At 71.4% G+C, this 56,853-nt stretch carries 50 protein-coding genes and 5 tRNA genes (2 of these 55 only partly in view); 21 read left to right on the plus strand and 34 right to left on the minus strand.

From position 1 onward, the window contains the following. The 4 genes from ACFY5B_RS27300 to recG form a co-directional block, all read right to left on the minus strand. Positions 1-723, minus strand: the 5' portion of a protein-coding gene (locus ACFY5B_RS27300; RefSeq protein WP_389973826.1) for a cell division initiation protein. It extends 405 nt beyond the left edge of the window; the window shows 723 of its 1,128 coding nt (coding positions 1-723); it begins with the start codon at positions 721-723; its stop codon lies off the left edge, out of view. A 121-nt stretch (positions 724-844) separates the two neighbouring features. After that, complete coding sequence (gene coaD, locus ACFY5B_RS27305) at positions 845-1,324, minus strand: pantetheine-phosphate adenylyltransferase (RefSeq protein WP_184908493.1); 480 nt, start codon at positions 1,322-1,324, stop codon at positions 845-847. 26 nt (positions 1,325-1,350) lie between these two features. Beyond that, positions 1,351-2,124 carry a 16S rRNA (guanine(966)-N(2))-methyltransferase RsmD gene (gene rsmD, locus ACFY5B_RS27310; protein ID WP_389974061.1) on the minus strand — a complete coding sequence of 258 codons (774 nt, stop codon included), beginning with the start codon at positions 2,122-2,124 and terminating at the stop codon, positions 1,351-1,353. Further along, positions 2,021-4,249 (minus strand): ATP-dependent DNA helicase RecG, encoded by a 2,229-nt coding sequence (recG, locus tag ACFY5B_RS27315; RefSeq protein ID WP_389973829.1) that lies wholly within the window; start codon positions 4,247-4,249, stop codon positions 2,021-2,023. Before recG ends, rsmD begins: the two co-directional genes overlap by 104 nt. A gap of 187 nt (positions 4,250-4,436) precedes the next feature. Here recG and ACFY5B_RS27320 point away from each other — a divergent pair, with 187 nt between their 5' ends. Both ACFY5B_RS27320 and ACFY5B_RS27325 read left to right on the plus strand, forming a co-directional pair. Continuing rightward, complete coding sequence (locus ACFY5B_RS27320; RefSeq protein ID WP_389974063.1) at positions 4,437-6,275, plus strand: HSP90 family protein; 1,839 nt, start codon at positions 4,437-4,439, stop codon at positions 6,273-6,275. Next, entirely contained in the window at positions 6,272-9,211 is a 2,940-nt protein-coding gene (locus tag ACFY5B_RS27325; protein ID WP_389973832.1) for a tetratricopeptide repeat protein, read from the plus strand. Before ACFY5B_RS27320 ends, ACFY5B_RS27325 begins: the two co-directional genes overlap by 4 nt. A 119-nt stretch (positions 9,212-9,330) precedes the next feature. Here the strand turns inward: ACFY5B_RS27325 and ACFY5B_RS27330 are convergent, their stop codons facing one another. Continuing rightward, a complete protein-coding gene (locus tag ACFY5B_RS27330) occupies positions 9,331-11,070 on the minus strand; it encodes a DAK2 domain-containing protein (protein ID WP_389973835.1) in 1,740 nt (579 codons plus the stop codon). A 268-nt stretch (positions 11,071-11,338) separates the two neighbouring features. Between ACFY5B_RS27330 and rpmB the strand changes: the two genes are divergently transcribed. Then, entirely contained in the window at positions 11,339-11,524 is a 186-nt protein-coding gene (gene rpmB, locus ACFY5B_RS27335; protein WP_004924906.1) for a 50S ribosomal protein L28, read from the plus strand. A gap of 138 nt (positions 11,525-11,662) precedes the next feature. Here the strand turns inward: rpmB and thiD are convergent, their stop codons facing one another. Beyond that, complete coding sequence (thiD, locus tag ACFY5B_RS27340) at positions 11,663-12,460, minus strand: bifunctional hydroxymethylpyrimidine kinase/phosphomethylpyrimidine kinase (RefSeq protein WP_389973838.1); 798 nt, start codon at positions 12,458-12,460, stop codon at positions 11,663-11,665. Further along, positions 12,457-13,422 (minus strand): thiamine-phosphate kinase, encoded by a 966-nt coding sequence (locus ACFY5B_RS27345; RefSeq protein WP_361923820.1) that lies wholly within the window; start codon positions 13,420-13,422, stop codon positions 12,457-12,459. Before ACFY5B_RS27345 ends, thiD begins: the two co-directional genes overlap by 4 nt. A 206-nt stretch (positions 13,423-13,628) precedes the next feature. On the opposite strand from ACFY5B_RS27345, the gene ACFY5B_RS27350 reads away from it, so the two are divergent. Together ACFY5B_RS27350 and ACFY5B_RS27355 are read left to right on the plus strand one after the other, a co-directional pair. Continuing rightward, positions 13,629-13,862 carry an Lrp/AsnC family transcriptional regulator gene (locus ACFY5B_RS27350; RefSeq protein ID WP_029384521.1) on the plus strand — a complete coding sequence of 78 codons (234 nt, stop codon included), beginning with the start codon at positions 13,629-13,631 and terminating at the stop codon, positions 13,860-13,862. Positions 13,863-13,882: 20 nt separating this feature from the next. Further along, positions 13,883-14,401, plus strand: coding sequence for a DUF3515 domain-containing protein (locus ACFY5B_RS27355; protein ID WP_389973841.1), 519 nt, complete (start codon positions 13,883-13,885; stop codon positions 14,399-14,401). Between the two features lie 17 nt (positions 14,402-14,418). On the opposite strand, the gene ACFY5B_RS27360 is transcribed toward ACFY5B_RS27355, so the two are convergent. From ACFY5B_RS27360 to ACFY5B_RS27370, 3 genes are read right to left on the minus strand one after another with little or no spacing between them, the layout of a single operon-like run. After that, positions 14,419-15,576: a D-alanine--D-alanine ligase family protein gene (locus ACFY5B_RS27360; protein ID WP_389973844.1), complete on the minus strand. Its 1,158-nt coding sequence runs from the start codon at positions 15,574-15,576 to the stop codon at positions 14,419-14,421. 59 nt (positions 15,577-15,635) lie between these two features. Continuing rightward, a complete protein-coding gene (locus tag ACFY5B_RS27365; protein WP_389973847.1) occupies positions 15,636-16,646 on the minus strand; it encodes an NAD(P)H-dependent glycerol-3-phosphate dehydrogenase in 1,011 nt (336 codons plus the stop codon). Then, positions 16,643-17,434: a lysophospholipid acyltransferase family protein gene (locus ACFY5B_RS27370; protein WP_389973850.1), complete on the minus strand. Its 792-nt coding sequence runs from the start codon at positions 17,432-17,434 to the stop codon at positions 16,643-16,645. The genes ACFY5B_RS27365 and ACFY5B_RS27370 overlap by 4 nt, the downstream gene beginning before the upstream one ends. A gap of 157 nt (positions 17,435-17,591) precedes the next feature. Here ACFY5B_RS27370 and cofC point away from each other — a divergent pair, with 157 nt between their 5' ends. Together cofC and ACFY5B_RS27380 are read left to right on the plus strand one after the other, a co-directional pair. Beyond that, a complete protein-coding gene (gene cofC, locus ACFY5B_RS27375) occupies positions 17,592-18,230 on the plus strand; it encodes a 2-phospho-L-lactate guanylyltransferase (protein ID WP_389973853.1) in 639 nt (212 codons plus the stop codon). 9 nt (positions 18,231-18,239) lie between these two features. Further along, the gene (locus ACFY5B_RS27380; RefSeq protein ID WP_104781455.1) at positions 18,240-18,443 is read left to right on the plus strand and encodes a hypothetical protein; all 204 of its coding nucleotides are present in this window, start codon (positions 18,240-18,242) and stop codon (positions 18,441-18,443) included. 71 nt (positions 18,444-18,514) lie between these two features. Here the strand turns inward: ACFY5B_RS27380 and ACFY5B_RS27385 are convergent, their stop codons facing one another. The 4 genes from ACFY5B_RS27385 to leuC form a co-directional block, all read right to left on the minus strand. Beyond that, positions 18,515-19,156 carry an HU family DNA-binding protein gene (locus ACFY5B_RS27385; protein WP_030851950.1) on the minus strand — a complete coding sequence of 214 codons (642 nt, stop codon included), beginning with the start codon at positions 19,154-19,156 and terminating at the stop codon, positions 18,515-18,517. Between the two features lie 136 nt (positions 19,157-19,292). Beyond that, entirely contained in the window at positions 19,293-19,523 is a 231-nt protein-coding gene (locus tag ACFY5B_RS27390; RefSeq protein ID WP_053668772.1) for a hypothetical protein, read from the minus strand. A gap of 277 nt (positions 19,524-19,800) precedes the next feature. Further along, positions 19,801-20,394: a 3-isopropylmalate dehydratase small subunit gene (leuD, locus tag ACFY5B_RS27395; RefSeq protein WP_389973857.1), complete on the minus strand. Its 594-nt coding sequence runs from the start codon at positions 20,392-20,394 to the stop codon at positions 19,801-19,803. 6 nt (positions 20,395-20,400) lie between these two features. Further along, positions 20,401-21,831 (minus strand): 3-isopropylmalate dehydratase large subunit, encoded by a 1,431-nt coding sequence (gene leuC, locus ACFY5B_RS27400; protein WP_389973861.1) that lies wholly within the window; start codon positions 21,829-21,831, stop codon positions 20,401-20,403. Between the two features lie 195 nt (positions 21,832-22,026). Between leuC and ndgR the strand changes: the two genes are divergently transcribed. Next, entirely contained in the window at positions 22,027-22,743 is a 717-nt protein-coding gene (gene ndgR, locus ACFY5B_RS27405; RefSeq protein WP_003993203.1) for an IclR family transcriptional regulator NdgR, read from the plus strand. A 190-nt stretch (positions 22,744-22,933) separates the two neighbouring features. Here the strand turns inward: ndgR and ACFY5B_RS27410 are convergent. The 10 genes from ACFY5B_RS27410 to ACFY5B_RS27455 form a co-directional block, all read right to left on the minus strand. Then, positions 22,934-23,006 (minus strand) — tRNA-Glu (locus ACFY5B_RS27410). Between the two features lie 28 nt (positions 23,007-23,034). After that, positions 23,035-23,106: transfer RNA gene (locus tag ACFY5B_RS27415), tRNA-Gln, on the minus strand. A 20-nt stretch (positions 23,107-23,126) separates the two neighbouring features. Beyond that, positions 23,127-23,199, minus strand: a tRNA-Glu gene (locus tag ACFY5B_RS27420). 47 nt (positions 23,200-23,246) lie between these two features. Continuing rightward, positions 23,247-23,319 (minus strand) — tRNA-Glu (locus ACFY5B_RS27425). Positions 23,320-23,340: 21 nt separating this feature from the next. Beyond that, positions 23,341-23,412: transfer RNA gene (locus tag ACFY5B_RS27430), tRNA-Gln, on the minus strand. A gap of 88 nt (positions 23,413-23,500) precedes the next feature. Continuing rightward, positions 23,501-24,232 (minus strand): HAD family hydrolase, encoded by a 732-nt coding sequence (locus ACFY5B_RS27435; protein WP_389973865.1) that lies wholly within the window; start codon positions 24,230-24,232, stop codon positions 23,501-23,503. A gap of 29 nt (positions 24,233-24,261) precedes the next feature. Next, complete coding sequence (locus ACFY5B_RS27440) at positions 24,262-26,478, minus strand: FlgD immunoglobulin-like domain containing protein (RefSeq protein ID WP_389973868.1); 2,217 nt, start codon at positions 26,476-26,478, stop codon at positions 24,262-24,264. A 173-nt stretch (positions 26,479-26,651) separates the two neighbouring features. Further along, positions 26,652-28,136, minus strand: coding sequence for a glutamate--tRNA ligase (gltX, locus tag ACFY5B_RS27445; protein WP_389973871.1), 1,485 nt, complete (start codon positions 28,134-28,136; stop codon positions 26,652-26,654). After that, on the minus strand, positions 28,129-28,905 hold the full coding sequence (locus ACFY5B_RS27450; RefSeq protein WP_389973873.1) for a fumarylacetoacetate hydrolase family protein: 777 nt from the start codon (positions 28,903-28,905) through the stop codon (positions 28,129-28,131). The genes gltX and ACFY5B_RS27450 overlap by 8 nt, the downstream gene beginning before the upstream one ends. A 216-nt stretch (positions 28,906-29,121) precedes the next feature. After that, on the minus strand, positions 29,122-29,313 hold the full coding sequence (locus ACFY5B_RS27455; protein WP_389973876.1) for a hypothetical protein: 192 nt from the start codon (positions 29,311-29,313) through the stop codon (positions 29,122-29,124). 605 nt (positions 29,314-29,918) lie between these two features. Between ACFY5B_RS27455 and ACFY5B_RS27460 the strand changes: the two genes are divergently transcribed. From ACFY5B_RS27460 to ACFY5B_RS27495, 8 genes are all read left to right on the plus strand, one after another. Then, positions 29,919-33,821 (plus strand): nitrate- and nitrite sensing domain-containing protein, encoded by a 3,903-nt coding sequence (locus tag ACFY5B_RS27460; RefSeq protein ID WP_389973879.1) that lies wholly within the window; start codon positions 29,919-29,921, stop codon positions 33,819-33,821. A 9-nt stretch (positions 33,822-33,830) separates the two neighbouring features. Further along, positions 33,831-34,244, plus strand: a complete 414-nt coding sequence (locus ACFY5B_RS27465) for a roadblock/LC7 domain-containing protein (RefSeq protein WP_031138073.1) — start codon at positions 33,831-33,833, stop codon at positions 34,242-34,244. Between the two features lie 110 nt (positions 34,245-34,354). Further along, positions 34,355-34,750: a DUF742 domain-containing protein gene (locus tag ACFY5B_RS27470; RefSeq protein ID WP_030851927.1), complete on the plus strand. Its 396-nt coding sequence runs from the start codon at positions 34,355-34,357 to the stop codon at positions 34,748-34,750. After that, entirely contained in the window at positions 34,731-35,306 is a 576-nt protein-coding gene (locus ACFY5B_RS27475) for an ATP/GTP-binding protein (protein ID WP_104781463.1), read from the plus strand. The genes ACFY5B_RS27470 and ACFY5B_RS27475 overlap by 20 nt, the downstream gene beginning before the upstream one ends. 374 nt (positions 35,307-35,680) lie before the next feature. Further along, positions 35,681-38,980, plus strand: a complete 3,300-nt coding sequence (locus ACFY5B_RS27480) for a nitrate- and nitrite sensing domain-containing protein (RefSeq protein ID WP_389973882.1) — start codon at positions 35,681-35,683, stop codon at positions 38,978-38,980. Positions 38,981-38,990: 10 nt separating this feature from the next. Beyond that, complete coding sequence (locus ACFY5B_RS27485; RefSeq protein ID WP_003993185.1) at positions 38,991-39,404, plus strand: roadblock/LC7 domain-containing protein; 414 nt, start codon at positions 38,991-38,993, stop codon at positions 39,402-39,404. Between the two features lie 94 nt (positions 39,405-39,498). Further along, positions 39,499-40,083 carry a DUF742 domain-containing protein gene (locus tag ACFY5B_RS27490; RefSeq protein ID WP_351639478.1) on the plus strand — a complete coding sequence of 195 codons (585 nt, stop codon included), beginning with the start codon at positions 39,499-39,501 and terminating at the stop codon, positions 40,081-40,083. Then, complete coding sequence (locus ACFY5B_RS27495; protein ID WP_014675207.1) at positions 40,064-40,645, plus strand: ATP/GTP-binding protein; 582 nt, start codon at positions 40,064-40,066, stop codon at positions 40,643-40,645. Before ACFY5B_RS27490 ends, ACFY5B_RS27495 begins: the two co-directional genes overlap by 20 nt. Positions 40,646-40,797: 152 nt before the next feature. On the opposite strand, the gene ACFY5B_RS27500 is transcribed toward ACFY5B_RS27495, so the two are convergent. The 4 genes from ACFY5B_RS27500 to ACFY5B_RS27515 form a co-directional block, all read right to left on the minus strand. Next, complete coding sequence (locus tag ACFY5B_RS27500; RefSeq protein WP_142159151.1) at positions 40,798-40,992, minus strand: acyl-CoA carboxylase subunit epsilon; 195 nt, start codon at positions 40,990-40,992, stop codon at positions 40,798-40,800. Positions 40,993-41,027: 35 nt separating this feature from the next. Further along, positions 41,028-42,611, minus strand: coding sequence for an acyl-CoA carboxylase subunit beta (locus ACFY5B_RS27505; RefSeq protein ID WP_344458987.1), 1,584 nt, complete (start codon positions 42,609-42,611; stop codon positions 41,028-41,030). Positions 42,612-42,765: 154 nt separating this feature from the next. After that, positions 42,766-45,138 (minus strand): polysaccharide lyase 8 family protein, encoded by a 2,373-nt coding sequence (locus ACFY5B_RS27510; protein WP_389973888.1) that lies wholly within the window; start codon positions 45,136-45,138, stop codon positions 42,766-42,768. Positions 45,139-45,398: 260 nt separating this feature from the next. Further along, on the minus strand, positions 45,399-46,259 hold the full coding sequence (locus ACFY5B_RS27515) for an SDR family NAD(P)-dependent oxidoreductase (protein ID WP_389974068.1): 861 nt from the start codon (positions 46,257-46,259) through the stop codon (positions 45,399-45,401). Positions 46,260-46,622: 363 nt separating this feature from the next. Here ACFY5B_RS27515 and ACFY5B_RS27520 point away from each other — a divergent pair, with 363 nt between their 5' ends. Further along, the gene (locus ACFY5B_RS27520; protein ID WP_389973891.1) at positions 46,623-47,225 is read left to right on the plus strand and encodes a YceI family protein; all 603 of its coding nucleotides are present in this window, start codon (positions 46,623-46,625) and stop codon (positions 47,223-47,225) included. A 224-nt stretch (positions 47,226-47,449) separates the two neighbouring features. Next, entirely contained in the window at positions 47,450-48,235 is a 786-nt protein-coding gene (locus tag ACFY5B_RS27525; RefSeq protein WP_389973894.1) for a S1 family peptidase, read from the plus strand. A gap of 67 nt (positions 48,236-48,302) precedes the next feature. Here the strand turns inward: ACFY5B_RS27525 and ACFY5B_RS27530 are convergent, their stop codons facing one another. Both ACFY5B_RS27530 and ACFY5B_RS27535 read right to left on the minus strand, forming a co-directional pair. Then, positions 48,303-48,884 carry a YdeI family protein gene (locus ACFY5B_RS27530; RefSeq protein WP_389973897.1) on the minus strand — a complete coding sequence of 194 codons (582 nt, stop codon included), beginning with the start codon at positions 48,882-48,884 and terminating at the stop codon, positions 48,303-48,305. 40 nt (positions 48,885-48,924) lie between these two features. After that, positions 48,925-49,509, minus strand: a complete 585-nt coding sequence (locus ACFY5B_RS27535; protein WP_389973900.1) for a TetR/AcrR family transcriptional regulator — start codon at positions 49,507-49,509, stop codon at positions 48,925-48,927. Between the two features lie 72 nt (positions 49,510-49,581). On the opposite strand from ACFY5B_RS27535, the gene ACFY5B_RS27540 reads away from it, so the two are divergent. Together ACFY5B_RS27540 and ACFY5B_RS27545 are read left to right on the plus strand one after the other, a co-directional pair. Next, positions 49,582-50,520 carry a DMT family transporter gene (locus ACFY5B_RS27540; protein WP_389973904.1) on the plus strand — a complete coding sequence of 313 codons (939 nt, stop codon included), beginning with the start codon at positions 49,582-49,584 and terminating at the stop codon, positions 50,518-50,520. 167 nt (positions 50,521-50,687) lie between these two features. Then, positions 50,688-51,860: a Cmx/CmrA family chloramphenicol efflux MFS transporter gene (locus ACFY5B_RS27545; RefSeq protein WP_389973907.1), complete on the plus strand. Its 1,173-nt coding sequence runs from the start codon at positions 50,688-50,690 to the stop codon at positions 51,858-51,860. 92 nt (positions 51,861-51,952) lie between these two features. Here ACFY5B_RS27545 and ACFY5B_RS27550 read toward each other — a convergent pair whose 3' ends face one another. Further along, positions 51,953-53,311, minus strand: a complete 1,359-nt coding sequence (locus tag ACFY5B_RS27550; protein ID WP_389973910.1) for a hypothetical protein — start codon at positions 53,309-53,311, stop codon at positions 51,953-51,955. A gap of 112 nt (positions 53,312-53,423) precedes the next feature. Between ACFY5B_RS27550 and ACFY5B_RS27555 the strand changes: the two genes are divergently transcribed. Beyond that, on the plus strand, positions 53,424-54,110 hold the full coding sequence (locus ACFY5B_RS27555; protein WP_389973913.1) for an SLATT domain-containing protein: 687 nt from the start codon (positions 53,424-53,426) through the stop codon (positions 54,108-54,110). A 37-nt stretch (positions 54,111-54,147) separates the two neighbouring features. On the opposite strand, the gene cimA is transcribed toward ACFY5B_RS27555, so the two are convergent. The 3 genes from cimA to ACFY5B_RS27570 all read right to left on the minus strand — a co-directional run. Further along, on the minus strand, positions 54,148-55,752 hold the full coding sequence (gene cimA, locus ACFY5B_RS27560; protein ID WP_389973916.1) for a citramalate synthase: 1,605 nt from the start codon (positions 55,750-55,752) through the stop codon (positions 54,148-54,150). Between the two features lie 300 nt (positions 55,753-56,052). Continuing rightward, positions 56,053-56,184, minus strand: coding sequence for a hypothetical protein (locus tag ACFY5B_RS27565; protein WP_389973919.1), 132 nt, complete (start codon positions 56,182-56,184; stop codon positions 56,053-56,055). A 74-nt stretch (positions 56,185-56,258) separates the two neighbouring features. After that, positions 56,259-56,853: the 3' portion of a branched-chain amino acid aminotransferase gene (locus ACFY5B_RS27570; RefSeq protein WP_389973921.1), read on the minus strand. It continues 494 nt past the right edge of the window; 595 of the gene's 1,089 nt are visible here — the last part of the coding sequence; its start codon lies off the right edge, out of view; the stop codon is at positions 56,259-56,261.

Genomic DNA, 56,853 nt, shown 5'->3' on the forward strand with positions numbered 1-56,853 from the left:
CTGGTCGGCGAGGGCGGCCAGGTCGGCGAGGTAGTCGGCGTCGCTGGAGTGCTGGACGGTGCTCGCGTCGTCGGCGAGGGAGCCGAGGTCGTCGGTGGCGATCCGGCCGTGCAGCTTCTGCCGGCCGCGGCCGACGGCCTCCAGGGTCTTGGCGAGGACCGCCTCGAAGGCGCCGAGCTTGACGTCGACGTACTCGTCGGCGCTGCGGCGCTGGGTCTCCGGGTCGTGGCTGCGCTCGGGGGCGTCCTCGTCCTCGTACCCCTGCTCGTCGGTGCCGGGGCCGGTGCCCAGCAGCTTCTCGCGGCCGCGGCCGACGGAGCCCAGGGTCTTGGTGAGGACGACCTCGAAGTTGGCGAGCTTGGAGTCGACGTACTCGTCGGCCTCGGCGCGGATCTCCTCGGCCTCCTGGCGGGCCTCGGCGAGGATCCGGTCGGCCTCGGCCTGGGAGCGGCGGGCGACCTCGGTGCCGGAGATCAGCGAGCCGCGCTCGGCGTGCGCGCTCTCGATGATCTGCTGGGCCTCGTGGCGGGCCTGCTCGACCATCTGCTCGCGGCCGCCGATCAGCTCCTGGGCCTGGGCGAGGGAGTCGGGCAGGGCCGCGCGCACCTCCTCCAGCATCGCGAGCAGGTCGGCGCGGTTGACCACGCACGAGGCCGACATGGGCATGGACCGGGCGCCGGAGACCGCGGAGACGATCTCGTCGAGCTTCTTCTGCACGTCCACCGTGTGCTCGCCACTCTCTACAGATGCGTTGGAGACGGACGGGACGACTGTACGGCCATGGGGTCCACGCCGAACACCGGGTGACGGGCAGTCAGGCACCGAAGGGACGCCAGGGGCCGGTTCAGTCCTTCCTCAGGCGCTCGGTGAGCTCGTCGAGGACCTCGGCCGGGACCAGGTGGGAGACATCGCCGCCCCAGGTCGCGACCTCCTTGACCAGGGAGGACGACAGGAAGCTGTAGGTGGGGTTGGTGGGGATGAAGAGGGTCTCCACGCCCGAGAGGCCGTTGTTCATCTGGGCCATCTGCAGCTCGTAGTCGAAGTCGCTGACCGCGCGCAGGCCCTTGACGATGGCGGGGATGTCGCGCTGCTTGCAGAAGTCGACGAGCAGGCCGTGGAAGGCCTCCACGCGGACGTTGCCGTACTCGGCGGTGACCCGGCGGATCAGGTCGATCCGCTCCTCGATCTCGAACAGGCCCTTCTTGGCCTGGTTGATCATCACCGCGACGTAGACCTCGTCGTACAGCCTGGAGGCGCGGGAGATGATGTCGAGGTGTCCGTTGGTGATCGGGTCGAACGACCCGGGACATACGGCGCGGCGCACTTGTGATCCCTCGCTCTCCGGTCCGGTCATCGTGCGTCTTCGCACGTAGAGGCGGCGCGACCGTACCAAAACGTTCCCTCGCCGTAGCGACGGGCCCGGAGGGGTTCGAAACCCTCGGGCCACCGGAATTCACCGCCTCTGGTGCTGCGCTCCACGGTGACGAGGGCTTCCTCGGCGAGCCAGCCTTCGGTGCGGAGTGTGAGGAGGATCTCCCGAAGATCGTCGTCCGTGACGGCGTAGGGCGGGTCGAGGAAGACGAGGTCGTACGGGTCGCCGGGGGGTGTGGTGCGGATGATCTGTTCGGCTTTGCCCGCTCTGACCTCTGCGCCGGGAAGGCCGAGGTTCTTGACGTTCCCGCGGACCGTGCGGACGGCCTTGGCGTCGGCTTCCACGAGGAGGGTGTGACCGGCGCCGCGGGACAGGGCCTCCAGGCCGACGGCTCCCGATCCGGCGTAGAGGTCGAGGACGCGTTCGCCGTCCAGGGGGCCGCCGAGGAGGGATTGCCAGGTGGAGAAGAGGCCTTCGCGTGCGCGGTCGGAGGTGGGGCGAGTTCCGGTGCCGGGGGGTACGGCGAGTCGACGTCCGCCGGCCGTGCCGGCGATCACGCGGGTCATCTTCGATCCTTGGTTGTGGGCGGGTTCAGGTTCATTGTGGCTGGTCGCGCAGTTCCCCGCGCCCCCTTGAGGACGACAACCATCAGCCCTTTTCCAGGTACTGCTCCCTTTCCTCGTCCAAGAGGGCGTCGAGAGCCGTACGCAGTGCGGGCAGGTGGGCCAGGTCCGGGTCGGTCGCCACCACAGCCGTCGCCTCCTCCCGTGCCTCCGCGATGATCTCCTCGTCCTCGATGACGGCCAGGACCTTCAGGGAGGTCCTGGCGCCCGACTGGGCCTGTCCCAGGACGTCGCCCTCGCGGCGTTGTTCCAGGTCGATGCGGGAGAGTTCGAAGCCGTCGAGGGTGGAGGCGACCGCGCCCAGGCGCTGGCGGGCCGGGCTCGCCTCGGGCATCTCGGTGACCAGGAGACAGAGGCCGGGGGCCGAACCACGGCCCACACGGCCGCGCAGCTGGTGGAGCTGGGAGACGCCGAAGCGGTCGGCGTCCATGATCACCATGGCGGTGGCGTTGGGGACGTTGACGCCGACCTCGATGACCGTCGTGGCGACCAGGACATGGGTGTCGCCGGCGGCGAAGCGGCGCATGACGGCGTCCTTGTCGTCGGGATGCATCCTGCCGTGGAGCACTTCGACCCGCAGGCCCTTGAGGGGGCCCTTGACCAGCTGATCGGCCACGTCCAGGACGGCGAGGGGCGGGCGCTTCTCCGCCTCGTCCTCCGGGGACTTCTTCTTCGCGGACTTCTTCGGGTCGTCCTCCTCGTCACCGATGCGGGGGCAGACCACGTAGGCCTGGTGGCCGTTCTCCACCTCCTCGCGGACCCTTTCCCACGCCCGGGACAGGAAGTGGGGCTTGTCGGCGGCCGGGACCACATGGCTGGCGATCGGGGAGCGGCCGGCCGGCAACTGGTCGAGGACGGAGGTCTCCAGGTCCCCGAAGACGGTCATGGCGACGGTGCGCGGGATGGGTGTGGCGGTCATGACCAGCAGATGCGGGGGTTGTTTGCCCTTGCCGCGCAGGGCGTCGCGCTGCTCGACGCCGAAGCGGTGCTGCTCGTCGACCACGACCAGGCCCAGGTCGTGGAACTGCACCTTGTCCTCGATCAGCGCGTGGGTGCCGATGACGATGCCGGCCTCGCCGGTGGTGAGGTCGAGCAGGGCGTGCCGCCGGGCGGCCGCCCCCATGGAGCCGGTGAGCAGCACGACCTTGGTGGCCTGCTCGGCCCCGCCCAGCATGCCGCCCTCGGCCAGCTCGCCCATCATCTCGACGACGGAACGGTGGTGCTGCTGCGCGAGCACTTCGGTGGGCGCGAGCATGGCGGCCTGCCCGCCCGCGTCGACCACGGCGAGCATGGCGCGCAGGGCGACCAGGGTTTTTCCGGATCCGACCTCCCCCTGCAACAGCCGGTGCATCGGGTGGTCCGTGGCCAGGTCGTCGAAGATCTCCCGGGAGACGCGCTGCTGGCCGTCCGTGAGAGTGAAGGGGAGGCGGGCGTCGAAGGCGGTGAGGAGGCCGTCCGGGGCGGGTTTGCGGGGGACCGCGGGGAGTTGGGCGTCGGCGTGCCGGCGGCGGGCCAGGGCGACCTGGAGGACGAAGGCCTCGTCCCACTTGAGGCGGGAACGGGCGTCCTCGATGTCCGCCTTGGTGTGCGGGCGGTGGATCTTGAGGAGGGCTTCGGGGAGCGGGACCAGGCCGCGTCCCTGGCGCAGGGAGTCCGGGAGCGGGTCGACGGCCTCCTGGGCGGTGGGCAGGACCGTCTGGATCGCCTTGCCGATCTTCCAGGACTCAAGCTTGGCGGTGGCGGGGTAGATCGGGATCAGGGCGCCCGCCCATGCCTCGACGGACTCCGCCGGATCGTCGTCGGTACCGCGCAGCAACTCGTAAGCCGGGTGGGCGAGTTGGAGACGGCGGTTGAAGACGGAGACCTTGCCCGCGAACATCGCGCGGGTGCCCGGCAGGAGTTCCTTGTGGGGCTTGTGGACGCCTGCGCCGAAGAAGACCAGTTGCAGCCGGCCGCTGCCGTCCGTGATCGTGACCTCAAGGCGCTGGCCCTTGCCGCGCGGGGCCTTGGCGGAGGCGAACGTGTGCAGGCGGGCGTCGGCGACCTGCGCGACCACCGTGACGTGCTCGTCCATGGGGAGGTCGGCGAGGTGGGTGAGCTGGCCGCGCTCCTCGTATCTGCGCGGGTAGTGGTGCAGGAGGTCGCCGACGGTGAGCAGGCCGAGGTGCTCGGCCATCACCTTCGCGGTGGCGGGGCCGAGCACCGACTTCAGCGGTTGTCGCAGGGGTTCTTCCAGTGCGGGCACGAGATCCATTGCACACCACGCCACTGACATCGGCTTCCAGGCCCGCGGCCGGATCGCCGTAAAGATCCCGGAAACCCCTGGTCAGGCGGCTCACCAGGGCCTTAGGATGACGCGCTCCCGGCCCTCCTCGCGGTCACCGCCCCACCGGGACCGCCCGACCCCGCGCCGTCGCGAGTCCCCCACCGGCGCCGTGATGATGGACTCCCAGAGCTCACAGCCCTCCCAGGCACCCCATTCGCCCCCGTCACCTCATACGTTCCAGGTCGACCTGCGTGGTCTGGTGGACCTGCTCTCCCACCACCTCTACTCCAGCCCCAAGGTGTATCTGCGCGAGCTGCTGCAGAACGCCGTGGACGCCGTCACGGCCAGACTGGTGGACGAGCCGGACGCCCCTGCCCGGGTCCGGCTGCATGCCGAGGGCGGTGCCCTGCGCGTCGAGGACACCGGCGTGGGGCTCACCGAGGCGGACGTGCACAGCCTGCTGGCCACCATCGGGCGCAGCTCCAAGCGGGCCGAGGGGCTCGAAGAGGCGCGGTCCGACTTCCTCGGGCAGTTCGGCATCGGGCTGCTGGCCTGTTTCGTCGTCGCCGAGCGGATCCGGGTCGTCAGCCGCAGCGCCCGTACGCCCGGGGCGCCGCCGGTGGAGTGGACGGCGTGCGACGACGGTTCGTACACCGTGCGGACGCTGCCGGACGCCGAGCGGCCCGATCCTGGCACGACCGTGCATCTGGTGGCCCGGGCGGGTGCCGCGGAGTGGCTCGCGCCCGAGCGGATCGAGGCGCTGGCCCGGGACTTCGGGTCGCTGCTGCCGTACGACGTCCGGGTCGGCGACGAGGCGGTCACCGACCTTCCGGCGCCCTGGGACCGGCCTTACCCGGGCCCGGCCGCACGCCGCGTCGCCCTCGCCCGGCACTGCCACGACCTGTTCGGCTTCACCCCACTGGACACGATCGACCTGTCCGTCCCGCTGGCCGGCATCCGCGGGGTGGCGTACGTGCTGCCGTCGGCCGTGAGCCCGGCCCAGCGCGCCGGTCACCGCGTGCACCTCAAGGGCATGCTGCTGACCGAGCGGGCCGAACAGCTGCTGCCCGACTGGGCGTTCTTCGTGCGCTGCGTCCTCGACACGGACAGTCTGCGGCCCACGGCGTCGCGCGAGTCGCTGTACGAGGACGAGACGCTGGCCGGTGTGCGGGAGGCGCTGGGCGAGCGGATCCGGGCCTGGCTGACGGGGCTGGCGGCCGGTGATCCGGACCGGCTGGCCGCGTTCCTGTCGGTGCACCACCTGGGTGTGAAGTCGCTGGCCCGGCACGACCGGGAGATGCTGCGCACGATGCTGCCGTGGCTGCCGTTCGAGACGACCGACGGGCGGCTGTCCCTGGAGGAGTTCACGCAGCGGCACCCGGTGGTGCACTTCACGCGGACCGTCGAGGAGTACCGGCAGGTCGCGCCGATCGCGTCCGCGCAGGGCATCGGCGTCGTCAACGGCGGCTACACGTACGACAGCGAGCTGGTGGAGGCGCTGCCGTCGGTACGGCCGGGGACCGTGGTCGCCGAGCTGGACGCGGAGACGGTGACCGCGCATCTGGACGCCGTCGACCCGGCCGAGGAGCTGGCCCTCTCCGGCTTCCTGGCGGCGGCCCGGGCCCGGCTCGACCCGCTGGGCTGTGACGTGGTCCTGCGGGCCTTCCACCCGCTCTCCGTGCCCGCGTTGCACCTCGACGACCGGGACGCCCGGCACGAGCAGGCCCGGGCGGACGCCGAGGAGCGGGCCGACGACCTGTGGGCGGGCATCCTCGGCTCCCTGCGCGGCAGCGCACCCCGAGCGCGACTGGTGCTCAACCACCTCAACCCGCTGGTCCGGAGAATCAGCGCGCTGCCCGACCCGGAGCTGATCGGCACCGCCACGGAGTCGCTCTACGGGCAGGCGCTGCTGATGGCGCAGCGACCGCTCAGGCCGGCCGACTCGGCGCTGCTCAACCGCGCGTTCATCGGCCTCCTGGAGTGGGCCACGCACAGTGAGGACGGTCAGGCATGACGGAGATCACGGACTTCGACGCCCTGCGCGAGGCGATGGCGGAGAACTCCGGGCAGCCGGAGGGGCCGGCCCGCAACGCCCGCGCCGAGGAGCTGCTGACGGCGGCCGAGAAGCTGGGCGTCCCGCTCGCCGTGATCGAGGCACTCGGCCACCAGCTGAAGGTCTACAACTACAGCTCCGAGAAGGGGAAGATGTTCGTCCCCTTCGCGCGGCTGCTGCGGATGTGGGACGAGCGGCCCGAGGACTTCGACGAATACGAGACGCACTCGCTGCACTGGGTCTTCAAGTGGGTCTCGGCCGGCATGCTGGACCAACCGCACATCCCGCTCGCGTCGATCGAGAAGTGGCTCGGCGAGATGGAGCACCGCTACCGGCTCGCCGGGCACTCCGAACGGGCCGTGCGCAGCGCCGAACACAGTGTGGCCGCGCATGTCGGGGACGTGGCGCGGGCCGAGCGGGCCTACGCCGCGTGGCTGGCCGCCGACCGGGACACCATGGCGGACTGCCACGCCTGCGAGTTGCACGGGCAGGGCTGGTGGCAGGCGGAACTGGGGCGGGACGCCGAGGCGCTCCGGTTGTGGCGGCCGGTGCTGGAGGGCGAGTACACCTGCGCCCACGAGCCCCACACGGCCTTCGCGTCCTCGCTGGTGCCGCTGCTGCGACTGGGGCGCCTGGACGAGGCCCGGGCCAACCACCTGCGGGGCCTCCGGCTCGTCCGCGCGATGGAGAGCATGCGCGGTGCGTACGCGGAGCACGTGGAGTTCTGCGCGCTGACCGGCAACGAGGCCCGGGGCCTGGAGCTGCTCGCGGAGCGGCCTGCGTACTTCACCGACGACGGGCATCCGCAGAGCAGGCTGGACTTCCTGAGCGTGGTGGCCCTGCTCATGGACCGGCTGACCGGGCTCGGGCTGGGCGAGCGGCAGGTGCCGGGTCCGGCCGGACGGGAGTGGACCGCCCGGGAACTCGCCGCGCACGCGCGCGGGGAGGCCCTCGCGCTGGCGGCGCGCTTCGACGAGCGCAACGGCACGGCGTACGTGAGCGAGCGGGCACGCGCGCGCATGGCGCGGCAACCGCTCGCGGAACGGCTGCCGCTGGGCGTGCGGTCGGTACGCCCGTCTCCCCCGCCCGTTGCCCACGCCGCTCCGGTCCGCGCCACCGGGCAGTCCGATCTGCCCGCCCTGCTGGCCGAGGCACGGCGGCTGTCGGACAGCCTGCGGCCGAACGCCGTGGAGGCGTGGGCGGCGGCCGCCGAGGCCGCCGAAGGCGCCGAGCTGGACCCGCGCGACCGTGCCGAGATGGCCGACCACGAGGCGATGTCCCTCGGCCCCGAGGGCACTGGGCTCTTCGAGCGGGCCGCAGACCTCTACGCCGAGGCGGGCGACCCGGGCGAGGCTCTCGCCGCACGCGCGCGCGGGGCGTACGTCCGCGCGCTCGGGGGTGACGTGGACGGCGCCGTCGCGGCAGTGGCGGGCCTGTACGACGAGGTCCTCGCGCTGTACGCCGCGGAGGGCACGGGGATGCGGCAGACGGCGTCCGTCGTGATGAGCCGGGCCCGGATCCTGACCCGCCGGGCGCATGAGGGCGAGGGCGAGGGGTCCGCTCTCGCCGAGGCCGAGGCCGCCGTCCGTGAGGTCCTCGCGCTCGTCGACGGCCGGACCGGCGAGGACGTACGGCTGGCCGCGCGGGTCGCCGAGGCGCAGGCGATGCTCGGGGAGCTGGCGGGGCTCGCCGGGGACCTGGAGAGGGCCGCGGAGCTGTTCGCACGGGGCGCGGCGGCGTTCGTCGCGGCGGGACTGCCGTGGTACGCGGTGGAGTACGAGGCCCGCCTGGCCTCCCTGGCCCACCACCTCGGTGACGCGGCGGAGACCGAGCGGGCGCTGCGGGCGGCCCTGGAGCACGGCGGAGCGCACCTGGAAGCGCCGGGCCGGGCCCAGCTGCACCTCCAGCTCGCCGAGGTCCTCGGTGGCCGGGGTGACGCCGTGGAGGCCGCCCGGCACGCCCTGGAGGCCGCCCACTGGGCCGACGAGGCGGGTGAGTCGGCGACGCTGGGCTCCTGGGCGCGACAGCAGCTCGGCGGGTTCCTGCTGCGGCAGGGGCGGTGGGCGGAGGCCGCGGAGGTGCTGGAGGCGGCGCTGCCCGACCTGACCGCCGAGACGCACGGCGACGGGGCGGTCGTGCAGACGCTGTGGTGGCTCGGCGACTGCCTGAGCGAGCTCGGCGAGCACCGCGCGGCCGCCGAACGCCGTCTGCGGGCCGCCGAGATCGCCCGGCACTGGCCCGAGCAGTACGACCACGCGACCCTCGCCCACCTGGCCGGGGAGTCCCTCGGGCAGGCCGGACTGCCCGTCGAGGCGGACCGGGCCTACGCCCGCGCGGGCGACCTGTGGCGCGCGCTGGGCGACACCCCCGGCCTGGTCCGCTCCCTGCGCGCCCGCGCCTGGCTGGCGTTGGAGACCGAGGGCGGGCCCGCCGGGGCACGCGCCCTGATGGCGGAGGCGATCCGCGCGTGCGAAGCGGCACGGGAGGCGGCGTCCCACGAGGAGACCCGGCAGCGGCTCGTCGCCGAACTCGGCCACACACACGGACAGTTCGGCGACCTGCTGGCCCGTTCCGCCGTCGAGGGCGCTGAAGACGCCCCGCCCCGGGGTCTGTTCGAGGAGGCGCTGGCCCAAGTCGTGCGGTCGGCCGAGGTGTTCGCCTCCCTCGGGGACGGCGCCCTGCACAGCCGCACCGGCGCGGAACTCGCCGCGGGCCGGCTGGAGGCCGACCTCGACCGCCGCGCCGACGCGATGGCACGCGCGCGTGCGGTGCTGGCGGCGTACGAGGGGTACGACGGCGCGGTGACGGGCGACGGGGACGGCGAGGCCGAGGCGGTGCGGACCCGCCGGGCGGAGGCGGAGCAGCTGCTCCGGCTGTTGACGGAGCGGCCGGACTGAGGAGGCCCCGTGCTGATCCCCTCCGGGTTCGCGGAGACCGGCGAGCACGAACTCCAGGCGGTGATTGTGGAGATCGCCGAACGGCAGGTCCGCCGCACGCCCGACGCGGAAGGCTCGTCCTACTCCACGCCGATGAGGAGCAGGGCCCCCTGCCGTCCGCCCCGGTACAGCACCGTGTCGACGGCGAGGTACCCCTCGCGGACGCGGCTCTCCAGATGTGCGGCGACGGTGTCGGGGACGTCGTCGCCGAGGACCAGGGTGACCATCTCGCCCCCGGCCGAGAGCATGCGGTCCAGGACGGTCTCGGCGGTCACCGCGACGTCCGAGCCGATCACGGCCACGTCCCCGTCGATCAGGCCCAGGACGTCGCCTGCCTGGCAGATGCCGGCCATCGTCCAGGACTGCCGTTCGGCGACGGTGACCTCGGCGTAACGGGTGGCCCCGGCGGCCGAGGTCATGGACACGACGTCCTCGTCGAAGCGGCGGTCCGGTTCGTGGACGGCCAGCGCCGCGATGCCCTGGACCGCCGAGCGGGTCGGGATCAGGGCCACCCGGATGCCCTCCGCGCGGACCTGTTCGGCGGCCGCGGCGGCGGTGTGGCGCAGGTCGGCGTCGTTGGGCAGCAGCACGACCTCGCGCGCGTGGGCCCGCCGTACGGCCTGGACGAGCTCGCCGCTCGCGGGCGGCTCCCCGGGGCGGGCGAGCACGGTCGTCGCCCCGGCCTCCGTGTACAGCCCGGCCAAGCCCTCGCCGGGTACGACGGCCACGACGGCACGCTCGGCACGCTCCCGAGGCGGCCGGTCGGCGCCGGTGGTGTGCACGTCACCGGCACCGAAGTGCGTGATGCGGATGCGGTGGGGCCGCCCGGCCTCGATGCCGGCCTCGACGGCCGCGCCCGCGTCGTCGACATGGACGTGGACGTTCCACAGCCCGTCGCCGCCGACCACGACGAGGGAGTCCCCGAGGGTGTCGAGCCGCCCCCGCAGCCGCTCCACGGCCGCGTCCTCGGCCTCCAGGAGGTAGATCACCTCGAAGGCGGGCCCCTCCTCGCCGGGTACGACGGCGACGCCGTCCGTGCACACGTCCGGGACGCCGTCGCCGGGCGCGGGGCCCCCGACGGGATCCACGCGCGCCTGGGAGTGCCGTAGCGGGCCCCGCGCCTTCTCCCCCGTGAACGTCTCCACCAGCGCCCCGAGCACCGCGACCAGCCCTCGTCCACCGGCGTCGACCACCCCGGCGCGTTCCAGGACGGGAAGCCGGCCAGGGGTCTCGGCGAGGGCGGTGCAGGCTCCGTCGTAGGCCGCCCGGGCCACGGTCCCGCAGTCGCCCTCCGCACCGTCGGCGGCGTCGGCGGCGGCCGAGGCGACGGTGAGGACGGTGCCCTCGACGGGATGGGCGACGGCTTGGCGGGCGGAGTCGGCCGCGCGGCGCAGGGCGAGCCGCAGGTCCCGCCCGTCGGCGTGGTCGAGGTCGCCGTCGGCCAGCACCTGGGCCATGCCGCGCAACAGCTGGGCGAGGATCGTCCCGGAGTTCCCGCGGGCGCCGATGAGCGCCCCGTGTGCCATCGCCCGGGCCGCGTCGGCCAGCGTCGGCCCTTCGGGACCATCGGCATCGGAGCCCGCGGCATCCGGGCCGCCGACGGCTTCGGATCCCGCCGCGTGCCCCGCGAACACCGCCTCGACGGCCGCGACCGTGGACTCCACGGTCAGATAGAGGTTGGTGCCGGTGTCGCCGTCCGCCACCGGATAGACGTTGATCGCGTCGATCTCCTCACGCGCCCGCCCCAGTGTCTCCAGCGCGAGACCGCACCAGGTGCGCACCGCGAGAGCATCGAAGAATGTCTGCGGCACCTGCGCCACTACGCCTCCCTGAGCTGCCGGACGTGGCAGGCAGCGTAGACCCCGGTGCGGTGTTCACCGGAAGTGGGAGGGGGCCGGGCCCCTGAGCTGCCATGGTAGTTTCGCTCTACGGGTGCAGCCGTTGTATGCTGCTCCGGTTGCCCGATCTGATCGGGCCTTCCCCCTGGCAACGCCACTCAGATTTCGACCGGCTGGTCACAGCCCGAGAGTCCTGATCCCGGCCTGCCGGGATCAACCGTAAGTGCATCTGAAGTCTTTGGAGTGACCCGTGGCTGCCAACTGCGACGTCTGCGGCAAGGGGCCGGGCTTCGGCAACAACATCTCGCACTCGCACCGCCGTACGCCCCGTCGCTGGAACCCGAACATCCAGCGTGTGCGTACCGTGGTGGGCGGGACGCCGAAGCGCGTGAACGCTTGCACCTCGTGCATCAAGGCCGGCAAGGTCTCGCGCTGACGCTCAGCTAGCGCGCGGCCACTGCTGGTTCGCTGCAGAGCCGGTCCACCTCTGGTGGGCCGGCTCTTTGCCGTGCCCGCTCTTCGCCGTGCCCGCTCTGACGATCAGGATCTTCACCGCGCCTGAGCGTCAGCGTCGTCAGCGTTCGGTGCCCGTCCGGAAGGGCCAGCCGTGATCCACCGGCCCGATGCCGCCGCCGAGCGAAAACCCGGCCGCGACGGCCCGCGTGACGTACTCCTTCGCCGCCGCCACCGCCTCCGGCACGGACTGCCCCTTGGCGAGCTGGGAGGCGACCGCGGAGGCGAGGGTGCAGCCGGTGCCGTGCGTGTGGCGGTTGTCATGCCTAGGCGCCCGCAGCCAGTGCTCCTCGGAGCCGTCGGTGAGCAGGTCGACGGCGTCCCCGGGCAGGTGTCCGCCCTTGATCAGCACCCAGCGCGGCCCGTACGCCAGCACGGCCGCGGCGGCCGTGCGCATATCGCGCTCGGCCTCGACCCGGACGCCCGCGAGCTGGGCCACCTCGTCGAGGTTGGGGGTGGCGACCGTCGCCACCGGCAGCAGCTTCGTACGGACGGAATCCAGCGCGGAGGCGGCGAGCAGGGCGTCGCCGTGCTTGGAGACGCCCACCGGGTCGACGACCGCCGGGGCGTCCGTTCCGGCGATCAATTCGGCGACCGCCTCCACGAGTTCCGCCGAGGCCAGCATTCCCGTCTTGACCGCCTGCACGCCGATGTCGTCGACGACGCTGCGGTACTGGGCCCGCACGGCCTCCACGGGCAGCTCCCAAGCCCCCTGCACACCGAGGGAGTTCTGCGCGGTCACCGCCGTGACGACGCTCATGCCGTGCACGCCGAGCGCGAGCATCGTCTTGAGGTCGGCCTGGATGCCCGCGCCTCCGCCGGAGTCGGAGCCAGCCACCGTCAGGACGTTGGGGATCATGACTCTATGTCCCCGAAGTGGTCCCAGCCGCCCTTGCTGGTCCACGGCGCCCCGTCGACCGTCACCTGGGGCAGCGCCGAGGGGTTGAGGACCTCGCCGATGACCTTCCAGCGGGCGGGCAGCTTCACGTCCGGCGGGAAGGTCGCCACGATCGCGTGATCCTCTCCCCCGGTCAGCACCCACTGCATGGGGTCGACCCCGACGGCCTGCCCGATGTCGTTCATCTGGGAGGGGATGTCGATCGCCCCGGAGCGGACGTCGATCCGCACCTTGCTCGCCTCGGCGATGTGCCCGAGGTCCGCGATCAGCCCGTCGCTCACGTCGCACATCGCGGTCGCCCCGAGCCCGGCGGCGGCCGGACCCGCGTGATACGGCGGTTCCGGGCGCCGGTGCGCCTCCACGAAGGCCCGCGGTGAACGGAATCCCCGCGACAGCACCGCGTATCCGGCGGCCGACCAGCCCAGCCAGCCGGTCACCGCGACGCGATCGCCGGGGCGGGCGCCCGCCCGCGTCACCGGCTCCTGATTGCGCAGATCGCCGAGCGCGGTGATCGACACCATGATCGAGTCGCCGCGTACGACGTCGCCGCCGACCACGGCGGCGCCCGCCACCTGGCATTCGTCGCGCAGGCCGTCCATCAGCTCGCTCGGCCACGTCACCGGCAGCTCGGCCGGGACGACCAGGCCGAGCAGCAGCGCGGTCGGTACGGCGCCCATGGCGGCGATGTCGGCGAGGTTCTGCGCCGCGGCCTTGCGGCCCACGTCGTAGGCCGTCGACCAGTCGCGCCGGAAGTGCCGGCCCTCCACCAGGATGTCCGTGCTCGCCACGACCCTGCGGTCGGGCGCGGCCACCACGGCGGCGTCGTCGCCGGGGCCGACCCGGACCGCCGGGGTGGTGGTCAGACGGGAGGTGAGCTCCCTGATGAGCCCGAACTCACCGAGCTCACCAACAGTGCCCTTCATTGCCCTTTCTCCCCTTCTGTCCCTGTCCGTGCCCGGTCGCGAGGCATCTCGGTCCTCGCTACGGTCGAAGTGACCGTCAAGTTCTGCCGGACCTGCACCCCGGCGCGCACAACCCGGTCCCCGCGGGTCTCCCCGCGGCGAGCGGCGACGCGATACCGTGGCGTTCCTTTTCCCCACATGATCCTCGTGGCCGCCCTGGAGGTTCCGTGGTACAGGCGTACATCCTGATCCAGACGGAGGTCGGCAAGGCGTCGACCGTCGCCGAGACGATCGGCAAGATCCCTGGGGTGATCCAGGCCGAGGACGTGACGGGACCGTACGACGTGATCGTGCGGGCCCAGGCCGACACCGTCGACGATCTCGGCCGCATGGTGGTCGCCAAAGTTCAGCAGGTGGACGGCATCACCCGCACCCTGACCTGCCCGGTCGTCCATCTGTAGCCCCCGTCTACCCTGTGCCGGTGAACTCTTTCCGTCACCGGCACCGTTGTGTCTTCCGCGTGTTCCGCCTGCCCGCTGTCGCGCTGTTGATCACTGCTGCGGGCTGCTCATCAGCAGACGACAGCGCGTCGGCGGCGGTTCCCAGTCCGGACGCGAAGGTCGTGGGACTGTGCCGGAACCTGGACAAGGTACTGCCCGCGAAGGTGGACGGTGAGCGCCGCGCGGATCCCGAACCCGCGTCGGCGCTGACGGCGGGCTGGGGCAGCCCGGCGATCATACTGCGCTGCGGTGTGCCGCAGCCGCCGAAGATGATCGACCCGAAGGTCGCGGACGGTCGTGATCCGGATGCCGTCGCCGGGGGCGTGAACGGGGTGGACTGGCTGATGGAGAAGCAGGACGGCGGGGGGTATCTGTTCACCACCGCCAACAGGGAGGCGTACGTCGAGGTCCGGGCGCCCAAGGGCGTGGACAGCTCGGGTGTGCTGATCGATCTGGCCGCGGCCGTGAAGAAGGCGATCCCCTCGGGGATCGCCTCCTGAGCGCCGGGCGTCGATGATCAGCGCAGACCGGTCGACCTGCGCAGGGCCGCCCGCACCAGCAGGTCGATCAGCTCCGGGTAGCTCACCCCGCTCGCCTGCCACATCTGCGGATACATCGAGATCGGCGTGAAGCCGGGCATCGTGTTGATCTCGTTGATCACGAACTCGCCGTCCTCGGTGAGGAAGAAGTCCGCGCGGACCAGGCCCTCGCAGGACGCCGCCTCGAACGCCTCGACCGCGAGGCGCTGGACCTCGGCCGTCTCCTCGGGAGTGAGGGGTGCGGGGACGAGGCCCGGAGTGGAGTCGATGTACTTGGCCTCGAAGTCGTAGTACGCCTGGGCCTCGGGCGGGGGGATCTCCGCGGGGAGGGAGGCCCGGGGGCCGTCCTCGAACTCCAGGACACCGCACTCGATCTCACGGCCGCGCAGCGCGGCCTCCACGAGGATCTTGGGGTCGTGCCGCTGGGCCTCGGCGATCGCCTCGTCGAGGCCGGAGAGGTCGTCGACCTTGGTGATGCCGATCGAGGAACCGGCCCGCGAGGGCTTCACGAACAGCGGCCAGCCGTGCTCGCCGGCGAAGTCGACGATCTTCTTGCGGGCGGCCGCCCGGTCCTGCTCCCACTCGCGCGGGCGCACCACCACGTACGGGCCGACCTTCAGCCCGAAGGAGGTGAACACCCGCTTCATGTACTCCTTGTCCTGGCCGACGGCCGAGGCGAGCACGCCCGAACCCACGTACGGGACTCCGGAGAGCTCCAGGAGGCCCTGGAGGGTGCCGTCCTCGCCGTACGGGCCGTGGAGCACCGGGAAGACCACGTCGACCTCGCCGAGCGCCTTGGGGACCGATCCCGGCTCGCTGTAGACGACTTCGCGGTTGGCCGGGTCGACGGGGAGGATCACTCCGCCCTCGGCCGACTCCGCCAGCGCGTCGACGCTCGGCGGGCGCCGGTCGACGATCGCCATCCGCTCCGGTTCGTCCGCCGTGAGCGCCCAACGCCCTTCCGGGGTGATGCCGATCGGCAGGACGTCGTACTTCGTCCGGTCGATGGCCTTGAGGACGGCGCCGGCGGTGACCACGGAGATCCCGTGTTCGGAGCTGCGCCCGCCGAACACGACGGCCACACGCGGCTTGCGAGGCGGCTGCTCGGGGCTCTGGGGGAGGTTCTCGGTGCTCATATCGCGTTGAGAGTACCCGTTGGTAGTGCCGCTAGTAAGCGCCGCCGGCCTCGCGTCGCTCAGCGTCGTTCGGGCTTCGCGCTGCGCGACATCAGCTCCTTGAGGGCCACCACGGGGGGCTTGCCCTCGTGCACGATGCCGACGACCGTCTCCGTGATGGGCATGTCGACGCCGTGCCGACGGGCCAGATCGAGCACCGACTCGCAGGACTTGACGCCCTCCGCGGTCTGCTTGGTGACGGCGATGGTCTCCTGCAGGGTCATGCCCTTGCCGAGGTTGGTGCCGAAGGTGTGGTTGCGCGACAGCGGCGAGGAGCAGGTCGCCACCAGGTCGCCCAGGCCCGCGAGTCCGGAGAAGGTCAGGGGGTCGGCCCCGAGGGCCATGCCGAGCCGGGTGGTCTCGGCGAGGCCGCGGGTGATGAGCGAGCCCTTGGCGTTGTCGCCGAGGCCCATGCCGTCCGCGATGCCGACGGCGAGACCGATGACGTTCTTCACGGCTCCGCCCAGTTCGCAACCCACCACGTCCGTGTTGGTGTACGGGCGGAAGTACGGCGTGTGGCAGGCGGCCTGGAGCCGCTGGGCGACGGCCTCGTCGGTGCAGGCCACCACGGCGGCGGCCGGCATCCGTGCGGCGATCTCCCGCGCCAGGTTGGGCCCGGTGACGACGGCGATCCGGTCGGGGCCGACCTTGGCGACGTCGTCGACGACCTCGCTCATCCGCATCGCGGAGCCGAGTTCGACGCCCTTCATCAGCGACACCAGCACCGTGTCGGGGGCCAGCAGCGGGCTCCACTCGGCGAGGTTGGCGCGCAGGGTCTGCGACGGCACCGACAACACCGTGAAGTCGGCGTCCGCCGCGGCCTCGGCGGGATCGGTGGTGGCCCGGACGTTCTCCGGGAGCTCGACGCCCGGGAAGTAGTCGGGATTGGTCCGGGTGGAGTTGATCGCCTCCACGACCTCCGGGCGGCGCGCCCACAGGGTGACCTCGCACCCCGCGTCGGCGAGCACCATGCCGAAGGCCGTACCCCACGAACCGGCGCTCAGGACCGCCGCCTTGACCGGCTTGCTCACTTGCCCAGCCCCTCTTCCTGCACGGTCTGCCCGGCCTCCTCGTGCGTCTGCGTCTGTGCCTGTGTGCGGAGCCGCTGCTCGATGCGCTCCCGGCGCGGGTCGTACGGCGTCTCGGGCGCCTTCTCGCCGCGGATCAGCTCCAGCTGGGCGGTGACGGCGGCCATGATGACCTCCGTGGCCTCCTTCAGCAGGTCCGCGGTCATCTCCCGGTCGTAGAACCGCTCGAGATCGACGGGCGGCCCGGCGAGCACGTGGTGCGTCTTGCGCGGCAGCAGGTTCGGCTTCTTCGCGTACGGGGGCAGCAACTCGTTGCAGCCCCACTGGGCCACGGGGATCACCGGGCACTTGGTCTGCAGGGCGACGCGCGCGGCCCCGGTCTTGGCGGTCATGGGCCAGCCGTCCGGGTCGCGGGTGAGGGTGCCCTCCGGGTAGAAGGCCACGCATTCCCCGCGGTCCACGGCCTCGATCGCGGCCCGGAAGGCGCTCAGCGCGTCCGTGCTCTCGCGGTAGACGGGGATCTGCCCGGTGCCCCGCATAGCGGCCCCGACGAATCCCTTCTTGAAAAGCTCGCTCTTCGCGAGGAATCGCGGGACGCGCCCGGTGTTGTACTGAAAGTGCGCGTAAGCGAAGGGATCGACGTGCGAATTATGGTTCACCGCGGTGATAAATCCACCCTCGGCCGGAATGTGCTCCATTCCACGCCAGTCCCGCCTGAGCAGAACCACCAGCGGCGGTTTGCAGATCACCGCGGCGAAGCGGTACCAGAAGCCGATTCTGCGGCGGGGCACGCGAACACCTTCCTCTAGGGCGTGAAGCCGGGGCCACGGGGGCCGCACAAGTGTCGCCCCAGGCCGCCGGTCTGTCGAGAACACCGTACGCCCCGGCACGCCGCCCGCCCGATGCCCCGGGTGACAATGACCGCGACAAGAGGAGGACGGAACACCCGTGCAGTGGACCCTGGTCGTACCCCTGAAGCCCCTGGCCCAGGCCAAGAGCAGGCTTGCGGACACCGCGGACGACGGGCTGCGGCCGGACCTGGCGCTGGCCTTCGCCCAGGACACGGTGGCGGCCGCGCTGGCCTGCCCGGGGGTGGGGGATGTGGCAGTCGTCACGGACGACGCCCGGGCGGGCCGCGAGCTGGCCGCTCTGGGCGCCGCGATCATCCCCGACGAGCCGGGCGGCGGTCTCAACACCGCCCTCGCACACGCGACGCGGGCCGTACGGTCCGTCCGCCCGGCCCGGGCGGTGGCCGCGCTGAACGCCGATCTGCCGGCCCTGCGTCCCGTGGAATTGTCCCGGGTACTCGATGCCGCTGCCGAATTCCCGCGCGCATTTCTCCCGGACGCGGCCGCAATCGGAACGACCCTGCTTGCCGCCGCCCCCGGCCGGGAATTGCAACCGGCCTTCGGCACGGACTCCCGGGCCCGGCACCGCGCATCGGGCGCCGTGGAACTGCCTCTCACCGCGGTCGATTCCGTTCGCCAGGACGTGGACACCGGCGAGGACCTGCGCAGCGCGCTGGCCCTGGGGGTCGGTCCTCATACGGCCGCGGCCGCCGCGCGGTTGCTGATTCCCGGGCAGTAGGCTGCGGCCATGCAGGCGACCGCGTACACGTACGACCCCGAAAGCCGCAGCGGGCAGGTGCTCCTGGACGACGGCACCCCGGTGCCCTTCGACGCGGCCGCGTTCGACGCGGGTGGCCTCCGACTGCTGCGCCCGGGCCAGCGGGTACGCATCGAGGTGGAAGGGGCGAGGGACGCGCTCCGGATCACTCTGGTGACCCTGCAGACCCTCTGACCACGTGCTGAACACGCCGCGGGCCGGACTCCGTGCGGAGTCCGGCCCGGCGCGTGAGTACCCCGGCGCCCTTACTTCTTGCGGGCGGTGGTCTTCTTGGCGGTGGTCTTGCGCGCCGTCGACTTCTTGGCGGGCGCCTTCTTCGCCGTGGCCTTCTTCGCCGGGGCCTTCTTCGCGGTGGTCTTCTTCGCGGCGGTGGTCTTGGACGTCGCCGTGGTCTTCTTGGCGGGCGCCTTCTTCGCGGTGGTCTTCTTGGCGGCCGCGGTCTTCGTCGTGGCCTTCTTCGCCGTCGTCTTCTTGGCGGTCGTCTTCTTCGCGGCGGCCGACTTGGTGGTCGCCTTCTTCGCGGCGGCCTTCTTGACCGTCGCGCCGGCACCGCCGGTCAGGCTGCCCTTCGGCGCCTTCTTGACGGACACCTCGCCGCCGCGCGGCAGCTTCTTCGAGCCGCTGACCAGGTCCTTGAAGCCCTGACCGGCGCGGAAGCGCGGAACGGAGGTCTTCTTGACCCGAACCCTCTCGCCCGTCTGGGGGTTCCGGGCGTACCGCGCCGGGCGGTCGACCTTCTCGAACGAACCGAAGCCGGTGACCGAGACCCGCTCACCCGAGACGACCGCTCGGACGATGGCGTCCAGTACATGGTCGACAGCGTCGGCGGCCTGCTGGCGGCCGCCCATCTTGTCGGCAATCGCTTCTACGAGCTGCGCCTTGTTCACGTCTTCCCCTTCGGAGACATCGCCAGAACGAAAGTGTTCAAGCTTTTTCGCACGTTAGGCAGATATATACCGCAAATCAAACACGAAACGGGCTTATCACCCTTGTGCCGCAGCGAACTCGACGGTGCCGAGAGGTTCAGCGTTCCTCGACGGGGAGACGTCCCTCGTCGAGGTCCGTATTGAACCGCTCAAGCCGCCTTGCCGCGTCGGCGAGATCGTGCTTGGCCGCGGCCGTAATGACCAGCAGCTTCCGGGTCAGCGCCATCCGTACGCCCTCCGGGACTTGCAGTGCGCGCACCCTTGTGTGCGCTTCCTTGAGTTGGTCCGCGACTGCCGCATAGAGCTCGAGTTGGCCGTCGTGTTCCATGCACAGATTGTGCCATCTGGGGCGAGTTGTCGCCTGCGCAGGGGACAACTGCCGCCTCGAACGGCCTTCCCGGCACACGTGGAAGTCACGGCTGTACCCCTCGCCTACCCCAGCAACCACGGGCTTAACGTGGGAAGTTGGCAGCCGAACAGCGGGTGGGCAGGGCCGTTCGGGTGCAGACACAGCTGTACCCCCGATCGGGCTGATCGGGGGTACAGAGGGGATGTTGCTGTGGCCGAAAGTCGCCTTGTTCTCAGGAGGCGGACCGTGCCTGGGGTCAGACCGGGAGGGTGCGCGGCTTGAAGGAGGGGCGCTTGGCCTCGTAGGCGGCGATGTCCGGCTCGTTCTGCAGGGTGATCGAGATGTCGTCGAGGCCGTTCAGCAGCCGCCAGCGGGAGTTCTCGTCCAGCTCGAAGGCGGCGGTGATGCCCTCGGCGCGCACCTCGCGGGCCTGTAGGTCGACGGTGATCTCGGCCTGCGGGTCCTTCTCGGTGAGCTCCCACAGCGCGTCCACGGTCGCCTGCTCCAGAACGACCGTGAGCAGGCCGTTCTTGAGCGAGTTGCCGCGGAAGATGTCGGCGAAGCGGGAGGAGATCACGGCCTTGAAGCCGTAGTTCTGCAGCGCCCAGACGGCGTGCTCACGCGAGGAGCCGGTGCCGAAGTCGGGGCCGGCGACCAGGACGGTCGCGCCCTTGCGCTCGGGCTGGTTGAGCACGAACGACGCGTCCTTGCGCCAGGCCTCGAACAGCCCGTCCTCGAACCCGTCGCGCGTGACCTTCTTGAGCCAGTGGGCGGGGATGATCTGGTCGGTGTCGACGTTGGAACGGCGCAGCGGGACGGCCCGGCCGGTGTGGGTGGTGAAGGCTTCCATGACTGATCAGACTCCAGCGGGCGTACGGGTTGCGGCGTCGGACAGGTCGGCCGGGGAGGCCAGGTGGCCCAGGACCGCGGTGGCGGCCGCGACCTGCGGCGACACCAGGTGGGTGCGTCCGCCCTTGCCCTGCCGGCCCTCGAAGTTGCGGTTGGAGGTGGACGCGGAGCGCTCACCGGGGGCCAGCTGGTCGGGGTTCATGCCCAGGCACATCGAGCAGCCCGCGTGCCGCCATTCGGCGCCGGCCTCCTTGAACACCACGTCCAGGCCCTCGGAGACGGCCTGCAGACCCACCCGCGCGGAGCCCGGGACGACCAGCATCCGTACGCCGTCGGCGACTTTGCGGCCCTTCAGCAGCTCGGCGGCGGCGCGCAGGTCCTCGATGCGGCCGTTGGTGCAGGAGCCTACGAAGACGGTGTCCACGTTGATGGAGCGCAGCGGCTGCCCGGCCTCCAACCCCATGTACTCCAGGGCCTTTTCGGCGGCGTAGCGCTCCGATGCGTCTTCGTACGAAGCAGGATCGGGGACGGACGCCGAAAGCGGTGCGCCCTGCCCGGGGTTGGTGCCCCAAGTGACGAACGGCGACAGTTCGGCGGCCTCGATGACCACCTCGGCGTCGAACTCGGCGTCGTCGTCGGTCCTGAGCGTCTTCCAGTACGCGACGGCCGCGTCCCAGTCCTCGCCCTCGGGAGCGTGCGGACGGCCCTCGAGGTAGGCGAACGTGGTCTCGTCCGGGGCGATCATGCCCGCTCGGGCGCCGGCCTCGATCGACATGTTGCAGATGGTCATGCGGGCTTCCATCGAGAGCTTCTCGATGGCCTCGCCGCGGTACTCCAGGACGTAGCCCTGGCCGCCGCCGGTGCCGATCTTCGCGATGATCGCCAGGATCAGGTCCTTGGCGGTGACGCCCTCGGGCAGTTCGCCGTTGACCGTGATCGCCATGGTCTTCGGGCGGGACATCGGCAGCGTCTGCGTGGCCAGCACGTGCTCGACCTGCGAGGTGCCGATGCCGAACGCCAGCGCGCCGAAGGCACCGTGCGTGGAGGTGTGGGAGTCACCGCACACCACGGTGGTGCCCGGCTGGGTCAGACCCAGCTGTGGACCCACGACGTGGACGACACCCTGCTCGATGTCGCCCAGCGGGTGCAGACGCACGCCGAACTCGGCGGCGTTCTTGCGCAGTGTCTCCAGCTGCACCCGCGAGACCGGGTCCGCGATCGGCTTGTCGATGTCCAGGGTGGGGGTGTTGTGGTCCTCGGTGGCGATGGTGAGGTCCAGGCGCCGCACCGTGCGGCCGCTCTTGCGCAGACCGTCGAAGGCCTGCGGGCTGGTCACCTCGTGCAGCAGGTGCAGATCGATGAAGAGAAGGTCGGGCTCGCCCTCCGCGCGCCGGACGACATGGTCGTCCCAGACTTTCTCCGCGAGTGTCCTACCCATCGCTGTTCCCTCCGGCCGGCTACGGTCCGCCGACCCAACTAGAGATCTTGAGGAGGCAGTGCCCGTACCCCTGATTCCGGGCACACACCGCCAGGCCCTTACGTCACGGGCCGTTGTGACTTCGTGATTCCAGGGTGGCGCGTTCCACGGAAAATTGAACTTGCGTTTCACAGAGTGAGACGCGAGTATCGTTTCATGGACAACAGTAGCGGCGTCGGCGTTCTGGACAAGGCGGCCCTCGTCCTGAGCGCTCTGGAGTCCGGTCCGGCCACCCTCGCGGGGTTGGTCGGCGCCACCGGACTGGCACGACCCACGGCCCACCGCCTGGCCGTGGCCCTGGAGCACCACCGCATGGTGGCGCGCGACATGCAGGGTCGTTTCATTCTCGGCCCTCGCCTGGCAGAGCTTGCCGCGGCCGCGGGTGAGGACCGTCTCCTCGCCACCGCGGGGCCGGTGCTCACACATCTTCGGGACATCACGGGCGAGAGCGCGCAGCTCTACCGCCGCCAGGGCGACATGCGCATCTGTGTCGCCGCGGCGGAGCGCCTGTCCGGTCTTCGGGACACGGTCCCGGTCGGTTCCACACTCACGATGAAGGCCGGCTCCTCGGCGCAGATCCTGATGGCCTGGGAGGAGCCGGAGCGGCTGCACCGCGGCCTGCAGGGGGCGCGCTTCACGGCGACGGCTCTGTCGGGTGTGCGGCGGCGGGGCTGGGCCCAGTCGATCGGCGAGCGGGAGCCGGGCGTCGCGTCCGTGTCCGCGCCGGTGCGGGGGCCGTCGAACCGGGTGGTGGCCGCCGTGTCGGTGTCCGGGCCGATCGAGCGTCTTACGCGTCACCCGGGGCGGATGCACGCACAGGCCGTGATCGATGCGGCCGGGCGGCTCTCCGAGGCATTGCGGCGCACCGGCTGAACCGACGGAGCGTTTCGGGGGAGGCCGGCCTCAACGCCGCGGCAGGCCTTTCCCGACCACGCGCCATGGCACAGACGGTTTGATCGTCGCGTGCGGGCCGGTAGTGGTTGCTCGCGCAGTCCCCCGCGCCCCCGAAGAAGGCAAGCACGCAAGAGGCCCCTCACCGAAGTGAGGGGCCTCTTGCGATGTGTACCCCCGACCGGATTCGAACCGGCGCTACCGCCTTGAGAGGGCGGCGTGCTAGGCCGCTACACAACGGGGGCGTGGAGCCTGCGTTTCCGCAGGTCCGAGCTGGTCTACCTGGACTCGAACCAAGACTAACTGAACCAGAATCAGTCGTGCTGCCAATTACACCATAGACCAATGTGGTTTAGACCAGTCAGTACCCCCGACCGGATTCGAACCGGCGCTACCGCCTTGAGAGGGCGGCGTGCTAGGCCGCTACACAACGGGGGCCCTAGCAGTTCCGAGATGATCGTCGATCTGTCGATCTTCGGAACCAGTACCCCCGACCGGATTCGAACCGGCGCTACTGCCTTGAGAGGGCAGCGTGCTAGGCCGCTACACAACGGGGGCGATGCAGATGAGCTCTGCGAGCTGGCCTACCTGGACTCGAACCAAGACTAACTGAACCAGAATCAGTCGTGCTGCCAATTACACCATAGGCCACTGGAACGCAAGCCCCGGAGGGTTCGTGTTCTAGCTGTGCGCCTGGGATTCCGGCCTTCCGGCCCGCTCCCGCGGCGCAGGAAGAACATTACCCGAAGGTGGACGGGGCTCCAAAACGACTATCCGGGCCGAGCAGGGACGGCAGTTCGCCGAGGGACGCGATGCGGTGCGGCCCGACGGGCGGGTCGATCGTGGCGTACAGGCCGCCGCGGTCGATCCACACCGACAGCAGTCCCGCGTCGGCGGCGCCCCGTCCGTCGATCTCCGGGTGGTCGCCGACGTAGGCGACCTGGTGCGGCGGCAGGCCCAGAAATTCGCAGGCCGCGAGGAACGCCCCGGCCTCGGGCTTGGAGACGCCGAGCTCGGCGGCGCACAGGATGGTCTCGAAGCGGTCGTGGACGCCGAGGGCGCGTAGCTTGCGGTCCTGGACGTGGAGGCTGGAGTTGGAGAGCACGGCGTGCCGGTGGCTGACGGCGAGGGCGTCGAGGACGGGCAGGACGTCCGGGAAGAGGGACCAGACCGCCTCGTACTGGGTGAGGTACCGCTGGAACCACGCGTCGGCCTCGGCGTCGGTGAGGTCCCGGTCCAGGAACACCCGCACGCGGTCGCGCCGCTGCTCCTCGAAGGTGGCCTCGCCGGCCGAGAAGCGGGCCCACTGCAGGTGGGTGATCTCCCGCCAGTGGTCGATGGCCTGCTCGACGCTGTCGTAGCCGTCGAGCAGGCCCTCCGCTGTGAGGTGGGCGCGCATGCCGAGGCGGTCGGCGGTGGTGTAGTCGAAGAGGGTGTCGTCGACGTCCCAGACCACGGCTTGGATGCTCATGCTCCGACCGTACCCACCGCGTCCCGCGCTCAGCCCAGGGTCATGGTGCCGGTGAGGGTGAGGTCCGGGCCCTGGCCGTCGCGGGGGTGAGCGGTGAGTTTCCAGGTGTAAGCGCCGCCCGTGGCGCCGCCGCCGCTGTCGGTGATGCCGTCCCAGGCGGGTCGCACGGCGGCCCCTGTGGAGGCGCCGGTCAGCGTGCGGACGGGCTTGCCGGCGGCGTCGGTGAGGGTCAGGGTCCAGGTGGAGGGCTTGTTCAGCTGCCAGATTGGTGCCCAGGGGAAGGCCTTGCCGATCACGGACGGCGAGTGGACCTGGGCCTCCATCTGCGCGAGGGGCGAGGTGGGGACGCCGCTGGGGACGATCGAGACCTCGCCGTACGTGCCGTTGAGGTAGGCGATGTGGCCGCCGAAGCGGTCGACTGCCCAGCGGCCGTTGCTGCCGCCGGTGTTCTGGTCCGTGGCGGGCAGCTTCACCAGGGTGCGGGTGGTGGCCGTGCCGGAGTGGAAGTCGGTGAGCAGCAGTTCGTGGGTGGTGCGGTTCTCGCGGAGCAGGAAACCGTCGGCGAGGCGGGCCGGGCCGAGGTCGGCCGGGACCGTGATCTTGCGGTTGGTCGCCCGGTCGTAGACGCCGGCCGAGGTGCCGCAGGACCAGTACAGCCAGGTGTTGACGGCCTGGATGTCGGTGGGGGTGCAGGGGGCGCCGGTGGCGATGGTGGTGGTCGTGCCGGTCTTGAGGTTGCGGCCGGTGACCTGGCCCTGGGTGCCGCCCGGGGCCCACAGGGTCTGCCCCCACACCGCGGCGGCGGTGCGGTCGCGGGTGAGGGCGGTCTCGCCGGCGGTCGCGGCGCGCGGGAAGTCGACGACCCGCTGCTTGCCGGAGCCGCCGTTGTAGAGCAGGTACCGGCCGGTGCCGCCGCCGATGCGGCCGGAGGAGTCGCCGTCCGTGGGTGCGCTGAGGACGGTGGTGGCGTCGAGACCGACGGTGCTGACGGACTCCTGGCCCGTATCGCCGGTCCACAGGTGGCTGACGCGGCCGTCGCCGAGGGCCTCCAGCTGGGGGCAGGCGGCGTCGCCGGTGAGACAAGTGGGTGCGCTCAGAGCGGGGCTGCGGCGCGTCTGGGGGCCGTCGGGGCGGCCGGCCGCGTCGAGCTGGAAGCCGCTGTAGCGCAGCGAGGCGCCGGGTGTCGCGCCGTAGAGGAACAACTCGCCGCCCGCGACGGCCAGTCCCTGGACGCCGGTCGCCGCGGCGGGGACCCGGGTCACCTTGGCCGTGGTGAGGCCTCCGTTGCCGTCGGGGGTGATGCGGTGGATGTTCCAGTCGAGGCTGGAGGGGCCCGCGGTGGCCAGGGCGCCGCCGTCCAGGGTCGGGCCGATGCCGCCGAACGACGAGGGAAGCACGGTGGTCGAGGCGCCGGTGACCAGGGAACGGGCGGTCAGCGCGGCCTCGGCGCCGCCCGTGACGAACATCGGGTTGCCGAGCAGGAGCTGGTCGCCCACGACCGCTTCGAGCTGGGCGTCGGTCCTGGGGAGGGCGGCGGGCTCGGTGCCGGGTTCGGCGTCCACCCGGATCGCCTTCCAGTCGGCGACGAGCCAGCGGTCGTTGAAGACGATCTCCGGGGTCGCGGAGTCGCCGGTCACGTAGGTGCGGAACGCGCCGTCGGAGAGGTCGACCAGGCCCGCGGACGTCTTGCCGTCCAGTGTGTAGACGATCGCGAGGCGGACGACCGAGCCGCCGGTGCGGTAGGAGACGGGCCGGGCGCCCGCGGGGAAGCCGGTGACCGGGGTGTCCACGGTGAGGGTCCCGTCGACGGTGCGCAGCACGTGCAGGGCGCCGGTGCCGTCCATGGTCAGCACGCTCCATCCGACGGCGGCCCGGTAGGCCTGGCCGGAGGGGATCGTGACGGTGGCGGTGACGCCCGTGGAGCGGTGCTTCTGCAGCACCTTCTGGCCGTCGCGGGTGTTCACGACGTCGGTGCCGGTGGCCAGGTCGTCCGGGCCGGCGTGGGCGGGCGGGACCGCGTCGGGGTAGTCCACCGTGGTGACCGAGGTGGTCCCCGGCCGGTACTGGAAGCCGGACGCGCCGGCCCAGGGGTAGTCGACGGTCACGCGCTTCTCGGTGGCGAGCCGCACCGTGCCGGCCGGCTCGTCGACCGCGGGTGCCGCCTGCGCGGGTGCGGTCAGCACGGTGCAGGACAGGGCCACCACCCCGCCGACTGCCGCGCGGACGAGTCTTCGTGAACGGATCATGCTCTCTCCCCCTGTATCTGGGCGCACACGCGCACCGTGCGCACAGAGGGCATCCAACGTCCCTTCCTGGGACGGCAGTTGGCCGGAAGGGTGAACTCCGGGTGACGGCTGGGCGGACAGGGCGAGGGCGGCGCCCGAACCGGACGCCGCCCTCGCGGTGTGTTGCCGTGCGCCTACGCGGTGAGTTTCGCCAGCGCCGCGTCGATCCGGGCCAGGGTGGTCTCCTTGCCCAGGATCTCCAGGGACTCGAAGAGCGGCAGGCCGACCGTGCGGCCGGTGACGGCGACGCGGACGGGGGCCTGGGCCTTGCCGAGCTTGAGGCCGTGGACCTCACCGGCGGCCAGGACGGCCTCCTTGAGCGACTCGGCGGAGGTCCAGTCGGCCGCTTCCAGCTTCTCGCGGGCCGTGCGCAGCAGGGCGTCCGAGCCCTCCTTCATCGCCTTCGCCCAGCTCGCCTCGTCCTCGGCCGGCTCCGGCAGGAACAGGAAGTCGACGTTGTCGGTGATCTCGGAGAGGACCTTGAGGCGGGTCTGCGCGTGCGGGGCGATGGCCTGCCACTTGGCCTCGTCGAAGGCCTCCGGGGCCCAGGGCGCGAACGGCGCCTGGAGCCACGGTCGGCAGCGCTCCGTGAAGTCCTTCACGTCCAGCAGGCGGATGTGGTCGCCGTTGATCGCCTCGCACTTCTTCAGGTCGAAGCGGGCCGGGTTGGGCTGGACGTCGGAGATCTCGAACGCCGCGATCATCTCGTCGATCGAGAAGACGTCCTGGTCGGCCGAGAGGGACCAGCCGAGCAGCGAGAGGTAGTTGAGCAGGCCCTCGGGGAGGAAGCCGCGCTCCCGGTAGAGGTTGAGGGAGGACTGCGGGTCGCGCTTGGAAAGCTTCTTGTTGCCCTCGCCCATCACGTACGGCAGGTGGCCGAAGGACGGGATCTCCTTGGCGATGCCCAGCTCGATCAGCGCCTTGTACAGGGCGATCTGGCGCGGGGTGGAGGAGAGCAGGTCCTCGCCGCGCAGGACGTGGGTGATCTCCATCAGGGCGTCGTCGACCGGGTTGACCAGCGTGTACAGCGGGGCGCCGTTGGCGCGGACGATGCCGTAGTCCGGGACGTTCTCCGGGGTGAAGGTCAGTTCGCCGCGGACCAGGTCGGTGAAGGTGATCGTCTCGTCGGGCATCCGGAAGCGGACGATCGGCTCGCGGCCCTGGGCCTGGTACTCGTCGACCTGGGCGGCGGTCAGCTCGCGGCAGTGGCCGTCGTAGCCGGAGGGCTTGCCTGCGGCGCGGGCGGCCTGACGGCGGGTGTCCAGCTCCTCCTGGGAGCAGTAGCAGCGGTAGGCGTGGCCGGCGTCGAGGAGCTTGGCCGCGACGTCCTTGTAGAGGTCCATGCGCTGCGACTGGCGGTACGGCGCGTGCGGGCCGCCGACCTCGGGGCCCTCGTCCCAGTCGAAGCCCAGCCAGCGCATCGAGTCGAGCAGCTGGGTGTACGACTCCTCGGAGTCGCGGGCCGCGTCGGTGTCCTCGATGCGGAACACCAGGGTGCCCTGGTGGTGCTTGGCGAACGCCCAGTTGAACAGGGCGGTGCGCACCAGGCCCACGTGGGGGTTACCGGTGGGCGAGGGGCAGAAACGGACGCGTACGGGGGAGCCGGGTGCGCTAGCCACGCTTGACAACCTTGTTGGTGAGAGTGCCGATGCCTTCGATGGTGACGGCGACCTCGTCGCCGACGTTCAGGGGGCCGACCCCAGCCGGGGTGCCGGTGAGGATGACGTCGCCGGGGAGCAGCGTCATGGCCTCGGAGATGTTGACGATCAGGTCCTCGATGGAGTGGGTCATCTCGCTGGTGCGGCCCAGCTGGCGCTGCTGGCCGTTGACCGTGAGCTGGATGGTGAGGTCGCTCGCGTCGAGGTCCGTCTCCACCCAGGGGCCGAGCGGGCAGGAGCTGTCGAAGCCCTTGGCCCGGGCCCACTGCTTCTCGCGCCGCTGCACGTCGCGGGCGGTGATGTCGTTGGCGCAGGTGTAGCCGAAGATCACGTCCTTGACGCGTTCGCGCGGGACCTCGCGGCACATCCGGCCGATGACCACGGCCAGCTCGGCCTCGTGGTGCACCTCCTCGGAGAAGGAGGGGTACTGGATCTCGTCGCCGGGGCCGATCACCGAGGTGGACGGCTTGAAGAAGGCGAAGGGGGCGTCGGGCACCTCGTTGCCCAGCTCGCGCGCGTGCTCCGCGTAGTTGCGGCCGAAGGCCACGACCTTGTTGGGGAGCACCGGCGGCAGCAGCCTGACCTTGCTCACCGGCACCTTCGTACCGGAGAGCTCGAAGTCCGCGAACGGGATGCCCTTGATGATGTTCAGGACGAGTTCGTCCTGCTTGTCGCCCTCGATGGCGCCGAAGGCGACGTTCCCGTCGATGGAGAACCTGGCGATGCGCACGGGTTGCTTGGCCCCTTGACTGAAGCGGCTGGAGTCTGACGGTCCAGGCTAACGCGGGGAGGTGGACTCGCCCCGCGCATTACGAGGGGGCGCCCCGTCACACACGAGGGGGCGCCCCGTCACACACGAAGGGGCGCCCCGTCGCGGGGGCGCCCCCTCGGCAATCCGGTCCCTTCGCCGTGAGCATCCGGCGGCCGGCACGCGTACTAGCTGGTGTCACTCCGCGGCCGCGGCGGCCGCGACGGGGATCTCCATGAGGACGGTGCGCTTGGGGTTTGCGGTCTGGGCCGGCAGTTCGACGGGGTGCTCCGGCTGCTCCGGCGTCTGCAGTTCGTCGGCGTCGCTCAGGTGTGCCAGCGTCGTGCGTCGCGGGTTGGCGATCTTGTGGAACATCGTCGTCGTCTTCACTGTTTACTTGACCCTGTCCTGTGACGGGCGCCCGGAGGGGTGTGTGAACCCCCCGCACGGGCGCGGGTTGTCGGTTGTGCCATCGCTGTAAAGCGTCAGGCTAAACATCCGATTCCCCGGCCCCGTCGCGCAGGGGTCATGATCGGCATGTGAGTTTTCTCACGAATCAGAGGGCGAATCGGTCAATCCGGACGCGCGCCCCACCCCAACGAAACGGACATTGGCCCACTGAAGCCATCATTCCGCTGCTGATCATGGCGACTGGGACACCCGGCGTGACTGGTCGACTCGCGGGCTTACGCCCGAAATGGGTGAACTCCCTTTCTACGACCGGTGATCCGCCACTCACGTGGTGTCACCTACATCACGGCTCGGCCTACGGGCCTTGTTGGAGATCCTGTGCTGTGCTGGAATCTCACGGACCGCCGCAGGATCGAGCCGGCGCACAGGGGGCGCACAGACGCGCCGAGTGGCGGTGAAGAAGGGGAAGCCAGCGCCGGTCACTCACGACCACCACGGGGGCGTTTTCAGGGCGTCCCCAGAACGCCGACACCGTGCCCCGCCGTTCAGGCGACGGGGTGCCTGGTCCAGAGGTTGCGACGCTAGTGCAGGGACGTTTCAAGAGGGATGGCAGCGCTTCGGCGGAGCCGGAGCCGCACGGCGGGACTGGCCCCGTGAAAGGCGGCCCCGCGCCCCAGCACGCCCAGAACCAGGGCCCGGCAGGTGACGGCGGTGAGCGCTCCGCGCGCTCCGGTACGTCGGCCCCGTCGGGGGCCACGGGTCCTTCCCCGGCGCTGAAGCCGCCGACGGGCCCGACCGGCCCGGGGTCGCGAATAGCCCTGCGCAACTGGCGCATCTCCACACGACTGGTGTCGCTGCTCGCCCTTCCGGTGGTCGCGGCCACCTCGCTGGGCGCGCTGCGTATCGACCAGTCCATGGACGACATCCAGCAGCTGGACAACATGAAGCTGCTGACGGACATGACCAAGCAGGCCACCGAGCTGTCGGCCGCGCTCCAGGAGGAGCGCGACCAGTCGGCCGGCCCGCTGGCGCACGGCGGCAAGGCGACGGACTTCACGGTCAAGGGGCTTCGCGAGAAGACCGACCGGGCGATGAAGAACTTCCTCGACAGCTCCGAGGAGATCGACGGCGCCAGCAAGGACGGCAACCTCAAGGGCGTCCGCGAGTACCTCGTCCAGCTCGCCGGCGAGCTCGGCGACCTGGAGCAGATCCGCAAGGGCGCCTACGCCTCCGAGGGCAACTCCACGCAGACGATCGAGGCGTACCACCGTCTGATCGAGAACCTGATCGACCTCTCCCAGGACATGGCCGAGGCGACCAGCAACCCGGACATGATCCAGCGCACGCGTGCGCTCGCGGCGTTCTCCTCCGCCAAGGAGTACTCCTCGATCCAGCGCGCGGCCCTCGCGGCGGCACTGCCCGCGAGCAACACCACGGCCGGCAAGCTCTCGCCGAACGACCGCCTCTACGCCGAGTCCGCCCTGGAGAGCCAGAACTCCGAGATCCGCAGCTTCAAGAGCATCTACGGCGAGGACGCCGCCGCCGAACTGCTGAAGCCGATCGAGGACGGCGGCAACTCCACCATCAAGGCGACCGACACCTACGCGGGTCGCGCCCTGGTCTCCGCGAGCGGTCTCGCCCAGCAGGACAAGCGGTCCTACCGCGACTGGCTGGACGACAGCTCCACCAAGATCCAGCAGATGAAGAACATCGAGCACACGCTGCTCGAGGAGATGGAGCAGAAGGCCCGCGAGCTGCGCAGCGCCACCGAGCGCGACGCGATCATCTCCGGTGCCCTGATCCTGATCGTGCTCGGCGTGTCGCTGGTCGGCGCCTTCGTCGTGGCGCGGTCCATGATCCGCTCGCTGCGCCGCCTGGAGGACACCGCGACCAAGGTCGCCTCCGACCGTCTGCCCGAGCTGGTCAAGCAGCTGTCCGAGTCCGACCCGCAGGACGTCGACACGTCCGTGGAGTCGGTCGGTGTGCACTCCCGGGACGAGATCGGCCGAGTGGCCGCGGCCTTCGACGACGTGCACCGCGAGGCGGTCCGCCTCGCCGCCGAGCAGGCCCTGCTGCGGGGCAACGTCAACGCGATGTTCACCAACCTCTCGCGCCGCTCCCAGGGTCTGATCCAGCGCCAGCTGTCGCTGATCTCCGAGCTGGAGTCCCGCGAGGCCGACCCGGACCAGCTGTCCTCGCTGTTCAAGCTCGACCACCTCGCCACGCGCATGCGCCGTAACGGTGAGAACCTCCTCGTCCTCGCGGGTGAGGAGCCCGGCCGCCGCTGGACCCGCCCGGTCCCGCTGGTCGACGTGCTCCGCGCCGCCGCGTCCGAGGTGGAGCAGTACGAGCGCATCGAGCTGGCCTCGGTGCCGACCACCGAAGTGGCCGGCCGTGTGGTCAACGACCTCGTGCACCTGCTCGCCGAGCTGCTGGAGAACGCGACCTCGTTCTCCTCGCCGCAGACCAAGGTCAAGGTCACCGGTCACGCGCTGCCCGACGGCCGTGTGCTGATCGAGATCCACGACACCGGTATCGGCCTGTCGCCGGAGGACCTGGCGGCGATCAACGAGCGGCTCGCCTCTCCCCCGACGGTGGACGTCTCCGTCTCCCGCCGCATGGGTCTGTTCGTGGTCGGCCGGCTGTCCCAGCGGCACGGCATCCGCATCCAGCTGCGCCCGTCCGACTCCGGTGGTACGACCGCGCTGGTCATGCTGCCCGTCGACGTCGCCCAGGGCGGCCGGAAGCCCCAGCCCAAGCAGCCCGGTCAGCCGCCGGTCGGTGGCGGCGGTCCCGCCGCCGCGCAGGCCGCGGCCGGTGCGGCCGCGGCCCGGCGTGCCGCCGGTGCCGGCCAGGGCGGCGGTGCCCTCGGCGCCGGTGCGTCCGGCGGGGCCTTCGGTGGCGGTGCGTCCGGCGGCGGCCGGCTCGCTTCCGGTCAGGGCCCGCGGGCCGCGCTGCCCGGGCGCGACGCGGACGGTGGCCGTCCGGGAACTCCCGGTGGAGCGCGCGGACCGCAGGGTCCCGGGACCTCGTCGTTCGAGCAGGGTGGTTCCCCGCAGGGCCGTCCCGCTCCCGCGGGCACCGGGTTCGGCCAGCAGGCGCCGGGTGCCCCGCAGGGTCTGCAGGCGGCGGGCACCAACGGGCCGCAGGGCCAGGACGCCTTCGGCGGAGGACGGAGCCGCAAGAAGCAGGGCGGCGACTCCGAGCAGGGCACCGGCCGCAGGCCGCAGCTGCCGCCGCGCGGGGGACCGCGTGCCGAGCTGCCCGGCGGTGACGCGCAGCAGCGCGTGCCGAGCTGGAGCGACGAGAACGCCCAGCCGCCGGCGCCGCGCGCCTCACTGGACGCCCCGCGCGGGCACGAGGAGCCGGACCTCTCTCGTACGTCTTCGCTGCCGCGCGCCGACGACCGGCAGGGCCCGGGCACGACGGCGGAGATGCCGGCCGTGCCGCGGGACAACGACCGGCAGGGCCTCGGCTCCCCGGCCGACTTCGGCGCTGCCCAGCAGGCGGACCCGTTCGGTCCCGGCGCGAACACCTCGCAGGGCCAGGGCCAGTTCGTCCGCCCGGACGTCTTCGGCACCCCCGGCGGTCGCCTCGACACCTCGTCCGCGTCGGGCCAGTACCCGGCGCCGCAGTCCTACGACAACGGCTCGACGGGTCAGTACCCCGCGCCCGGCCAGGACAACGGCAGCCAGTACCCGGCCCCCCGCCAGGACAACGGCAGCCAGTACCCGGCCCAGCGCCAGGACAACGGCTCCACCGGCCAGTACCCGGCCCCCCGCCAGGACAACGGCAGCCAGTACCCGGCTCCGCGCCAGGACAACGGCTCGACCGGTCAGTACCCCGCGCCCCGCCAGGACAACGGTTCCGGGCGGCCCACCCTCCCGGGTCCGGCCACGCCGGCCGACCCCGCGGGCACGGGCCGGTTCGAGCGGCCGCAGGCGGGTGGCGGCCGGGGCCCGGCCGACTTCGGCGCCCCGCGTCCGCCCGCCCCGCAGGCCCGTCCGGTCCGGCAGGAGCCCGAGGCCCTGCCACCGGCGTCCGGCCCGGGCGACGGTCGTACGCCGCTGTACGACACACTGGAGACCAACTGGTTCCACGGCCAGCAGGAGCAGCAGCCGCAGAACAACGGCTCCGCCCCCTCTGCCCCGCAGCAACCGCAGGGACCCACCGGTCCGCAGCGGTCCGCCCCCGCCGGCTGGCGCACCTCGCCGAACGACGACCTCGTCCGCCAGGCCGAGCGAGTCCGCCAGCCCGCCGCGGGTGGTGTCACCACCTCCGGCCTGCCGCGCCGGGTGCCCCGGGCCAACCTCGTCCCGGGCACGGCGCAGCAGCAAACCCACCAGAGCGGTCCGCAGGTCTCGCGTGCGCCCGATGACGTGCGCGGCCGGCTGACCAATCTCCGTCGGGGAATCGCACAGGGTCGTCAGGCCGGGTCCACCCAGACCGGCAGCCACCCACGGCCCACTCACCAGCAGGAGCGTTAGTTGAGTCCGATGAGCCAGGCGGCACAGAATCTCAACTGGTTGATCACCAACTTCGTGGACAACACCCCCGGGGTGTCCCACACCGTCGTCGTGTCCGCCGACGGTCTCCTCCTGGCGCTGTCGGAGGGCTTTCCGCGCGACCGCGCCGACCAGCTCGCGGCCGTCGCCTCGGGTCTGACGTCCCTGACGGCAGGCGCTTCCCGGATCTTCGAGGGCGGCGAGGTGGCGCAGACGGTCGTGGAGATGGAGCGGGGATTCCTCTTCCTCATGTCCGTCTCGGACGGCTCGTCCCTCGCGGTGCTCGCCCACCCCGAGTGCGACATCGGTCTCGTCGGCTACGAGATGGCGCTCCTGGTCGACCGCGCGGGCGCGGTCCTCACCCCCGATCTCAGGGCTGAGCTCCAAGGCAGTCTGCTCCACTGATCGGCCCCGGCACCACCCGTCTCACCACATCACCGTCCGGCCGCCACACACCCCACACAGGCCCCGTCAGACGGCTTGCTGACCGACTTGCTGTCCCGCCCGGAGGACCCATGACCCCGCCCACCGCCTCTCATGATCCGTACGCGGAGCCGTACGAGGACGAGGGCGACCAGCCGCTGGTCCGGCCTTACGCCATGACCGGCGGCCGGACCCGGCCGCGCTACCAGCTGGCGATCGAGGCACTGATCAGTACGACCGCGGACCCCGCCGCGCTCATGGGGCTGCTCCCCGAGCACCAGCGGATCTGCCACCTGTGCCGTGAGGTCAAGTCGGTGGCCGAAGTGTCGGCGCTGCTCAACATGCCGCTGGGCGTGGCCCGGATCCTGGTCGCGGACCTCGCCGAGGCCGGTCTCGTCGCGATCCACCAGCCGGGCGGCGACGACGCCACCGGCGCACCGGACGTGACACTGCTCGAAAGGGTGCTCAGTGGACTTCGCAAGCTCTGACGCGGGGCGGTCCACCACCTCCGCGAAGATAGTGGTGGCCGGTGGCTTCGGCGTGGGCAAGACCACGTTCGTGGGTGCCGTCTCGGAGATCAACCCGCTGCGCACCGAGGCCGTCATGACGTCCGCTTCGGCCGGCATCGACGACCTCACCCACACCGGGGACAAGACCACCACCACGGTGGCCATGGACTTCGGCCGTATCACCCTGGACCAGGACCTGATCCTGTACCTCTTCGGTACGCCGGGCCAGGACCGCTTCTGGTTCATGTGGGACGACCTGGTGCGCGGCGCCATCGGCGCGGTGGTGCTCGTGGACACCCGGCGCCTGGCCGACTGCTTCCCGGCCGTCGACTACTTCGAGAACAGCGGCCTGCCGTTCGTCGTCGCCCTGAACGGCTTCGACGGACAGCAGCCCTACCAGCCCGAAGAGGTGCGCGAGGCGCTGCAGATCGGACCCGACACCCCGATCATCACGACGGACGCCCGGCACCGGGCCGATGCGAAGAGTGCCCTGATCACGCTGGTCGAGCACGCTCTGATGGCACGGCTGAGGTAGCACAATTCAGAAGCGCCATACGGCAGTTGTCGTAGATACACCGGAGCCGACTGTGTCCTTTGACACGGTCGGCCAAGGTGTTCATAACGTTTCGGCAGAGGAATCGGGTGGTACGGCCACGCGTCGCGCACATCCGGTCTCGCTGCGCGCACAATCGCCCCGCCTTTTGGCGGGGCTCGCTCTTTATGACCGTTTTATCTGGGGCTTACATCACGTCGAATCCCTGCCTCGGACTGTTTGGAAGAGCGCTGGTCGTCGTGCTGGAATGCCTGAACTGCCCAATAGTCAATGACGCCCTCGTCCGTCGCTGGCGTCTTGGGCTCTGAACACTGCGGCACAACGTTGGTGCCGACCGCCGAGAGGTTGTTGGTCGAGTGAGGCGAAGCAAGAACAGTCCCGAGCCGTCGGCCCGGGGCAACTTCACCCCGCCGCCGCGCACAGCGGCGCCCGCCCCCGTGCCCGGTTCGGAACCGACGGCCGCACCCGCCGAGAGCGGCGGCCGTCTCTCCCCGCGCAACTGGCGTGTGGCGACCAGGCTGAACGCGATCCTGCTCATACCCGTGGTGGTCGGCCTCGTCATGGGCGGCTTCCAGGTGAAGAGCTCGATCGACACCTGGCAGGAGGCCGAGGACGCGGAGAACACCGCGCGCCTGGTCCGCGCCTCGCTGCTCTACGCCAACGCCCTCTACAACGAACGCGACATCACCGCCGCCCCGCTGCTGCAGGGCAAGGGCCAGGACGACAACACCGTCGTCGACGCCCGCAAGCTCACCGACAAGGCCGCCGACGAGTTCGACGCCGCGGCGCAGAACATGCCGGCCAAGCCCGGCCTGGAGCGGCGGCTGGACCTGTTCCGCAAGGCGGAGCCCAAGCTGGCCACCCTGCGCCAGGTCGCCTACACCACCAAGCTCCAGGGCGTACGGACCGAAGAGGGCTACGTCGAGGTCGCCCACCCGCTGACGGAGTTCGCCAACGAGCTCGGCCTCGGCACCGGCAACATCACCAGCTACGGCCGGACCGTGTACGCCATCGAGCTCACCAAGGCGGCCCTGTCGCTGCAGCGCTCCATCGGCATGCACATCCTGGTCAAGCCGGGCCCGGACGCCGGCAACCTGGCCAGCCAGCGCATCGCCCTGTCCTCGTACGCCTACCTCGAGCGCATCGCCGTGCAGGAGTACATCGGCGGTGGCACCCAGCAGGACGCGGACAAGCTCAAGGCCGCCGAGGCCAAGATCAAGGCCGACGGTGCCGCGATGGCCCGGGAGGCCAAGGCCAAGAACCCGGACTACGTCCCGCCGCCCGCCAGCCCGACGACGATGATCGCGGGCATGGCCACGCTGCAGAGCACGGACCCGAGCGCGCGCGCCGCACTCGCCGAGCGGGGCATCACCGCCGAGAACTGGTGGGCGGTCAACACGCTCAAGTTCAACGCGTACGAAAAGATCGAGCAGGACATGGCCGACAAGGCCGTGAGCGAAGCGTCCGACATCGCCGACGACGCCCAGCGTGACGCCTACATCACCGGTGCCGCCGTCGTGGTCGCCCTGCTCCTGGCCTTCATCCTGGCCGGCGCCGTCGCCCGCCAGATGAGCCGCTCGATGCGCCAGCTGCGCAACGCCGCCTTCGGCATCGCCGAGCAGCGTCTGCCGATGCTGGTCGACCAGCTCTCGCGCACCGACCCCGGACGCGTCGACACCCGCGTCCAGGCCATCCCGATCACCACCACGGACGAGATCGGCGAGGTCGCCCGCGCCTTCGACCAGGTCCACCGCGAGGCCGTCCGGCTCGCCGCCGAGCAGGCCCTGCTGCGGGGCAACATCAACGCGATCTTCACCAACCTCTCGCGCCGCAACCAGTCCCTGATCGAGGGCCAGCTGACCCTGATCACCGACCTGGAGAACAACGAGGCCGACCCGGACCAGCTGGAGAACCTCTTCCGCCTGGACCACCTCGCGACCCGTATGCGCCGCAACGGCGAGAACCTCCTGGTCCTCGCGGGCGAGGAGCCCGGCCGCCGCTGGGACCAGCCGGTGCCGCTGGTCGACGTGCTGCGCGCCGCCTCCTCCGAGGTGGAGCAGTACGAGCGCATCGAGCTCTCCGGCGTCCCGGAGGCCGAGATCCACGGCCGCGCCGTGACCGACCTCGTGCACCTGCTCGCCGAGCTGCTGGAGAACGCCACGACGTTCTCCTCCCCGCAGACCAAGGTCCGCGTGACCGCCACCCGTCTCCCCGACGGCCGCGTCATGATCGAGATCCACGACAAGGGCATCGGCCTGACCGCCGAGGACTTCGCGGACATCAACCACAAGCTGGCCAACCCGCCGACCGTGGACGCCGCGATCTCGCAGCGCATGGGCCTGTTCGTGGTCGGCCGGCTGTCCGACCGGCACGGCATCCGGGTCCAGCTGCGCCCCTCGGGCGAGCAGGCCGGTACCACCTCGCTGGTCATGCTGCCGGACGCGATCACCCACGGTGGTGGCGGCGAGCAGCACGTGGACCGCGACGAGTTCACCGTCTCGCAGATCATCCCGGAGCAGAACTTCGGCGGCGGCGAGAACTTCGGCCAGCCCATGCGCACGGCCGCGGAGCTCGGCTTCGACGACAGCCGCTACTCCGACGTCCCGGACGACATACGTGAGCTGGACCCCGTCGGCCGCTCCCTGATGCGCGAGGAGCGCCGGGCGGCCCTGGAAGCCCAGTCGCACGAGCAGCCCGCGCTGCCCGCGCAGAGCGGCCAGGAGCCCTCCCAGGCGACCGGCTACCGCGACGACTACGACGGGCAGCAGGGCTACGACGCCGGGCAGGCCTACGACACCGGCCAGACCGGCTACCCGGAGCAGCAGCCGTCCGCGTACGACCGTCAGGCGCCGTACCAGCAGCAGCAGCCGTCGTACGACGAGCAGCGGCACACGGCGTACGAGGAGCCGCAGCAGCCTGCCTACGACGAGCAGTACTACGCGCCGAACGGCGGTGCGCCGCAGAACGACACCTTCTCGCCGAACGGCGGCTACCCGGAGCCCTCCTATGCGGAGCCGGCCCAGGAGGAGCCCTCGGGGCAGGGTGCGGGCGGCGCGGGCGGTTTCGCCGCGTTCGAGCAGCGACGTCACCAGGACGACTGGCCGCAGCAGGACGGTTACCAGAACGGCTATCCGAGCCAGTACCCTTCTCAGGCCCAGGAAACGGAATCTGCGCAGGCCGCTGACGCAAGTGAGCAGGACCGCGTAGGCTTCGACCGTCCGGGATCGAGCCCCTCCGCCGCTCACACGATGACCGACGCCGGGCTTCCCCGCCGTGGACCCACCGCGAGCGGTGCGAACGGTACGGGTGGCGCACGGCATGTGAGCCAGGAGCCGCCGGCCTCCACTTCGGAGAGCAAGGGCGACGACTGGCGCTCGGCCAACGACGAGCGGTGGCAGCAGGCCTCGCAGCTGCGGAAGCCCAAGGCGGGCGGGGTCACCTCCTCCGGCCTGCCGAGGCGGGTACCCAAGGCGAACCTGATCGAGGGTGCCGCCGAAAGTACTCCCCAGGGAGGCCCACAGGTCTCCCGCGCCCCGGAGGACGTCCGGGGCAGGCTGAGCAACCTGCGTCGAGGCGTCCAGCGCGGACGCAGCGCAGGCAGTGAAACGAACGGCCAGGGCTTCGGTCCTGACAGCACCTACAACCAGGAGCGTTAGTGTGAGCCCGATGAGCCAGGCGGCACAGAACCTGAACTGGTTGATCACCAACTTCGTGGACAACACCCCGGGGGTGTCCCACACGGTGGTGGTCTCCGCCGACGGACTCCTTCTGGCGATGTCCGAAGGCTTCCCCCGCGACCGCGCCGACCAGCTCGCGGCCGTCGCCTCCGGTCTGACGTCTCTGACGGCAGGCGCCTCCCGGATCTTCGAGGGAGGCGCGGTGAACCAGACGGTTGTGGAGATGGAGCGGGGATTCCTCTTCATCATGTCCGTATCCGACGGCTCGTCGCTCGCCGTCCTCGCGCACCCGGAGGCGGACATCGGCCTCATCGGGTACGAGATGGCGCTGCTGGTTGACCGAGCCGGTACGGTCCTGACACCGGACCTTCGTGCAGAGCTCCAGGGGAGCCTGCTCAACTAGTAGACGGACGGTGCGTTTTGGCGTCCCGGGGCCTTAAGGTTTCGGGACGCGGCTCCACAGCGATGGGTGCCAGGCACAGTCGGAGGAGGAGAAAGTGGCAACACCCCCAGGCGGTTCGTCTTCGGGCAACTGGTCGTACGGCCCTGCCCAGGGCCAGGGCGACGGTGGTCAGAACCCGAACCGTTACAACTTCCCCTCCGCACCGAGCCACCGGCAGCCGTACGCGCCGCAGGGCCCCGGCCCTTCGCCGTACGACCAGCCGCCGGCCCCGCGTATCCAGCCTGTGCAGCCGCAGCGACGCTCCCCCGAGCCGACGCCCGGCGGAGCGTCGAACAATCACAATCCGCTGGTGCGTCCGTACGCCATGACCGGCGGACGGACCCGCCCGCGCTACCAGCTCGCCATCGAGGCGCTGGTGCACACCACTGCGCAGCCGCACCAGATGCAGGGCCAGTTGCCCGAGCATCAGCGGATCTGCAACCTCTGCCGGGAAATCAAGTCGGTCGCCGAGATCTCGGCGCTCCTCACGATCCCTCTCGGCGTGGCCAGGATCCTCGTCGCCGACTTGGCGGAGGCGGGACTGGTCGCCATCCATCAGCCCGGCGGCGACGAGAACGCCGGCGGCCAGCCAGACGTGACACTGCTCGAAAGGGTGCTCAGTGGACTTCGCAAGCTCTAGCGGAGGGCCTTCCCGCTCCACCACGTCCGCGAAGATCGTGGTGGCTGGCGGCTTCGGCGTGGGCAAGACCACGTTCGTGGGTGCCGTCTCGGAGATCAACCCGCTGCGCACCGAGGCCGTCATGACGTCCGCTTCGGCGGGCATCGACGACCTCACCCACACCGGGGACAAGACCACCACCACGGTGGCCATGGACTTCGGCCGTATCACCCTGGACCAGGACCTGATCCTGTACCTGTTCGGTACGCCGGGCCAGGACCGCTTCTGGTTCATGTGGGACGACCTGGTGCGCGGCGCCATCGGCGCGATCGTGCTGGTCGACACGAGGAGGCTCGCCGACTGCTTCCCCGCCGTCGACTACTTCGAGAACTCGGGCCTGCCGTTCGTCATCGCCCTGAACGGTTTCGACGGCCAGCAGCCGTACACGCCGGACGAGGTCCGCGAGGCGCTCCAGATCGGTCCGGACACCCCGATCATCACGACCGACGCCCGCCACCGCGCGGACGCGAAGTCGGCGCTGATCACGCTGGTCGAGCACGCGCTGATGGCGCGGCTTCGGTAGTTCTCCCGCTGTGGGACAGCCCCTGGCGGCCTTCGGGCTGCCGGGGGCTGTCGCGTTGCCGGGTGCGGGTGGTGTGTGGCTTGTCGCGCAGTTCCCCGCGCCCCCAAACAAAGAAGGCCCCTCCATGAGGGGCCTTCTGTCAGGTTCTGTTGTCAGCGCCAGCTGTGCGGGGCCCTGAAGCCCGGCTCGCGTTCCAGGCGGCGCCAGCCTGCCTTGATGCGGCCGCGGTGGGCCGGGGTCGGGTCCGTGGGGCGGGCGGCGGCGCGGGCCAGGAGGATGGCCGTGATGGCGGCGACTTCCTCGGGCTCGGCGTGGCCCTTCTCGACGCGGATATCAGCAGATTCCATGGGTGTCAGTCTCCGTGAGGAAGATGTCCGCCGGGTTACTGCGGCGGGTTGCCGTGCTTGCGGGACGGCAGGTCCGCGTGCTTGGTCTGGAGCATGGCGAGGGACTTGATCAGCACCTCGCGGGTCTCGGCGGGGTCGATGACGTCGTCGACCAGGCCGCGTTCGGCCGCGTAGTAGGGGTGCATCAGCTCGGACTTGTACTCCTTGACCATGCGGGCCCGCATGGCCTCGGGGTCTTCGGCCTCGGCGATCTGGCGGCGGAAGATGACGTTGGCAGCGCCCTCGGCGCCCATGACGGCGATCTCGTTCGTCGGCCAGGCGTAGGTGAGGTCGGCACCGATGGACTGGCTGTCCATGACGATGTACGCACCTCCGTAGGCCTTGCGCAGGATCAGCGAGATCCTCGGCACGGTCGCGTTGCAGTAGGCGTAGAGGAGCTTCGCGCCGTGGCGGATGATGCCACCGTGCTCCTGGTCGACGCCCGGGAGGAAGCCGGGGACGTCCAGAAGAGTGATGATCGGGATGTTGAACGCGTCGCACATCTGAACGAAGCGGGCCGCCTTCTCGGAGGCCTCGATGTCCAGCACACCCGCCAGGGCCTGGGGCTGGTTCGCCACGATGCCGACGACCTGGCCGTCCATCCGGCCCAGCGCGCAGATGATGTTGCGGGCCCAGCGCTCGTGGACCTCCAGGTACTCGCCGTCGTCGACGATCTCCTCGATGACCTTGGCCATGTCGTACGGCCGGTTGCCGTCCGCCGGGACCAGGTCCAGGAGGACGTCCGAGCGGCGGTCGGCCGCGTCCGAGGACTCCGAGCGGGGCGGGTTCTCGCGGTTGTTCTGCGGGAGCAGCGAGAGGAGGTAACGGACCTCGGCGATGCAGGTCTCTTCGTCGTCGTAGGCGAAGTGGCAGACACCGGAGGTCTCGGCGTGGACGTCGGCGCCGCCCAGGCCGTTCTGCGTGATCTCCTCGCCGGTGACCGCCTTGACGACGTCGGGGCCGGTGATGAACATCTGCGAGGTCTCGCGGACCATGAAGACGAAGTCGGTGAGGGCGGGGCTGTAGGCCGCGCCGCCGGCGCACGGGCCGAGCATCACCGAGATCTGCGGGATCACGCCCGAGGCCTTGGTGTTGCGCTGGAAGATGCCGCCGTAGCCGGCGAGGGCGCTCACGCCCTCCTGGATACGGGCGCCGGCGCCGTCGTTCAGCGAGACCAGCGGGGCACCGGCCGCGATGGCCATGTCCATGATCTTGTGGATCTTCGTGGCGTGGGCCTCGCCCAGGGCGCCGCCGAAGATGCGGAAGTCGTGCGCGTAGACGAAGACCGTGCGGCCCTCCACCGTGCCCCAGCCGGTGATCACACCGTCGCTGTACGGCTTCTTGGCCTCCAGGCCGAAGCCCGTGGCCCGGTGCCGGCGCAGCTGCTCGACCTCCCGGAAGGACTCCGGGTCCAGGAGGAGTTCGATCCGCTCCCGCGCGGTCAGCTTGCCCTTGGCGTGCTGCGCCGCGGTCGCCTTCTCACTGGGTCCGGCCACCGCCTGCGCACGGATCTCGTGCAGTTCCGCCACGCGTCCGCGCGCGTCGGTCGGCTCACCCGGCGCCTCATCCAAAACGGTCATGTAGTGACCTTACGAAGTCAACCGAGGAATCCGGGCCGTCGACTCCTCACAGTCTCCGGCGTGTTTTCCTGGTACCCCTGAACAGAACTCTGACGAGGTTGACCCTTTCTGACTGCTCAGGGGGCGTGTCGTTTGTAGGGGTCACACAAAGCGGTCAGGCGAGAGTCACCTCGCAGACATGTGTGGCGCATGCCGCCCCGGGAGTGACGCGCAGGCGCAGCCCGCGGCCGGTGGACAGCACCTCGATCGTCTCGTCCACGCGGCCGGCCCGCCGGACCGGGCGGTCCCAGGTGATCTCCAGGGGCTCACCGGTGCGGGGCGGTTCGCTCACGCAGAGGGTAGCGGTGCGGCCCCGGACGACGGTCAGCACGCTCGCGGCGGAGGAGGCGGTGAGGGGGCCCGCGGTGCCGGCCCTCCAGAAGTTCGCGGCCGTGCAGCCGAGGGAAGGCACGGTGACGGCCTGGCGGCCGGGGTCGTTGGCGAGCACCGACATCCAGTGGCGGTCGGTGGCCCGGCGCGCGACCGCCCGGCGGGACGCACCGGGCATCAGGACGTAGGCGTACGTGGCGTCCACGGGGTCGGTGCCGTGGTCGAACCAGAGGGTCTGCCAGCGGCGGGTGCGCCGCTCCCGCGTGCCGCCGAGGTTGATGTCGGACCAGGCGCCGGTGCGGTCCTCGCGCAGCGCCTTCGGCTCGCGGCCGAGGAGGATCCAGCCGCCGTGGTCCTCCAGATGGGCCCAGTTCGGGCCCTTGACGAAGCGCTGGGTGCCAGATGCCCCGAGGTTGCGGTTGTCGACGACCGTCTCGACCGGGACGCCGTCGGAGCAGGTGATCCCGGCGCCCAGGCAGATCACCGCGTCCGCCACGCAGAACCAGGACTTGCGGGCCTCAAGGGTGGAGCCAAGGCCCTTGAGGTGCTGGCCGAGGGCCGCGTACCTGCCGTCGGTGGTGCCGCCGACCCAGCGCGCGTCCGGGCGGGCCGTGCCCCATTCGCCGCCTTCGCGGTCGGCGAGCCGTTTGGTCGAGACGGTGGTGCCGGGCAGGCGGTACCAGTCGACGGCCGGCCAGAACCAGTCCGTGTACTGGTCGCCGGTGCCCTCGGCCCACCAGCTGACCATGCCCGCGCCGGTGTGCCAGCCGCGGGGGTTCTCGCCGTTGCCGCACTCGTAGTGGGCGATGCGGTCGCTGGCCATGGCGATGTTCACGGTGAAGCCGGGGCCGCGGTGGACGGCACGGTCCATGGCGGCGAAGAGGTGGTGCCCGGGAGGTTCGGGCGCGGCCGGGACGGGTGAGGCGGCGATGGCGTGCAGCCGGGCCAGGTCGGCGACGCCGAACTGGGGTGCCGTCAGGACCGGGCTCACGGTGTCGCGTTCGATCCAGCCCTTGACGCGGGCGTGCCAGCGCTCGCGTTCCGCGGGGCTCGCACCGGCCGCGAGCAGGGCGATCGCGGCGATGAGCTGGTGGCCGTGGAAGTGGTCGCTCCGAAGGATCTTGCGGTCGTCGGCGGTGAGGTGACCGCGGCTGATGGCCCGGCCGTTGACGCTGTCCATGACGAGCCCGTCGTGGACGAGCGGGGCGTAGGCGCGCTCCACGCTGTCGAGGACGATCTGCCGGTCGGGGTCGGTGACCTCCCAGTCGGATCCGGCGAGCAGGGCGAAGAGCCGGCCGAGGCCGTCGAGCACGACCTGGCCGTAGGTGCCCGAGTAGGCGACCCAGGTGTGCTGGACGAACGATCCGTCCGCGTAGAGGCCGTCGCCCCGGGTGACGTACGGGAAGACGGGGGAGAGCGCGTCCCGGGCGAGGGCGATCTTGGCGGGGTCGCGGCCGAGGACGCCGCGCAGGGCTACGGAGCGGCACAGGTCGACGCGGTTGGCGCCGGTGGAGGTGCCGGTGTAGTCGCCGAGGGCCGAGTCGGGGACGAAGTGGTCGACGGCGGCGCAGGACGCGCGGACGCGGGCCTCCCCCAACTCCTCGTACAGGGCGGCCGTGATGTCCATCAGCAGGCGGGGGCTGCCGATCTGCCACTCCCACCAGTTGCCGTAGCGGGTGGTGGCGGGGTTGTAGACGGTGGTGGAGAGGTGGTCGAGGCCGCGCAGGATGCCGGTCAGGAGGGCGGGGTCGGCGGTGGAGCCGGTGCCCTGCTGGACGTAGGCCTGGGTCATGGTCCACAAACGGGCGTAGCCGAGGGTGATGCCGGCCGGCGGGTCGAAGGGGTGGCCGGGCCATAGGGAGTTCGCCGCCGGGGCCATGCTCGCGTGCAGGTCGCGGGCGAGTGCTCCGGTCTCGGCGAGCCGGATGGCGTAGGGCTCGGCGGCCGGGTCGTAGCCGGTGCCGAGGGAGATGCCGAGCCAGCGTCGGCGGAGAGTGTCGTACGGGTCACCGGGCACGTCGACGGACCGGGGCACGGGCGCCGCGCCGCCGGTCGCCGCTAGGGCAGCGGCCGCGAGCAGCAGGGCGCGGCGCCCGGGCCGGAGCAGGGCGGCGGCCCCGGCGGTGCGGCCGGTGAAGACGCGGCGCTGGGGAATCATGCCCATGCCCTACCACGGGGAGGCGGTCACCTGAACGGTGGATCAGGCCGGAGTGACCGGAACGGGGGAACGGCCGGCGGGCCTGTTCCGGGCGACAGGCTTGTTCCGTGCGACGAGCTTGTTCCGGGCGACGGCTCGTTCCGTGCGACAGGCTTGTTCCGGGCGACGGCTCGTTCCGTGCGACAGGCTTGTTCCGGGCGACGGCTCGTTCCGTGCGACAGGCTCGTTCCGTGCGACAGGCTCGTCCTGAGCGACAGGCCCTAACCGAAGCGGTTCAGCAGGCGGCGGTACAGGCCCGGTGCGAGGCCTCGGACCCGGCCGGGGACGGTCAGCCAGGTGGGGACGTAGGCCTCGTCGCGGTTCTGCCGGACGGCCTCCCAGATCGTGCCGGCCACGCAGCCCGGTGAGAGCAGACCGGTGCGGGTGCCGTCGTAGGGCCTGCCGCGTCGGGTGTGGAAGGGCGTGTCGACGGCTCCGGGCACTACGAGAGTGACGCCCACGCCCGTGCCGCGCAGTTCCTGGCGCAGCGCCTCGGCGAAGGCGGCGAGGCCTGCCTTGGCGGCGGAGTACACCGCCTCCTCCCGCAGCCCCACGCAGCCCGCGACCGAGCCGAGCAGCACCACGCGGCCCCGCCCGGCGGCGATCATGGAGGGCAGCACCTCGCGCACGAGGTGCAGCGTGGCGTTGAGGTCGAGAGTCAGCACCCGGTCGATGTCGGTGTGCGGCATGGCGGTGAAGGGGCCCGCCCAGCCCATGCCCGCCCCGGCGACCAGGACGTCGACGCGGCCGGTGGTGTGCAGCGCGGACTGGGCCAGCAGGCGCGGGCCGTCCGGGGCGGCGAGGTCGGCGGGCAGCACGACGGCCGAGGTTCCGGACGCCGTCTGCTCCAGGCGGCGCCGGTCGCGTCCGCTGAGGAGCAGCTGCCAGCCGTCCATCGCGAAACGCCGTGCCGTGGCCGCTCCGATGCCGGAGGACGCGCCGGTGACCAGGGCCACGCGCCGGTCGAGACGTCGCGGTGGCCCGTACTGGTGCACGCGGGCGGGGACGGGGGCCGCCGTGGAGCGGCGCGGGGCGGGATCCGCCGGTGGGTCGTAGGCCGAGCCGGAGCCGGTGAGTGTCACGAGTCGCTCTCCCCTGCGCTGGGCGTCCGCCGTGGTCTCGTCTGTCTCCATGCGCTCCCTTGACACGGAACCCCGTCTCGCCGGACGCCGCCACCGCAACCGGGTACCGGCCGGGGTCGGGCGCTCCGGCCGCGGTGGGCCCGCGGCCCCTGGGCCGACCGGCACGGGGCCGCCGTGCACCGTGCCCGGCGGGTCCACCCCGGCGGGCCGTGGGATTGCGCCAACCGGCGGAACGAGAAGGGTGCGGCAGACGCGAGACGGAGACACCTTTCCCGAAGATGTTGAACATTGAACGGAATAGGTCTACGGTGGGTCGCGTTGAAGTAGTTAAACATTCAACATCACACACAGGAGGCCTGCACCATGAGCATCTTCAGCCGCACCGACACCCGCACCGCCACCGCGGACACCGCCGTGAACCCCGAGCTGGCCGCCCTGACCGGCGACTACACGATCGACCCCGCGCACTCGACGATCGGCTTCACCGCCCGGCACGCCATGGTCACGAACGTCAAGGGCGGCTTCCAGGACTTCACCGGCACGCTCCACCTCGACGGCACCGATCCGTCACGCTCCACGGCCTCCCTCGACGTCGTGATGGACAGCATCGACACCGGCAACGCCGACCGTGACGGCCACCTCAAGAGCGCGGACTTCTTCAAGACGGACGAGTTCCCGGCCATGACCTTCCGCTCCACCGGCGTGGAGGCCCTGGGCGGTGACGACTACCGGATCACCGGCGACCTGACGATCCTCGGCACCACCCGTCCGCTCGCCATCGACCTCGAGTTCAACGGCGCCGCGAAGGACCCGTTCGGCAACGAGCGCGTCGGCTTCGAGGGCAAGGCGGAGATCCTGCGCTCGGAGTGGGGCCTGACCTGGAACGCCGCGCTGGAGACCGGCGGCGTCCTGGTCTCCGACAAGATCAAGCTGAACTTCGACATCTCGGCCATCAGGAACGCGTGAGCCCCGCAGACCCGGCCCGGTGAAGCGCCGCCGGGCCGGTCTGGCCGGTTCCCGCCCCTTGTGCGAAGACTCTCGGCGTTCTCATAATCCAGCAGCAGTATTTTGACCAGTCCATGCCAGCACATGGACGTTCTTTTTCTTTTTGCCCTTGTTGCTGTCATGCACTCGTCAATCTGATGCTTCGGTTGCACCTCCCCAGTCAACCCCCCACGGAAGGCATCACGTTGAAGAGACTTCTCACGGCCCTCAAGAGATGCGCGGTCCTCGGCGCCGCCGCGCTCGCGATCGCCAGTCTCCAGCCCGTCTCCGCCGCCCAGGCCGCCCCGTCGCCCGTCGTCGGCGGAACCCGCGCCGCGCAGGGCGAGTTCCCGTTCATGGTCCGGCTCTCCATGGGCTGCGGCGGCGCGCTCTACACCCAGCAGATCGTGCTCACGGCCGCTCACTGTGTGGGCAGTTCCGGCAACAACACCGGCATCACCGCCACCGCGGGGGTCGTCGACCTGCAGTCCACCAGTGGCCGGGTCCAGGTCCGCTCCACGAAGGTGCTGCGCGCCCCCGGTTACAACGGCACCGGCAAGGACTGGGCCCTCATCAAGCTCGCCCAGCCCATCAACCTGCCGACCCTGAAGATCGCCACCACGACGCAGTACAACACCGGTGACTTCACCGTCGCCGGGTGGGGCGCGAACCGGGAAGGCGGCTCCCAGCAGCGCTACCTCCTCAAGGCGACCGTGCCGTTCGTCAGCGACGCCGCGTGCAAGGCCTACGGCGGCCTCTACAGCGGCCTCGTCGCCAACGAGGAGATCTGCGCCGGCTTCGACGCGGGCGGGGTCGACACCTGCCAGGGCGACTCCGGCGGCCCGATGTTCCGCAAGGACAACGCCGGCAACTTCATCCAGGTCGGCATCGTGAGCTGGGGCGAGGGCTGCGCCCGGCCCGAGGCTCCCGGCGTCTACACGGAGGTCTCCACGTTCGCCTCCGCCATCGCTTCGGCGGCGTCGACCCTCTGACACGACTTCAGGGCCCGGCTCCGAGAGGGCCGGGCCCGCTCCGCGTGGCGGTCCCCGCCGTACGGACTCATCCTGTCTCCGGCCCCCGCGACTCCAGCTTCGCCACCGCCGCCGCCACCTGTGCGGCCCGGCTCCGCGCGGTCCTGGCCCGTAGCACGCCGAGCATCGCCAGATACCGATCCGTCCGCCCGAGGGCCGCGAACGCCACGGCGGCCCGGGGGTTCCGCTCCAGCGCCGCCGCCAAGTCCTCGGGGACTTCGGCCTCCTTCTGCGACGCGTACGCCGCCTCCCACCGGCCGTCCGCCCGCGCCGCCGCCACTTCCGCGAGCCCGGCGGGCCGCATCCGCCCGGCCGCGGTCAGCTCCTCGACCCGCCGGACGTTGACCAGGGACCAGAGACTGCCCGGCCGCCGCGGCGTGATCCGCTGGAGGTAGTACGCCTCGTCAAGCCCCCTGCGCTGCCCCGTGATCCACCCGTGACACAGGGCCAGGTCGTTGACGTCGGCGGCACTGACGGAGGGGATGCCCGAGCCCTTCTTCGCGATCCTGACCCAGAGGCCGGAATGCGGCGCCGGGTGCGCGGTGAGCCAGGAGTCCAGGTCGGCCGTGGTCGCGAAGGCGAGCGGGCCGGTGCCGTCGGAGGTGGTCATGGCATCACCGTACGGGGGGAAGCAGGACCCGTGCTGTCCGTCAGGGGAGCAGCGCGCGGGCCTGTTCGCGGGCCTCGGCGATGGCGTCGGGGAAGACGCCCAGGCCGTGGGCGACCAGGGCGCCCTCGTGCAGGAGCATCAACGTCCGGGCCGTCGCATCCGCCGTCTCGGGGGCGATCTCGGCGGCGAGGCGCGTGAACAGTTCGAGCATCCACCGCTTCTGCCCGGTGATGATCGGGCGGGCCGGATGGGCGGGGTCACCGATCTCCGCGTGGGCATTGACCATGCTGCACCCCCTGGGACTGAACTCCCGCGCCCACGCACGCGAGGCGTCGAACACCGTCAGGACGCGCACGCGCGGGTCCGGGCCCGCCGCGTCGAGGCGCTCGGCGAGGAAGGCCCGCCAGCGCTCGTCGCGCTCCGCGAGGTACTCCACGACGATCTGCTCCTTGGAGCCGAACCGGTCGTAGAGCGTCTTCTTCGTGACCCCGGCCTCGGCGGCGATGAGGTCGACGCCGACGGCGTGGATACCGCGCTCGTAGAACAGCCGGGCGGCGGCCGTCAAAGCCCGGCGGGCGGCGGGCGTCATCGTGATCCGGCGCGGGATCGGTGCGGTGGTACCCATGACACCCGACTATACCGATCTGTATAGTGAGCGGAGAACGGGTATACCGATCTGTCTACTGGTTGTGATGTCGTGAACATCCTCCTCTCCCTCGCCTTCGTCCTGTGCTGGAGTTCCGGTTTCATCGGCGCCAAGCTCGGCGCCGGGAGCGCGTCCGCACTCACGATCCTGATGTGGCGGTTCCTGCCCCTGGCCGTCGTCCTCGTCGCCGTCGCGGTCGTGATGCGGGCGGACTGGCGGGGCCTCACCGCCCGGGACCTGGCCCGGCAGGCCGTGGTCGGCGTGCTGTCGCAGAGCGGCTATCTGCTCAGCGTCTACATCGCCATCCAGCTCGGCGTCTCCAGTGGTACGACGGCGCTGATCGACGGGGTTCAGCCCCTGGTCGCCGGGGCCCTCGCGGGGCCGCTGCTGGGGCAGTACGTCTCGGGCCGGCAGTGGATCGGTCTGGGTCTGGGGCTGGGCGGCGTCGCCGTGGTCACCATGGCCGACGCGGCCGCGGGCGGCGGCGTGGCGTGGTGGGCGTACGCGGTCCCGCTGCTCGGCATGCTGTCCCTGGTCGCGGCGACGTTCCTGGAGGGCCGGTCCCGCTCGCGGGTCGCCCCGTCGGTGTCGCTGACCGTCCACTGCGCCACCAGCGCCGTCCTCTTCTCCGTCCTGGCCCTCGGCACCGGAACCGCCGCGCCGCCCGCCCGGGGGGACTTCTGGGTGGCGGTCGCCTGGCTCGTGGGACTGTCCACGTTCGGCGGCTACGGGCTGTACTGGCTCATCCTGGAGCGTTCCGGCGTCACCAGGGTCAACACACTGATGTTCCTGATGGCCCCGGTCACCGCGGTCTGGGGCGCGCTGATGTTCGGGGAGCCGTTCGGCGTGCAGACCGCTCTCGGGCTGACCGTCTGCCTCGCCGCGGTCGTGATCGTCCACCGCGGGGGCGGCCGGAGGGACAGGACGCCGACCGCCGCCCGGGCGGAGTCAGGGGAAAACCGGTGGACCCGGTCCCCCGGGCCCGCCTAGCGTGCCGTCCATGTCCAGCCCCGAGGCGTCCAGAGTGCGGCCACCGGCTCTCCGGTGGCTGTTCGTGACGCCGATGCCGGGCCGCTGAGGCCGCCCGCTCCGCTCCGCTGCCGGTGTGCCGTCCGACCTGTCGTGTCCGACGTCGACCTCCGGTGCGGAGTTCTTTCATGCCGTTCGCTCTTCTTCTGCTGGGCCTTGCCGTGTTCGCGCAAGGCACGTCCGAGTTCATGCTGTCCGGGCTGGTGCCGGACATCGCGCGGGACCTGGGGGTGTCCGTCCCCGCGGCGGGCGCGCTGACCTCGGCTTTCGCAGTCGGGATGGTGGTGGGGGCGCCCCTTGTGGCGGGGCTCGCGCGGCGCTGGCCGCGGCGGGGCGCGCTGCTGGCGTTCCTCGTCGCCTTCCTCGTCGTCCATGTCCTCGGTGCGCTCACCGGCAGCTTCGCCGTCCTGCTCGTCACGCGCGTGGTGGGGGCGTTCGCCAATGCCGGTTTCCTCGCCGTCGCCCTGGTCGCCGCCGTGGGCATGGTTCCGTCCGATGCGAAGGGGCGGGCCACGTCCACGCTGCTGGGCGGGGTGACGCTGGCGTGTGTCGCCGGCGTCCCGGCCGGGGCCGTGCTCGGCGGACTGTGGGGTTGGCGCGCCGCGTTCTGGGCCGTGGCGCTGGTGTCGCTGCCCGCGCTGTTCGCGGTGGCGCGGTCCGTGCCGGGTGGTGCGGCCGAGAGTGCGCCGCCCGCGCTGCGAGGTGAACTGCGCTCGCTGCGCGATCCCCTGCTGCTCGTCACCCTGCTGCTGGGCGCCCTGGTGAACGGCGCGACGTTCTGCACGTTCACCTATCTCGCGCCGCTGGTCACCGAGGTGACGGGGCTGGGCAGCACCTGGGTTCCCGGCGTCCTGGCCCTGTTCGGCACCGGGGCGTTCCTCGGGGTGACCGCCGCGGGGCGTTTCGCCGACCGGCGTCCCGTGCCGGTCCTCGTCGGCGGGGGCCTGGTGCTGGGCGCGGGCTGGTGCGCCCTGGCCCTCGGCGCCTCGCACCCGGCCCCGGCACTCGCGCTCGTCTTCGCGCAGGGCGCCCTGTCTTTCGGCGTCGGCTCCACACTGATCGCCCGGTCGCTGTACGCGGCGCAGGGCGCACCGACCCTGGCCGGCGGCTTCGCGACGGCGGCGTTCAACGTGGGTGCGGCGGTTGGCCCCTGGGCCGCGGGTGCGGTGATCGGCGCCGGGTTCGGGTACCGGGCGCCGGTGTGGGTCAGCGCGGCTCTGGTGGCTCTGGCGTTCGCGGTCGCCGCGGTGGCGGTACGGCGGCGGGAGCGAGCCGTGGGGCAGGACCCGCCAGGGCACTGAAGGCGCGTGCCGTGGGACTGGGTTTCCTGGTGGGGACCCGGTCCCACGGGTGCCGCGGACGTCGAATCCGGGCCGGAGCCCGCGGCCTCCGGTCAGAATCCGCCGCCGAAGTCGCCTCCCCCGCCGAAGTCCCCTCCCCCGCCGCCGAAGTCCCCGCCGCCGAAGCCGCCTCCGAAATCGCCGGTGTCGAAGTCCGCGCCGGAGACGTCACCGCCCTCGTAGCCGCCGAAGTCGCCGTAGCCGGAGCCGTAGTCGGCGGCGTAGGCGGGGGCGGCCATCATGCTGCCGAGCATGGTGCCGACGAGGAGGCCGGGCAGGAGGCCGCCGCCGAAGTAGCCGCCGGCCCAGGGGCCGTACGCCGGTCCGGCCTCCCAGTAGGGGCGGCGGCCGTAGTCGGTGTCGACCTCGCGGATCGCCGGGTCGCGGCCCTCGGCGAGGCGCCGCTCGTCGGCCGCGCAGACCGGGACCTCACGGTCCGTGCCGCCCGGGGGCGTCCAGGTGGCATCGGCGACGGAGGGACCGTGGCGCGGGTCGAAGAAGCAGGGCGGGCGGCGCTCCGGCAGCGTGCCGCCCTCGCGGCGGGCCGCGAGCCGGGCCAGGGAGAACCGGCCGTCCTCCACGGCCTGGGTGACGGCGCGGACGTCCTCCGGTTTCGTCGCGGCCGCCATGAGGGACTTGGCCTGTTCATAGGAGTCCAGGGCACGCTCGTAGTCGGTGCGCATCGCGTCGTCGGCGCCGGGCTCCCCGGGATGGAAGTCGAGCCGGTCGAGTTCCTCGCCGAACGCGGTGATGTCCTCGTCGACGACCACCCGCAGCCTCTCCAGCGCGGCCCGCTGCTCCTCCTCGTGGCGGCGCCGGTTGCGGCGCACCACGGCGTAGGCGCCCGCGCCGCCGGCCGCCGCCAGGGCGCCGACCGCGATCAGGCCGCCGACCGGCACGTCGGTGCCCGAGCCGTCGCTCCAGCCGCTCGGCGCCGAACCGCCCACGTTGCGCAGGGCGTCGTCGACGAAGTCGTTCAGCTGAGCCTTGGTGTCGCCCGCGCCCTGCACCGCCGTGACCAGGTTGGACACCGCCTGCCTGCTCATCACGGAACTGTCGGCCCGGGCGTCGAACCGATCGCCGAGGTGGATGCCGTACAGGCCGGTGATACCGGTCTCCGTGCGGAGGTTCCGGAAGAGGTCCTGCGTGGGATAGCCGGACGGGAGGACCGCCACGAAGACGGGCTTGTCCGCGTCCTTGATCTTGTCGGCGAGCGCCTCCGCGTCCGGCGCCGCGAGCTGCCCGGAGGCGGCCGGATCGACGTAGACGGGGTTCTCGCGCAGTTCCCGGGCGACCTCGGAGAGGTCGGTGGCCGCGTGCGCGCCCGGCGCACCGGCCAGCAGCACCGCCAGTACGGCGGCGAACGGCACGATCAGCAGACGTACGACGGTACGCACCAGTGCGGCCCTCATATGTTCGAAAGTACCTGAAACGAGACAGAAAGGGTTATCCGTCGAGGCGGGGATTTGTCGGCGCGGCTGCGCCTAGGATGCCCCTGGCCATCCAGGAGGGCGGGAGCGGGACATGTTCGGACGACGCAGGGCTGCGGACATGACGGTGTCCGAACTGACCGAGCTGGACCGGTCGCGTACGCGCGCCGACCTGCTGTGGGAGCTGTTCCGGCACGCCGAGGCGGAGGTGACGTCGGCGATCGGCTGGTATCTGGCCCGCCGCCGGGGGCCGTCGCTGTGGTCGCGTTCGCTGCGGGCGCTCGCCACAGTGCTGGGCATAGTCGGCACGATCACGCCGCTGGTGCACGCGGCCTCGCCCACGACCGTGCAGCCCGAGTGGGGGTTCGTGTTCCTGGCCGGCGGGGCGGGCTGTGTGCTCTTCGACCGGATCTTCGGGTTCTCGGCGTCCTGGACCCGCTACATCCGCGCGGAGATGGCACTGCAGCAGATCCTGAAGAAGGCGCAGTCCGACTGGGCGCAGGCGTTCCTGAGGACCACCGACTCCCCCAGTGACAAGGAGCAGGCCGCCCTGCTCGGGGTGATCGAGCGGCTGCGGACCGACGCGCAGCGGATCATCGAGGACGAGGGCGCGGCGTGGGTCGGTTATCTGGCCGACGGCGTCGAGGAGCTGACCCGCTCCACCAGCACCGCAACCGGCCAGCGCTCCCACACCGCCGGCCTCTTCCGTCTCGACAGGACCCCTGGCCGCGACCGCGGTGGCGAGGTCCCGGGGCCGCGGTCCCGGGACACGGCGATGTGACACGCGCCCCGGGCACCCGGCCCCGCCGGGGCGACGGCTACTCCGCCGGATCGACCCCCGCGCGCAGCAGCCCGTAGGTGTACGCGTCCTCCAGGGCCTGCCAGCTCGCGGCGATGACGTTCTCGGCGACGCCGACCGTCGACCACTCGCCCGCGCCGTCGGACGTCGAGATCAGCACGCGGGTCGTGGAGTTGGTGCCGTGCCTGCCCTCCAGGATGCGCACCTTGTAGTCCACCAGCTCCAGCTTGGCGAGCTGCGGGTAGATCTTCTCCAGGCCCACGCGCAGGGACCGGTCGAGGGCGTTGACCGGACCGTTGCCCTCTGCGGTGGCGACGATGCGCTCGCCCTTGGCCCAGAGCTTGACCGTGGCCTCGTTGGCGTGGGAGCCGTCGGGCCGGTCCTCGACGATGGCCCGCCAGGACTCGACCTCGAAGTAGCGCAGCGGCCTTCCCTGGACCTCGGCGCGCAGCAGGAGTTCGAAGCTCGCGTCGGCGGCCTCGTAGGTGTAGCCCTCGAGTTCGCGCTCCTTCACCCGCTCGACCACCCGGCCGACCAGTTCGCGGTCGCCACCGAGGTCGACGCCGAGTTCCTTGCCCTTGAGCTCGATGGAGGCGCGCCCGGCCATGTCGGAGACCAGCATCCGCATGGTGTTGCCGACCTGCTCGGGGTCGATGTGCTGGTACAGGTCCGGGTCGACCTTGATCGCCGAGGCGTGCAGTCCGGCCTTGTGGGCGAAGGCGGAGAGGCCGACGTAGGGCTGGTGCGTGGAGGGGGTGAGGTTGACGACCTCGGCGATGGCGTGCGAGATGCGGGTCATCTCGCGCAGGTGCCCGTTGGGCAGGACCTTCTTGCCGTACTTCAGCTCCAGGGCCGCCACGACCGGGAACAGGTTGGCGTTGCCGACGCGCTCGCCGTAGCCGTTGGCCGTGCACTGCACGTGCGTCGCGCCGGCGTCGACGGCGGCCAGGGTGTTGGCGACCGCGCAGCCCGTGTCGTCCTGGGCGTGGATGCCGAGCCGGGCGCCGGTGTCGGCGAGGACCGTGGAGACGACGGCCTGGATCTGCGCCGGGAGCATGCCGCCGTTGGTGTCGCACAGCACGACGACGTCCGCGCCGGCCTCCGACGCCGTACGGACGACCGCCTTGGCGTACTCGGGGTTGGCGCGGTAGCCGTCGAAGAAGTGCTCGCAGTCGATGAAGACCCGGCGGCCCTGCTCCTTGAGGAAGGACACGGTGTCGCGGACCATCGCCAGGTTCTCGTCCAGGGTGGTGCGCAGGGCGAGTTCGACATGGCGGTCGTGCGACTTGGCGACGAGCGTGATCACCGGTGCGCCGGACTCCAGGAGCGCCTTGACCTGCGGGTCCTGGTCGGCGGTGGTGCCGGCGCGGCGGGTGGAGCCGAACGCGACGAGCTGGGCGTGCCGGAAGTCGATCTCCTGCTGGGCGCGGGCGAAGAACTCGGTGTCCCGGGGGTTCGCGCCCGGCCAGCCGCCCTCGATGAAGCCCACGCCGAAGTCGTCCAGGTGCCGTGCGATGGCCAGCTTGTCGGCGACGGTGAGGTTGATGCCCTCCCGCTGGGCGCCGTCGCGCAGGGTGGTGTCGAAGACGTGGAACGAATCGTCGAGCTCGCTGGTAGCGGTCATGGTCTCAAGGCTCCTGAGGATGGGATCTCGGTCATACCGGAATGACCGGCTCCACCGCCCTCACATACTCCCTCGCGCTCTCGCCTCCGGCTGTGGGTGGGCCAGAAATGCGAAAAACCTCTCGCGGGTGCGAGAGGTCTGCGCGCGGGTCGAGGACGACGGTGTCCACCCGTACCTGGTCGTACGTGGTGGTCACTGCGGACCGGCGCGCCTGCTGCCAATAATCATGGCGAACGAGAGCACGGGGGAAGTCTGGCACACCCCCGCGCTCCGCTCACCGCCGTCTCAGAATGCGGTCGGTCACACGCTCTGGTCGTCCGGGCCGCCCCGCGCGTCCGGGCTGGCCAGGAGGGTGCGCCCGGTGCGCAGGTCGCGGACGTGGGCCCGGGTCGTGCGGTTCGGGTCGCCCGGGTCGGCCGAGGCGAAGGCCATTGTTCCGGGGCGCCCGAGACCTGAAACTGTGTCCCCGGGGGTCCGGGGGCGGAGCCCCCGGAAAGCCGGGCCGGTCAGCCCAGGCGGTGCATCCAACCGTGGGCGTCCGAGGCCGTACCCCGCTGGATATCGAGCAGCGCCTGGCGCAGCCGCAGCGTGACCTCGCCCGGCTCTCCCCCGCTCTGCTTCCACTCCGCCCCGGAGCGCTTCACCGTACCGACCGGAGTGATCACCGCGGCCGTACCGCAGGCGAAGACCTCGGTCAGCGACCCGTTCTCCGAGTCCCGCTGCCACTGCTCGACCGAGACCCGGCCCTCCTCGGCCTCGTACCCGAGGTCACGGGCGACGGCGAGCAGGGAGTCGCGGGTGACGCCCTCCAGGATCGAGCCGGTCAGCGAGGGCGTCACGATCTTGTCGCCGTACACGAAGTACAGGTTCATGCCGCCCAGCTCCTCGACCCACGTGTGCTCCACGGCGTCGAGGTAGCAGACCTGGTCGCAGCCCTTCGCGGCGGCCTCGGCCTGCGCGAGCAGGGACGCCGCGTAGTTGCCGCCCGTCTTCGCGTCGCCCATGCCGCCGGGGACGGCACGGACGCGGTCCTCGGAGACCCAGATGGACACCGGCTTCACACCACCGGGGAAGTACGCCCCGGCCGGGGAGGCGATGACC

The sequence above is a fragment of the Streptomyces sp. NPDC013187 genome (genome assembly GCF_042899705.1).
Lineage (GTDB): Bacteria > Actinomycetota > Actinomycetes > Streptomycetales > Streptomycetaceae > Streptomyces > Streptomyces hawaiiensis_A.

Bases quoted from the DNA above. Each gene is read 5' to 3' on its own strand.
- recG (WP_389973829.1), bottom strand. From the start codon at position 4,249: ATGGATCTCGTGCCCGCACTGGAAGAACCCCTGCGACAACCGCTGAAG.
- ACFY5B_RS27320 (WP_389974063.1), top strand. From the start codon at position 4,437: ATGGACTCCCAGAGCTCACAGCCCTCCCAGGCACCCCATTCGCCCCCG.
- ACFY5B_RS27325 (WP_389973832.1), top strand. From the start codon at position 6,272: ATGACGGAGATCACGGACTTCGACGCCCTGCGCGAGGCGATGGCGGAG.
- thiD (WP_389973838.1), bottom strand. From the start codon at position 12,460: ATGATCCCCAACGTCCTGACGGTGGCTGGCTCCGACTCCGGCGGAGGC.
- ACFY5B_RS27345 (WP_361923820.1), bottom strand. From the start codon at position 13,422: ATGAAGGGCACTGTTGGTGAGCTCGGTGAGTTCGGGCTCATCAGGGAG.
- ACFY5B_RS27360 (WP_389973844.1), bottom strand. From the start codon at position 15,576: ATGAGCACCGAGAACCTCCCCCAGAGCCCCGAGCAGCCGCCTCGCAAG.
- ACFY5B_RS27380 (WP_104781455.1), top strand. From the start codon at position 18,240: ATGCAGGCGACCGCGTACACGTACGACCCCGAAAGCCGCAGCGGGCAG.
- ACFY5B_RS27390 (WP_053668772.1), bottom strand. From the start codon at position 19,523: ATGGAACACGACGGCCAACTCGAGCTCTATGCGGCAGTCGCGGACCAA.
- leuD (WP_389973857.1), bottom strand. From the start codon at position 20,394: ATGGAAGCCTTCACCACCCACACCGGCCGGGCCGTCCCGCTGCGCCGT.
- leuC (WP_389973861.1), bottom strand. From the start codon at position 21,831: ATGGGTAGGACACTCGCGGAGAAAGTCTGGGACGACCATGTCGTCCGG.
- ndgR (WP_003993203.1), top strand. From the start codon at position 22,027: ATGGACAACAGTAGCGGCGTCGGCGTTCTGGACAAGGCGGCCCTCGTC.
- ACFY5B_RS27435 (WP_389973865.1), bottom strand. From the start codon at position 24,232: ATGAGCATCCAAGCCGTGGTCTGGGACGTCGACGACACCCTCTTCGAC.
- ACFY5B_RS27440 (WP_389973868.1), bottom strand. From the start codon at position 26,478: ATGATCCGTTCACGAAGACTCGTCCGCGCGGCAGTCGGCGGGGTGGTG.
- ACFY5B_RS27465 (WP_031138073.1), top strand. From the start codon at position 33,831: ATGAGCCAGGCGGCACAGAATCTCAACTGGTTGATCACCAACTTCGTG.
- ACFY5B_RS27470 (WP_030851927.1), top strand. From the start codon at position 34,355: ATGACCCCGCCCACCGCCTCTCATGATCCGTACGCGGAGCCGTACGAG.
- ACFY5B_RS27485 (WP_003993185.1), top strand. From the start codon at position 38,991: ATGAGCCAGGCGGCACAGAACCTGAACTGGTTGATCACCAACTTCGTG.
- ACFY5B_RS27500 (WP_142159151.1), bottom strand. From the start codon at position 40,992: ATGGAATCTGCTGATATCCGCGTCGAGAAGGGCCACGCCGAGCCCGAG.
- ACFY5B_RS27505 (WP_344458987.1), bottom strand. From the start codon at position 42,611: ATGACCGTTTTGGATGAGGCGCCGGGTGAGCCGACCGACGCGCGCGGA.
- ACFY5B_RS27510 (WP_389973888.1), bottom strand. From the start codon at position 45,138: ATGATTCCCCAGCGCCGCGTCTTCACCGGCCGCACCGCCGGGGCCGCC.
- ACFY5B_RS27520 (WP_389973891.1), top strand. From the start codon at position 46,623: ATGAGCATCTTCAGCCGCACCGACACCCGCACCGCCACCGCGGACACC.
- ACFY5B_RS27530 (WP_389973897.1), bottom strand. From the start codon at position 48,884: ATGACCACCTCCGACGGCACCGGCCCGCTCGCCTTCGCGACCACGGCC.
- ACFY5B_RS27535 (WP_389973900.1), bottom strand. From the start codon at position 49,509: ATGGGTACCACCGCACCGATCCCGCGCCGGATCACGATGACGCCCGCC.
- ACFY5B_RS27545 (WP_389973907.1), top strand. From the start codon at position 50,688: ATGCCGTTCGCTCTTCTTCTGCTGGGCCTTGCCGTGTTCGCGCAAGGC.
- ACFY5B_RS27550 (WP_389973910.1), bottom strand. From the start codon at position 53,311: ATGAGGGCCGCACTGGTGCGTACCGTCGTACGTCTGCTGATCGTGCCG.
- ACFY5B_RS27555 (WP_389973913.1), top strand. From the start codon at position 53,424: ATGTTCGGACGACGCAGGGCTGCGGACATGACGGTGTCCGAACTGACC.
- cimA (WP_389973916.1), bottom strand. From the start codon at position 55,752: ATGACCGCTACCAGCGAGCTCGACGATTCGTTCCACGTCTTCGACACC.
- ACFY5B_RS27565 (WP_389973919.1), bottom strand. From the start codon at position 56,184: ATGGCCTTCGCCTCGGCCGACCCGGGCGACCCGAACCGCACGACCCGG.